General features: G+C 41.0%; 62 protein-coding genes (2 of these 62 only partly in view). 44 read left to right on the forward strand and 18 right to left on the reverse strand.

Annotated features, from left to right (window positions below; genetic code table 11):
* Positions 1-3: the 5' portion of an ATP-binding cassette domain-containing protein gene (locus tag EHQ64_RS06875; protein ID WP_135648739.1), read on the reverse strand. Its footprint begins 1,506 nt before the window's first position; the window shows 3 of its 1,509 coding nt (coding positions 1-3); its start codon is at positions 1-3; its stop codon lies off the left edge, out of view.
* A 631-nt stretch (positions 4-634) separates the two neighbouring features.
* Here EHQ64_RS06875 and EHQ64_RS06880 point away from each other — a divergent pair.
* From EHQ64_RS06880 to rplQ, 34 genes are all read left to right on the forward strand, one after another.
* Positions 635-1,282, forward strand: a complete 648-nt coding sequence (locus tag EHQ64_RS06880) for a TetR/AcrR family transcriptional regulator (RefSeq protein WP_135648740.1) — start codon at positions 635-637, stop codon at positions 1,280-1,282.
* 19 nt (positions 1,283-1,301) lie between these two features.
* Positions 1,302-2,597 carry a glycoside hydrolase family 1 protein gene (locus EHQ64_RS06885; protein WP_135648741.1) on the forward strand — a complete coding sequence of 432 codons (1,296 nt, stop codon included), beginning with the start codon at positions 1,302-1,304 and terminating at the stop codon, positions 2,595-2,597.
* 677 nt (positions 2,598-3,274) lie between these two features.
* The gene (locus EHQ64_RS06890; protein WP_135648742.1) at positions 3,275-5,152 is read left to right on the forward strand and encodes an elongation factor G-like protein; all 1,878 of its coding nucleotides are present in this window, start codon (positions 3,275-3,277) and stop codon (positions 5,150-5,152) included.
* 51 nt (positions 5,153-5,203) lie between these two features.
* Positions 5,204-6,409 (forward strand): elongation factor Tu, encoded by a 1,206-nt coding sequence (tuf, locus tag EHQ64_RS06895; RefSeq protein ID WP_135648743.1) that lies wholly within the window; start codon positions 5,204-5,206, stop codon positions 6,407-6,409.
* A gap of 10 nt (positions 6,410-6,419) precedes the next feature.
* The gene (rpsJ, locus tag EHQ64_RS06900) at positions 6,420-6,728 is read left to right on the forward strand and encodes a 30S ribosomal protein S10 (protein ID WP_008593919.1); all 309 of its coding nucleotides are present in this window, start codon (positions 6,420-6,422) and stop codon (positions 6,726-6,728) included.
* Positions 6,729-6,739: 11 nt separating this feature from the next.
* Positions 6,740-7,363: a 50S ribosomal protein L3 gene (gene rplC / locus EHQ64_RS06905; RefSeq protein ID WP_135648744.1), complete on the forward strand. Its 624-nt coding sequence runs from the start codon at positions 6,740-6,742 to the stop codon at positions 7,361-7,363.
* Between the two features lie 15 nt (positions 7,364-7,378).
* Positions 7,379-8,014 (forward strand): 50S ribosomal protein L4, encoded by a 636-nt coding sequence (rplD, locus tag EHQ64_RS06910; protein WP_135648745.1) that lies wholly within the window; start codon positions 7,379-7,381, stop codon positions 8,012-8,014.
* Positions 8,011-8,319: a 50S ribosomal protein L23 gene (locus tag EHQ64_RS06915; protein WP_086448201.1), complete on the forward strand. Its 309-nt coding sequence runs from the start codon at positions 8,011-8,013 to the stop codon at positions 8,317-8,319. The genes rplD and EHQ64_RS06915 overlap by 4 nt, the downstream gene beginning before the upstream one ends.
* Before the next feature lie 3 nt (positions 8,320-8,322).
* Positions 8,323-9,162, forward strand: coding sequence for a 50S ribosomal protein L2 (gene rplB / locus EHQ64_RS06920; RefSeq protein WP_135648746.1), 840 nt, complete (start codon positions 8,323-8,325; stop codon positions 9,160-9,162).
* A 2-nt stretch (positions 9,163-9,164) separates the two neighbouring features.
* Positions 9,165-9,446 (forward strand): 30S ribosomal protein S19, encoded by a 282-nt coding sequence (gene rpsS, locus EHQ64_RS06925; RefSeq protein ID WP_024863921.1) that lies wholly within the window; start codon positions 9,165-9,167, stop codon positions 9,444-9,446.
* Positions 9,446-9,778, forward strand: a complete 333-nt coding sequence (gene rplV, locus EHQ64_RS06930; protein WP_135648747.1) for a 50S ribosomal protein L22 — start codon at positions 9,446-9,448, stop codon at positions 9,776-9,778. The genes rpsS and rplV overlap by 1 nt, the downstream gene beginning before the upstream one ends.
* Positions 9,779-9,789: 11 nt before the next feature.
* The gene (gene rpsC / locus EHQ64_RS06935) at positions 9,790-10,467 is read left to right on the forward strand and encodes a 30S ribosomal protein S3 (protein WP_135648748.1); all 678 of its coding nucleotides are present in this window, start codon (positions 9,790-9,792) and stop codon (positions 10,465-10,467) included.
* Positions 10,468-10,497: 30 nt separating this feature from the next.
* A complete protein-coding gene (gene rplP, locus EHQ64_RS06940) occupies positions 10,498-10,911 on the forward strand; it encodes a 50S ribosomal protein L16 (protein ID WP_008593851.1) in 414 nt (137 codons plus the stop codon).
* Positions 10,908-11,210, forward strand: a complete 303-nt coding sequence (gene rpmC / locus EHQ64_RS06945) for a 50S ribosomal protein L29 (protein ID WP_135648749.1) — start codon at positions 10,908-10,910, stop codon at positions 11,208-11,210. Before rplP ends, rpmC begins: the two co-directional genes overlap by 4 nt.
* A gap of 2 nt (positions 11,211-11,212) precedes the next feature.
* Positions 11,213-11,485 carry a 30S ribosomal protein S17 gene (gene rpsQ / locus EHQ64_RS06950; RefSeq protein WP_135648750.1) on the forward strand — a complete coding sequence of 91 codons (273 nt, stop codon included), beginning with the start codon at positions 11,213-11,215 and terminating at the stop codon, positions 11,483-11,485.
* Position 11,486: 1 nt separating this feature from the next.
* Entirely contained in the window at positions 11,487-11,879 is a 393-nt protein-coding gene (rplN, locus tag EHQ64_RS06955; protein ID WP_008596038.1) for a 50S ribosomal protein L14, read from the forward strand.
* Entirely contained in the window at positions 11,879-12,232 is a 354-nt protein-coding gene (gene rplX / locus EHQ64_RS06960; protein ID WP_135648751.1) for a 50S ribosomal protein L24, read from the forward strand. Before rplN ends, rplX begins: the two co-directional genes overlap by 1 nt.
* Positions 12,233-12,235: 3 nt before the next feature.
* Complete coding sequence (gene rplE, locus EHQ64_RS06965; protein ID WP_008594895.1) at positions 12,236-12,787, forward strand: 50S ribosomal protein L5; 552 nt, start codon at positions 12,236-12,238, stop codon at positions 12,785-12,787.
* A 13-nt stretch (positions 12,788-12,800) separates the two neighbouring features.
* Positions 12,801-12,986, forward strand: coding sequence for a type Z 30S ribosomal protein S14 (locus EHQ64_RS06970; RefSeq protein WP_010513640.1), 186 nt, complete (start codon positions 12,801-12,803; stop codon positions 12,984-12,986).
* Between the two features lie 18 nt (positions 12,987-13,004).
* Entirely contained in the window at positions 13,005-13,403 is a 399-nt protein-coding gene (gene rpsH, locus EHQ64_RS06975; protein ID WP_135648752.1) for a 30S ribosomal protein S8, read from the forward strand.
* A 26-nt stretch (positions 13,404-13,429) separates the two neighbouring features.
* Positions 13,430-13,969: a 50S ribosomal protein L6 gene (gene rplF / locus EHQ64_RS06980; RefSeq protein ID WP_135648753.1), complete on the forward strand. Its 540-nt coding sequence runs from the start codon at positions 13,430-13,432 to the stop codon at positions 13,967-13,969.
* 4 nt (positions 13,970-13,973) lie between these two features.
* Positions 13,974-14,336 (forward strand): 50S ribosomal protein L18, encoded by a 363-nt coding sequence (gene rplR, locus EHQ64_RS06985; protein ID WP_135648754.1) that lies wholly within the window; start codon positions 13,974-13,976, stop codon positions 14,334-14,336.
* 2 nt (positions 14,337-14,338) lie between these two features.
* Entirely contained in the window at positions 14,339-14,854 is a 516-nt protein-coding gene (gene rpsE / locus EHQ64_RS06990) for a 30S ribosomal protein S5 (protein WP_020770439.1), read from the forward strand.
* 4 nt (positions 14,855-14,858) lie between these two features.
* Entirely contained in the window at positions 14,859-15,038 is a 180-nt protein-coding gene (gene rpmD, locus EHQ64_RS06995) for a 50S ribosomal protein L30 (RefSeq protein ID WP_135648755.1), read from the forward strand.
* A 13-nt stretch (positions 15,039-15,051) separates the two neighbouring features.
* Positions 15,052-15,576, forward strand: a complete 525-nt coding sequence (gene rplO / locus EHQ64_RS07000) for a 50S ribosomal protein L15 (protein ID WP_135648756.1) — start codon at positions 15,052-15,054, stop codon at positions 15,574-15,576.
* Between the two features lie 130 nt (positions 15,577-15,706).
* Positions 15,707-17,089, forward strand: coding sequence for a preprotein translocase subunit SecY (gene secY / locus EHQ64_RS07005; protein WP_135648757.1), 1,383 nt, complete (start codon positions 15,707-15,709; stop codon positions 17,087-17,089).
* 4 nt (positions 17,090-17,093) lie between these two features.
* The gene (locus EHQ64_RS07010; RefSeq protein WP_135648758.1) at positions 17,094-17,657 is read left to right on the forward strand and encodes an adenylate kinase; all 564 of its coding nucleotides are present in this window, start codon (positions 17,094-17,096) and stop codon (positions 17,655-17,657) included.
* A 1-nt stretch (position 17,658) separates the two neighbouring features.
* Positions 17,659-17,877 carry a translation initiation factor IF-1 gene (infA, locus tag EHQ64_RS07015; RefSeq protein ID WP_008595303.1) on the forward strand — a complete coding sequence of 73 codons (219 nt, stop codon included), beginning with the start codon at positions 17,659-17,661 and terminating at the stop codon, positions 17,875-17,877.
* Between the two features lie 9 nt (positions 17,878-17,886).
* Positions 17,887-18,000 (forward strand): 50S ribosomal protein L36, encoded by a 114-nt coding sequence (gene rpmJ, locus EHQ64_RS07020; protein WP_008594142.1) that lies wholly within the window; start codon positions 17,887-17,889, stop codon positions 17,998-18,000.
* 2 nt (positions 18,001-18,002) lie between these two features.
* Positions 18,003-18,380 carry a 30S ribosomal protein S13 gene (rpsM, locus tag EHQ64_RS07025; RefSeq protein ID WP_135648759.1) on the forward strand — a complete coding sequence of 126 codons (378 nt, stop codon included), beginning with the start codon at positions 18,003-18,005 and terminating at the stop codon, positions 18,378-18,380.
* Positions 18,381-18,382: 2 nt separating this feature from the next.
* Positions 18,383-18,790, forward strand: a complete 408-nt coding sequence (gene rpsK, locus EHQ64_RS07030) for a 30S ribosomal protein S11 (protein WP_016547062.1) — start codon at positions 18,383-18,385, stop codon at positions 18,788-18,790.
* Between the two features lie 12 nt (positions 18,791-18,802).
* Positions 18,803-19,426 (forward strand): 30S ribosomal protein S4, encoded by a 624-nt coding sequence (rpsD, locus tag EHQ64_RS07035; RefSeq protein ID WP_020770429.1) that lies wholly within the window; start codon positions 18,803-18,805, stop codon positions 19,424-19,426.
* A 22-nt stretch (positions 19,427-19,448) separates the two neighbouring features.
* Positions 19,449-20,426, forward strand: coding sequence for a DNA-directed RNA polymerase subunit alpha (locus tag EHQ64_RS07040; protein ID WP_135585953.1), 978 nt, complete (start codon positions 19,449-19,451; stop codon positions 20,424-20,426).
* A gap of 1 nt (position 20,427) precedes the next feature.
* On the forward strand, positions 20,428-21,018 hold the full coding sequence (gene rplQ / locus EHQ64_RS07045) for a 50S ribosomal protein L17 (protein ID WP_135648760.1): 591 nt from the start codon (positions 20,428-20,430) through the stop codon (positions 21,016-21,018).
* 121 nt (positions 21,019-21,139) lie between these two features.
* Here the strand turns inward: rplQ and EHQ64_RS07050 are convergent, their stop codons facing one another.
* Together EHQ64_RS07050 and EHQ64_RS07055 are read right to left on the reverse strand one after the other, a co-directional pair.
* Entirely contained in the window at positions 21,140-23,125 is a 1,986-nt protein-coding gene (locus EHQ64_RS07050; protein WP_135648761.1) for a PP2C family protein-serine/threonine phosphatase, read from the reverse strand.
* A gap of 200 nt (positions 23,126-23,325) precedes the next feature.
* Complete coding sequence (locus EHQ64_RS07055; protein WP_135648762.1) at positions 23,326-25,398, reverse strand: cellulase family glycosylhydrolase; 2,073 nt, start codon at positions 25,396-25,398, stop codon at positions 23,326-23,328.
* Between the two features lie 189 nt (positions 25,399-25,587).
* Here EHQ64_RS07055 and EHQ64_RS07060 point away from each other — a divergent pair, with 189 nt between their 5' ends.
* Complete coding sequence (locus EHQ64_RS07060; protein WP_135648763.1) at positions 25,588-26,088, forward strand: LIC10604 family protein; 501 nt, start codon at positions 25,588-25,590, stop codon at positions 26,086-26,088.
* 26 nt (positions 26,089-26,114) lie between these two features.
* Here the strand turns inward: EHQ64_RS07060 and EHQ64_RS07065 are convergent, their stop codons facing one another.
* The 3 genes from EHQ64_RS07065 to EHQ64_RS07075 are packed head-to-tail and all read right to left on the reverse strand — an operon-like array spanning position 26,115 to position 28,921.
* Entirely contained in the window at positions 26,115-26,771 is a 657-nt protein-coding gene (locus EHQ64_RS07065; RefSeq protein ID WP_135648764.1) for a class II aldolase/adducin family protein, read from the reverse strand.
* Positions 26,768-27,424, reverse strand: a complete 657-nt coding sequence (locus EHQ64_RS07070) for a class II aldolase/adducin family protein (protein ID WP_135648765.1) — start codon at positions 27,422-27,424, stop codon at positions 26,768-26,770. The genes EHQ64_RS07065 and EHQ64_RS07070 overlap by 4 nt, the downstream gene beginning before the upstream one ends.
* Positions 27,425-27,454: 30 nt before the next feature.
* A complete protein-coding gene (locus tag EHQ64_RS07075) occupies positions 27,455-28,921 on the reverse strand; it encodes an aspartate aminotransferase family protein (RefSeq protein ID WP_135648766.1) in 1,467 nt (488 codons plus the stop codon).
* Positions 28,922-29,071: 150 nt separating this feature from the next.
* Between EHQ64_RS07075 and EHQ64_RS07080 the strand changes: the two genes are divergently transcribed.
* Positions 29,072-29,734: a TetR/AcrR family transcriptional regulator gene (locus EHQ64_RS07080; protein ID WP_135648767.1), complete on the forward strand. Its 663-nt coding sequence runs from the start codon at positions 29,072-29,074 to the stop codon at positions 29,732-29,734.
* A 5-nt stretch (positions 29,735-29,739) separates the two neighbouring features.
* Here EHQ64_RS07080 and EHQ64_RS07085 read toward each other — a convergent pair whose 3' ends face one another.
* From EHQ64_RS07085 to EHQ64_RS07110, 6 genes are all read right to left on the reverse strand, one after another.
* Positions 29,740-31,188: an SH3 domain-containing protein gene (locus tag EHQ64_RS07085; RefSeq protein ID WP_135648768.1), complete on the reverse strand. Its 1,449-nt coding sequence runs from the start codon at positions 31,186-31,188 to the stop codon at positions 29,740-29,742.
* A 286-nt stretch (positions 31,189-31,474) separates the two neighbouring features.
* Entirely contained in the window at positions 31,475-32,806 is a 1,332-nt protein-coding gene (locus tag EHQ64_RS07090) for a hypothetical protein (RefSeq protein ID WP_135648769.1), read from the reverse strand.
* A gap of 91 nt (positions 32,807-32,897) precedes the next feature.
* Complete coding sequence (locus tag EHQ64_RS07095) at positions 32,898-34,169, reverse strand: LA_0442/LA_0875 N-terminal domain-containing protein (protein ID WP_135648770.1); 1,272 nt, start codon at positions 34,167-34,169, stop codon at positions 32,898-32,900.
* Positions 34,170-34,226: 57 nt separating this feature from the next.
* Complete coding sequence (locus EHQ64_RS07100) at positions 34,227-35,540, reverse strand: LA_0442/LA_0875 N-terminal domain-containing protein (RefSeq protein WP_246048618.1); 1,314 nt, start codon at positions 35,538-35,540, stop codon at positions 34,227-34,229.
* Between the two features lie 113 nt (positions 35,541-35,653).
* Positions 35,654-36,961: an LA_0442/LA_0875 N-terminal domain-containing protein gene (locus tag EHQ64_RS07105; protein ID WP_135648771.1), complete on the reverse strand. Its 1,308-nt coding sequence runs from the start codon at positions 36,959-36,961 to the stop codon at positions 35,654-35,656.
* 98 nt (positions 36,962-37,059) lie between these two features.
* Positions 37,060-38,358 carry an LA_0442/LA_0875 N-terminal domain-containing protein gene (locus EHQ64_RS07110; protein WP_246048620.1) on the reverse strand — a complete coding sequence of 433 codons (1,299 nt, stop codon included), beginning with the start codon at positions 38,356-38,358 and terminating at the stop codon, positions 37,060-37,062.
* Between the two features lie 567 nt (positions 38,359-38,925).
* Here EHQ64_RS07110 and EHQ64_RS20365 point away from each other — a divergent pair.
* Both EHQ64_RS20365 and dinB read left to right on the forward strand, forming a co-directional pair.
* Complete coding sequence (locus EHQ64_RS20365; protein WP_246048621.1) at positions 38,926-39,306, forward strand: ComF family protein; 381 nt, start codon at positions 38,926-38,928, stop codon at positions 39,304-39,306.
* Between the two features lie 42 nt (positions 39,307-39,348).
* Complete coding sequence (gene dinB, locus EHQ64_RS07120) at positions 39,349-40,452, forward strand: DNA polymerase IV (protein ID WP_135648773.1); 1,104 nt, start codon at positions 39,349-39,351, stop codon at positions 40,450-40,452.
* Positions 40,453-40,463: 11 nt separating this feature from the next.
* On the opposite strand, the gene EHQ64_RS07125 is transcribed toward dinB, so the two are convergent.
* The 4 genes from EHQ64_RS07125 to EHQ64_RS07140 form a co-directional block, all read right to left on the reverse strand.
* Positions 40,464-41,216 carry a hypothetical protein gene (locus EHQ64_RS07125; RefSeq protein ID WP_135648774.1) on the reverse strand — a complete coding sequence of 251 codons (753 nt, stop codon included), beginning with the start codon at positions 41,214-41,216 and terminating at the stop codon, positions 40,464-40,466.
* Between the two features lie 107 nt (positions 41,217-41,323).
* Positions 41,324-43,180: a RecQ family ATP-dependent DNA helicase gene (locus tag EHQ64_RS07130; protein ID WP_135648775.1), complete on the reverse strand. Its 1,857-nt coding sequence runs from the start codon at positions 43,178-43,180 to the stop codon at positions 41,324-41,326.
* 11 nt (positions 43,181-43,191) lie between these two features.
* Positions 43,192-45,132 carry an FAD-dependent 5-carboxymethylaminomethyl-2-thiouridine(34) oxidoreductase MnmC1 gene (gene mnmC1 / locus EHQ64_RS07135; RefSeq protein WP_135648776.1) on the reverse strand — a complete coding sequence of 647 codons (1,941 nt, stop codon included), beginning with the start codon at positions 45,130-45,132 and terminating at the stop codon, positions 43,192-43,194.
* The gene (locus tag EHQ64_RS07140; protein WP_246048623.1) at positions 45,129-46,037 is read right to left on the reverse strand and encodes an LIC10647 family lipoprotein; all 909 of its coding nucleotides are present in this window, start codon (positions 46,035-46,037) and stop codon (positions 45,129-45,131) included. Before EHQ64_RS07140 ends, mnmC1 begins: the two co-directional genes overlap by 4 nt.
* A gap of 196 nt (positions 46,038-46,233) precedes the next feature.
* On the opposite strand from EHQ64_RS07140, the gene dusA reads away from it, so the two are divergent.
* From dusA to EHQ64_RS07165, 4 genes are all read left to right on the forward strand, one after another.
* Positions 46,234-47,274, forward strand: a complete 1,041-nt coding sequence (gene dusA, locus EHQ64_RS07150) for a tRNA dihydrouridine(20/20a) synthase DusA (protein ID WP_135648778.1) — start codon at positions 46,234-46,236, stop codon at positions 47,272-47,274.
* A gap of 52 nt (positions 47,275-47,326) precedes the next feature.
* On the forward strand, positions 47,327-48,268 hold the full coding sequence (locus EHQ64_RS07155; protein WP_135648779.1) for an MBL fold metallo-hydrolase: 942 nt from the start codon (positions 47,327-47,329) through the stop codon (positions 48,266-48,268).
* Positions 48,269-48,533: 265 nt separating this feature from the next.
* Entirely contained in the window at positions 48,534-50,243 is a 1,710-nt protein-coding gene (locus EHQ64_RS07160; RefSeq protein ID WP_135648780.1) for a 7TM-DISM domain-containing protein, read from the forward strand.
* A 110-nt stretch (positions 50,244-50,353) separates the two neighbouring features.
* The gene (locus EHQ64_RS07165; RefSeq protein WP_135648781.1) at positions 50,354-51,340 is read left to right on the forward strand and encodes a cytochrome-c peroxidase; all 987 of its coding nucleotides are present in this window, start codon (positions 50,354-50,356) and stop codon (positions 51,338-51,340) included.
* A 161-nt stretch (positions 51,341-51,501) separates the two neighbouring features.
* On the opposite strand, the gene EHQ64_RS07170 is transcribed toward EHQ64_RS07165, so the two are convergent.
* Both EHQ64_RS07170 and EHQ64_RS07175 read right to left on the reverse strand, forming a co-directional pair.
* A complete protein-coding gene (locus tag EHQ64_RS07170; RefSeq protein ID WP_135648782.1) occupies positions 51,502-52,044 on the reverse strand; it encodes a YcxB family protein in 543 nt (180 codons plus the stop codon).
* Positions 52,045-52,713: 669 nt separating this feature from the next.
* Entirely contained in the window at positions 52,714-53,997 is a 1,284-nt protein-coding gene (locus EHQ64_RS07175; protein ID WP_135648783.1) for a citrate/2-methylcitrate synthase, read from the reverse strand.
* Between the two features lie 127 nt (positions 53,998-54,124).
* Here EHQ64_RS07175 and EHQ64_RS07180 point away from each other — a divergent pair, with 127 nt between their 5' ends.
* Both EHQ64_RS07180 and EHQ64_RS07185 read left to right on the forward strand, forming a co-directional pair.
* On the forward strand, positions 54,125-55,219 hold the full coding sequence (locus tag EHQ64_RS07180; RefSeq protein ID WP_135648784.1) for an AraC family transcriptional regulator: 1,095 nt from the start codon (positions 54,125-54,127) through the stop codon (positions 55,217-55,219).
* Positions 55,220-55,295: 76 nt separating this feature from the next.
* Positions 55,296-56,228, forward strand: partial view of a M24 family metallopeptidase gene (locus EHQ64_RS07185; RefSeq protein WP_135648785.1) — the 5' portion only. The gene runs 9 nt beyond the window's last position; only the first 933 of its 942 coding nucleotides appear in the window; the start codon lies at positions 55,296-55,298; its stop codon lies beyond the right edge, outside the window.

The raw sequence follows: 56,228 nt of genomic DNA on the forward strand, positions 1-56,228 counted from the left end.
CATATAGCTTCCTGTTTCGGATCTTTCTAAAGTATTAAGAAAGATGAATGTTTATGTACGTGTTATTCTTGAATTTGAAAATATGCGCCTTGAGGCTTAAACTTCTGAATTCTTGAATCTCACATTGGTAAGCTTTGAAATCGGCAAGAGGCCTTGCCCTGTTCTTCTCCTTTAGACTAAAAGAAATTAAGCGTTACGATTGTTCGCAAGCAATTTCTGAATAAAAATTCCGCCATAGATTCGAGTAAGGCTGTGTAGGGGGCTCTGATTCGAAATTTGGAACTTTGGCAAGGCAAAATTTTCCGTTAGAATTGTGTAGGAGCTCCTACACAATTTTCTTATAAATTTGTTTGAAATGAGATACGTTTTGTGATACGGAGCTCTGAGTACCACCACACCGGCGCCCCTTCGCAGCGACAATAGGAGCGAGAAGACGACCAGCATTGCTGAGTCGGTGGCTGAAAGCCAAAAAGAGTCGTAACAAGTACGATCACACCGGTTCCCATCCAAAGAGGGTGGTGGGGAATATCTTATACAGAGATTTCAAATCTATCGGTGCAATTTGCTTGACTCTTTCTGATTCGGACTTTAAATTTCAAAATGTCACATAGTGTGACATTTTGGGTTTGCGTAAATGGGAACAAAGGAACAGACGAGAGAGCTTCTTTTGGAAGCAGCAGAAAGCCTCTTTCTGGAAAGGGGAATTCTTGCAGTTTCTATGGAAGATATCGCAGTTCAAGCTTCTTGCACTCGCCGAAATCTATATCGTTACTTCGAAACGAAAGAGGGCTTGAGTATAGAAGTCCTTCGCAAACTTTTAGCACCCTGGAATCATTTTCAAACAGAGACATTTCGCAATTTAAGAGAAGCAAATTTGTCTGGTAGGCAGGAGTTCGAATCATTTTTGAAGGAGCTTGCTTCTTATCTTGAAATTCATAAATCACTACTTCGTTTTACTGCCGAATTCGATTTTATTTTCCGAGATCGTAATAGTTTTCGGCTACAGGATTCGGACGAACAAAAATTGTACGAAGAGTTTCGTGTCTCGGAACAGATCCTTGTTCGGATCTTAGAACGAGGCGAAGACGATGGTACTTTGAAAATTTCTTATCCTATGTCCGTTTTAGTTCCTACAATCACGACCGTTCTTTGGGGACTTGGACAAAGAGTTGCACTTCGGGAAACTTTAATCCCGATCGAATTTGGAGTACAGGCAATGGAACTCGTGCAAACACAAATCGATCTATTCATATCAGCACTTTCTAATAAAGAAAGAACATAAAAATAGTAAGGAGAATCAAATGTCTAAAAGTTTCGAACTTCCAAAGGAATTATTATTAGGGAGCGCTACCGCCGCCACTCAAATCGAAGGAGGCGATGTAAATAATAATTGGTATCATTGGTCCTTGGCCGGCAAAGTAGGGAACGGAGAATCGAGCATTACAGGAGCCGATCATTATAATAAGTATGTAGAAGACGTAGAGCTTCTTTCTGAACTTCATCATGAATGTTATAGAATGAGTATAGAGTGGAGTAGAATTGAACCTGAACAAGGTAAATGGTCTTCGGAGGGAGTGGAACATTATAGAGACGAGTTCCGTAGACTTATACAAAAAGGAATAAAACCTTTAGTAACTCTTCATCATTTTTCCTGTCCTCAATGGTATCAAGAGAAGGGCGGCTGGTTGAGTGAAAACGCTGTAGAAGATTTTATTCGATTCGTAAAATTTTCCGTAGAAACTTTCGGAGATCAAATTTCAGAATGGTGCACGATCAACGAGCCGAATGTTTTTGCAAACGATAGTTATATGGATGGCAAATATCCTCCAGGAGGACACGGGGATATCGCTGCGTACATGAAAGTTACGAAGAGGATGGTGATCGCTCACCTTAAATCATACAAACTGATCCATCAGATCCGTAAAGAGAAAGGTTTTGCTGGAGAGACAAAAGTAGGTTTTGCACATCATATTGCTATCTTCGAACCTTTGAATTCTCATCCTTTGGCAAAGCTTGGATGTTTTTTGAGCGATTATCTATTTCATGAGATCCATATGAAAGGCTTTGTCGAAGGAAAGTTGGTCTTCCCACTTGGCTCCGGCTATCCGGAAGGGAAGGGGATCTTCTGCGATTTCATGGGGATCAATTATTATTCCCGACATCTATTTAAAGCTTCTTATAATCCAGGAAACCTTTTCGCGACTCCTATGGTAGATCCTACAATTCCGGAATCTTCTAAAAACGATTTAGGATGGGAAATTTATCCGGAAGGGCTTTATAAAGTCTGCCAAAGGACTTGGAAACGTTATAAACTTCCGATCTATATCACCGAGAACGGGATCCCGGATGAGAAGGATGAGAAGAGAGAAAAATATATCATAGACCATCTCTACCAACTCAAACGCCTTCTGGACGACGGAATAAAAGTTGAACGTTACTATTATTGGTCCTTTTTGGATAACTTAGAATGGAACGACGGATATGGGCCTCGCTTTGGTCTCGTTGAAGTAGACTATTCTAACATGAAACGAAAGCCTCGACCAAGCGCACTGCGCTATGCCAAGATTTGTCGTACTAAGAAGATAGTGAGACCGTAAAAGTTTACGCAAGGAAGCTAAGGGCAATCAACTGAAGATTGGAATTTATGTAAAACTTGCCCCCACCCAAGTTCGGGTGGAGGAGGTGGGCTTGTGGGAGAAGCGAGTTCCCCTGTATCAGCAAAACGTTCCTTTTGCAATCGGAAAATTGTGATTACGTTTTTGTAGGAGCTCCTACAAAAACCATAGCGAATTTATTGTTGCAATAGAATGACTTTTGTGCTAAACGAAGGCTCCGTTTCGGCGAAGGCGGGTACCACCGCACCGGCCCCCACCTAATCGAACGACCCGTAGGGAGTGAGATTCCTGAAAGGTTGCCGACCGGAGGAAGGCAAAATTTTAAATGAACAAGCTGCACTTCAATGAATACGTTCAAGAGGGCGGGGAGAACATTCCCCTTCAAATCTACTGTAAAATCCCATTAAGAACGCGCGTTCCATTTTATGATTTCCGCCTGATCTTGAAATGCTTACTATGAAATTTCTGATTTAAGTTTATGAAAGATTTTCAAAAAAGAATCTTCGTCCTCTTAGCGACTCCGCGTCTTTGCGCCTCAGCGTGAAAATAACTTGGCGCCTCCGTGTCCTCTGTGAACTCCGTGCGAAACAATCTCCTCTTGGAATTGACTTACGCTTCTATCGGCGAGCGAATGGTTTTTCTGCCTGTGACCTTCTATCATGTCTCTTCCGTATTTAAATCCAGGGATCTTCGCACATATCGATGCGGGAAAAACCACACTTCTTGAAAGAATTCTTTTTGAGACTGGAAGGATCTCAGCACCCGGACGAATAGAAGAAGGAACTACAGAGTCAGATTATTTACCGGAAGAAATTGAAAGAGGGATTTCTATCCAGTCCACAGTCGCAAGGATCCCTTATCCGAATTCTGAAGAGCCCAGAGTTCTTCTACAATTCGTGGATAACCCGGGACATTTGGATTTTCAGTCCCAGGCAAACGCATCTCTACTTGTTTCCGATTTTGGCTTAGTCCTCATCGACTCATTCGAAGGACTAAAGTCCCAAACCTTCCAAAATGTGGAGGCTCTTCGTAAATCCGGAAAACCTATATTATTTTTTCTAAATAAACTGGATCGCCCCGGAGCGGACATTCTTTCTCCTCTAGTGGACCTGGAAGTTGCTCTCGGAAAAGAGCCAATACTTCTTTTTAGAGAAGACGGAACAGTTCCCGTTCTCGAAGAAAAAGGAGAAGAGTCGGAGTTCCTACCTCTAATTGAATGGGATCACGGGCTTTCGGAAGAATATCTCAAAGATCATTCACTTCTCCCTAAGCTTGCTCTTCAGGGTTTGGTCCAAGGTTTTTGGAAGGGAGAAATATTTCCGGTGCTTGGAGGCTCCGCTCTTCAAGGAAGGGGAATTGCAGAACTTCTTCGTTTATTGGAAGAGTTTGCAAAAGGAAAACCTGCGTTTGTTTCTCCTGAAAAAAACTCACAAGGAATTGCTTTCAAAAGGGAGATCCATCCGGAATTAGGAAAACTTCTTCATTTCCAAACATTGGCATCTATCAAAGTCGGGGACGTCTTCCTACATGATGGGACCAAACATAAGCTAGAGAACTTATACCAAATTTCCGCAAGAGAATACGAAGAAACTTCCGAAGCAAAACCTGGCGAACTTCTCGCTACGACTTCTCTTTTGGATTGGAAGCCTGGGGAACTTCTTTCGAGACATAATACGGAAAATCAAAGCTTATTGTCTCCTATCCGAAAACAATTCCAAATCCTTATTGAGCCAGAGAAGGGAGAAGATCGGCAAGAGCTTTGGGATCGCCTTCAAGATCTGGCTTGGTTGGATGAAGCAATCGGTGTAGATATTCTCTCCGAAACCGGGCAATTTCGCTTATCAGGCACTGGAGAGTTGCATTTAGAGATCTCTCTTTCTCGTTTGAAGGAGTCTTTTACTAAAAGCTTTCAAACAAGTGGAATCAAGGTTGCAAGATTTGCTCTATGGAAAAATTTGGTTCAAAAGGTCGCATTTCAGCATACCGCGTTCGATCAAAAGATCTCGAGCGGTCAGGTGCTCGCGTCCTTGGAAAGTTCTCACAACTTTTCCAAGGGAGTGCGGTTTAATGTTCAGCTACAGGATACTGTAAAAGAGGCGATTTCTTCCGCATTTGCAGAAGTCACCGCCAAGGGAAAAGACGGAGAAGAAGTTCTCGGTCTTGAGATGATTGTCGAAGGTTATGAACCTCCGAGCGAGACAAAGTCTCTCGATCTATCCGCCCTGATCAAAGTAGCTGTCATCAAAGGTTTAAAGGACATAATTCCGGATCATTCGGATTTCATTGGTCCCCGTTCCGAGCTGGAGATTCTTACACCGAATCAATATCTTGGAGATATATTAGCAAGTTTAGCTAAGAGGGACGCGAAGATTCGTAAGGTTACTGAGTTAACCGAAGGACGTCACTTGATCCAGGCAAGCGCTTCTACGCAAAACTTGCTTGGCTTTAGCGGTGTCCTTAGAAATATGGCACAGGGAAGGGGCGTCCTATCTTTGGACACCCTTTTTGACTTTGATAACCATTCTGTATTGTTTTAACAAACAAGTCTGAATTCAGATTTGTTAATAAAGTAAGGAGTTAAAAACGCTATGGCTAAGGAGAAATTCGACAGGTCCAAACCACACTTAAACGTTGGTACTATCGGACACGTTGACCATGGAAAAACCACGCTAACGGCAGCAATCACCACTACGCTTGCAAAAGTATTGGGTGGAAAAAACAAAGCCGTAGCTTACGACCAAATCGATAACGCACCTGAGGAAAAGGCTCGTGGAATCACCATCGCTACTTCTCACCAAGAGTACGAAACTGCGAACCGTCACTACGCTCACGTAGACTGCCCAGGCCACGCTGACTATGTTAAGAACATGATCACTGGTGCTGCTCAGATGGACGCTGCGATTTTAGTTGTATCCGCAACTGACGGACCAATGCCTCAAACGAAAGAGCATATCCTGCTCGCTCGTCAGGTAGGTGTTCCTTACATCATCGTATTCATCAACAAAGCTGACATGCTTGCTGCTGACGAGCGCGAGGAAATGATTCAAATGGTTGAGATGGACGTTCGCGACCTTCTTAACAAATACAATTTCCCTGGCGACGATACTCCTATCGTTTACGGATCAGCTCTGAAAGCTCTTGAAGGCGACGAGTCTGAGTTAGGAGCTCCTTCTGTAGTAAAACTAATGGAAGCTCTGGACACTTACGTTCCAAATCCTGAGCGTATTATTGACAAACCTTTCCTAATGCCAGTAGAGGACGTATTCTCTATCACTGGTCGTGGAACTGTTGCAACAGGAAGAGTAGAGCAAGGAACTTTGAAAATCAACGACGAAGTTGAAATCGTTGGTGTTCGTCCTACTACTAAGACTGTTGTTACCGGAATTGAAATGTTCCGTAAACTTTTAGATTCTGCACAAGCTGGAGACAATATCGGTGCTCTTCTTCGTGGAACTAAAAAAGAAGACATCGAGAGAGGACAGGTTCTTGCTAAGCCAGGATCTATCACTCCTCACAAAAAGTTCAACGCGGAAGTTTACGTTCTTACTAAGGACGAAGGTGGACGTCACACTCCATTCTTCAATAACTACCGTCCACAGTTCTATTTTAGAACTACCGACATCACTGGCGTCTGTAACCTACCTAACGGTATGGAAATGGTAATGCCTGGTGACAACGTTACTATGAGCATCGAGTTGATCCACCCGATCGCTATGGACAAAGGTCTTAAATTCGCGATTCGCGAAGGTGGAAAGACTATCGGTTCTGGCGTAGTGGCTGAGATTACCGAGTAAGAGAAAGGGAATGGCTGGCCAAAAGATCAGAGTAAAGCTTAAAGCTTTCGATCATAAGTTGATCGACCAATCAACTTACGAGATCGTTGCGACTGCCAAAAGGACCGGAGCTACTGTCTCCGGTCCGATTCCTCTTCCAACGAAGAAGGAAATATACACAGTCCTCCGTTCTCCACACGTAAATAAAAAATCAAGAGAGCAGTTTGAGATGAAAACTCACAAAAGGCTCATCGACATCCTGGACACTAACGAAGATACAGTTGAAGCTTTAATGAAGTTACAACTACCTGCGGGTGTTTCAGTGGATATTAAATCCTAAGGGAAGAAGAAATGGCAAAGGGATTAATCGGTAAAAAGATAGGGATGTCCCAAATCTTCGACGAACAAGGAAACATCATTCCTGTAACCGTCTTAGAAGTAGGTCCCTGCGCAGTTTCCCAAGTCAAGTCCGCAGCTACGGACGGTTACGACGCGATTCAATTAGCTTATCAGGATGATAAAGAAAAACACCTGACAAAAGGCCAAGTTGGCCATTTGACAAAAGCTGGAATCACTACTCCGAAAAGAGTGTTGAAGGAATTCCGAAATTTCGGTGAAGAACCTGCGGCGGGTGCTGAACTAAAAGCACAAGACGTGTTCGCAGTTTCTGATATTGTAAAAGTTACAGGAACCAGCAAAGGTAAAGGTTTCCAAGGTGTTATCAAAAGATACGGACACCATGGTGGACCAGGAGCTCACGGTTCTCGTTTTCATAGACATCCTGGATCCATGGGATCCAACACTACTCCAGGTAGAGTATTCAAAGGTCGTAAATTACCAGGCCGTATGGGATTCGATACGAAAACCGTACTAAACCTAAAAGTGGTTCGTATTCACGAAGCAGAAAATCTGGTTTTTGTAAGCGGATCCGTTCCGGGACCTGCAAATTCCATCATCACTATTGAGAAGATATAAAGATCCGGTAGAGTCATGAAAGCACAGAAGTACTCAAAAGAAGGAAAACTGCTCTCGGAAATCGAACTTCCTGCAGCGTTGTTCGAATCCAAATACAGCAGCGGCGCGATTTACGACGCCATCAAGGCGGAGAACGCGAACCTCCGTTCTGGGAATCATCATACGAAAACTCGTTCGGAAGTTTCCGGGGGCGGTAAAAAGCCTTGGTCCCAAAAAGGAACCGGTAGAGCTCGTCAGGGTTCCATTCGCGCTCCTCATTGGGTGGGCGGTGGTACCGTTCACGGACCTCGTAAGAGAGATTATTCTTATAACGTTTCTCCTAAAGTGAAACGCAGAGCGGTTCTTTCCGTTCTGAATAAGAAAGCTCAAGACTCGGTTATCAAAGTTATAGAAGATCTGGATCCGAAAGAATTCAGTACTAAAACTTTCGCAACCTTGTTCAATAATATCGGATTAAAGAATACCGGAGTGATCGGATTCTTAGTGGGTGGAGAGAGCGACGTCGTTAAGAAGTCCGTTCGTAATATCCCTACTGTGAAATACATCAACTCCAAGCGTATCGCGGTGAGAGACATTCTATATAATAGAAATCTTGTGATCACTGAAGCGGCTTTAGGAGAGATCCTGAAACATTACGGAGAAACAAAATGAATCTTAACGAAGTAATTTTATCTCCGATCATCACTGAGAAGTCCCAGGATCTGGAAACTATCGGTGAAAAAGCCGGCAAAAGAACCGTAAAATACACTGTGGAAATCCATCCTAGAGCGAACAAAACTCTAGTGAAGGAAGCTTTCCGCAAAATTTATAACGTAGTACCTTCTTCCGTAAACATTCAAGTGTATCGCGGAAAGATAAAAAGATTCCGTCATCTACCTGCTCCTAAAGCTCATTGGAAAAAAGCAATCGTGACTTTCCAAGACGGAGCAAGCATCGACTTCGGAAAGGAAGCATAAGAAATGGGAATTAAAAAGTTTAAACCCGTTACTTCCGCCAGCCGTTTCAAATCGGTATTAACTTTCGAGGAAATCACCGAGTCAGAACCGTATCGCCCTTTAACGATCAGCCTAAATTACAAAGCAGGTCGCGGAGAAGGTGGTAAAATTGCGGTTCGCAGAAAAGGCGGAAGAGTAAAACGCAAATATCGTATCATCGACTTCAAACGTCGCAAAGTAGGAATTACCGCTACAGTTAAAACTGTAGAGTACGATCCATATCGTTCGGCGTTCATTTCTCTCGTTAGTTACTCTGACGGAGAATATGCTTATATCCTAAATGCTGAAGGCATGAAAGTTGGAGACAAAGTTTCCAATGGAGAAGGAGCTGAAATCAAAGTTGGAAACGCACTTCCGCTTGGAAAAATTCCTCCAGGCACAAACGTTCATAACGTAGAGCTTAAAATCGGAAGAGGCGGCCAGATCGCAAGAACCGCAGGATCTTTCGCTACTATCGCAGGTAGAGACGGAGAATACGTTCTTCTGAAACTTCCAAGCTCCGAAGTTCGTAAAGTTCATCAAAACTGCTACGCAACTGTAGGAATTTGCAGCAATAGAGATCATAACCTTGTTTCTATCGGTAAAGCCGGAAGAAACAGATGGTTGGGAAAACGTCCTAAAGTCAGAGGGGTAGTAATGAACCCTGTTGATCACCCACATGGTGGTGGTGAAGGACGTACTTCCGGAGGACGTCACCCAGTGACTCCTTGGGGTATTCCTACCAAAGGATACAAAACTCGTCGTAGGGCAAAACCTTCTGACAAGTTTATCATCCAGAAGAGAAAGGGAAATAGGAGCAGGTAATCATCATGAGATCTTCTAAAAAAGGTCCGTTCATCGACAGTCACCTCATGAGCAAGGTGATTAAGCTGAACTCTGAAAATCAAAAGAAACCATTTAAGACCTGGTCTCGTAGAAGTACGATTTTCCCGGACATGATCGGTCACACAATCATGGTCCATAACGGAAACAAATTTATCCCTGTTTTCATCAATGACAACATGGTAGGACACAAGTTAGGAGAATTTGCTCCGACTCGTACTTATCGTGGTCACGGAAACACTGATAAGAAGGCGGCTAAGAAGTAATGGAAGCCGTAGCAATCGCAAGATTTGTAAGAATGTCTCCACGTAAACTTCGCCTTGTTGCCGACGAAATTCGCGGTTACGAAGTGGCTGAAGCTCTCGACATTCTGAAATATACGAACAAAAGAGCGATCGAGCCAATCTTCAAACTGATCAAGTCCGCTTCTGCAAATGCGGTCGTGAAAAGTGACAGTGCGGACCCGAACAAAATGTTCATCAAAAAAATCCTCGTGGACGAAGGCCCAATTCTTAAGCGCTTCCGCCCTCGTGCTCGCGGTAGAGCTGCAAGGATTCGTAAGAGAACCAGCCACGTAACCGTGGTAATCTCGGATTAATAGAGGAAATCATGGGACAGAAAGTTAACCCAATCGGACTTCGTATCGGAATTACCCGCGGATGGGATTCTATTTGGTTCTCTCAGGGAGATTACAAAAAGAATCTTCATGAAGATATCAGAATTCGTAGATTTATCCAAGGCCGTTTCAAAGAAGCAGGCGTTGTAAAAGTTGTAGTGGAGCGTTTCCCTGAGAAGATCAACGTAAACCTTCACACTGCTAAGCCTGGTGTGGTAATCGGTAAAAACGGATCGAATATCGAAGCCGTTAAAAAAGTCCTTAAGACTATGACTGAGAAACCGCTTAACCTCAACATTATCGAGGTTAAAAAACCTGAGACCATCGCTCAATGTATCGCTGAATCTATCGCGATTCAAATCCAAGAGCGTCAACCTTTCCGTCGTGTAATGAAGCAAGAGCTTCGTCGTGCGATGAGAGGTGGTGTAGAAGGAATTAAGATCCTTATCTCCGGACGTTTGAACGGAGCGGACATGGCTCGCCGTGAAGGTTACCGTGAAGGAAGAATTCCTCTTCATACCCTAAGAGCGAAAATCGATCTAGGATTCCGTGAAGCAGCTACCACTTTCGGACAAATCGGAGTGAAGGTTTGGACTTACACTGGAGACTTCATCAATAATAAAGAAGAGTCCGAAGAAGATAAATACGCCGTTAAGAGAAGGACCAACTGATCGTCCTTGATGATCCAAAGGTAAAAAACGATGTTATCACCTAAAAGAGTTAAGTTCAGAAAAAGACAAAGGGGCCGCTTAAAAGGAAACGATGAGCGCGGTTCCAAAGTGTCCTTTGGTGAGTTCGGTTTAAAAGCCGTAACTTCCGGACGTTTGACTGCAAGACAGATCGAGGCAGCAAGGATCACCATCAACCGCCAAGTAAAAAGAGGCGGGAAATTATGGATTAGGATCTTCCCTCATCTACCTATTACCAAAAAACCTGCGGAAACTCGTATGGGTAAAGGTAAAGGTAACCCTGAGTTCTGGATCGCAGAGATCAGACCTGGTCGCGTTTTATTCGAAATGAGCGGTATCGATGAAGCAACCGCTAAAAAGGCATTGGACTTGGCAGCTTATAAACTTCCTGTTCAAACCGAATTTGTGAAGAGGTCTACACTGTGAAAAAGATCAAACTCGCAGAATTGAAAGACGCTGAAATTTTAGCGCAACTTGAAGACGCACGTAAGGTAATCCGTACGGCACGTTTTCAATACGGAGTGGCTCGTTCTTTAGAGAACCCGAAGGTGATCACTAACGCGAAGAAAAAAATCGCACGCCTTCTCACTATCCAAAAGAACAGAGAGCTAGCTGCGAAGCCTGGTTCCACAAAGACCAAACGTTATACTAGAGCGACTCGTAAGAAACAAGCTTTAGCAAAATCGAATGCTTCCGCGAAAAAAGCAGCTAAGGGAACGAACTGATTATGGAAACTACTGCAAAGAAGCATATAAAGAAATCACTTCTAAGCGAAGGTAAGGTTGTAAGCACCGCTATGGATAAAACCTTAGTGATGCTCGTGGAAGCACGTAAGACTCACCCTAAGTTCAAGAAGATCGTTCGTAGAACCGTTAAAATGAAGGTTCATGACGAAAAGAATGAATGCCAAGTAGGAGATAGAATTCTAGCGATTGAAACTCGCCCTCTATCCCGTGAAAAGCGTCACCGTCTATTTAAGATCGTAGAAAAGGCAAAGTAAGATGATCCAACAGGAAACCATCCTCCAAGTCGCCGATAACTCCGGAATAAAAAGAGTTATGTGTATCAAAGTCTTAGGAGGCTCTAAAAAACGTTATGCCTCTGTAGGAGACGAGATCATCGTCGCCGTTAAAGACGCACAACCTGCATACGGGTTGAAGGATTCCACGGGGAAGAAGGTCCATAACAAGGCCGTTCAACGCGCAGTTGTTGTTAGAACTAAAAAAGAAATCCGTCGTCCGGACGGTTCTTATATCCGTTTCGACGATAACGCTGTCGCAATTATCGACGATAAAGGGAACCCAAAAGGAACTCGTATCTTTGGGCCAGTCGCTCGCGAACTTCGCGATAAAAAATACGCTAAAATTATCTCCCTAGCGCCGGAGGTTCTATAATGTCCAAACTGACGTATCGGGGATCCGAATATACTAAGTTCAAATCCGTTCGCCTGCACAAAGATGACGAAGTAGTCGTGATCGCAGGAAAAGAGAAGGGAAAAAGAGGAAAGATCCTAGTTATCGATAAGAAACGGGATCGTGTAGTAGTCGAGGGCTTAAACAAACGTAAACGTTTCTTAAGACCTACCCAAGAGAACCCTCAAGGTGGAGTCGTGGAAGTAGAAGCACCAATGCATCTTTCCAACGTAATGTTTTACGATTCCAAAAAGAAGAAGGGAGTTCGTCTGGGCTACCAAGAGAATAAAGGTAAAAAAGTCCGTGTTTCTAAGCCGGACGGGAAAGAGATCTAAGTCATGGCAGCAGCTAGATTGAGAGATAAATACGGGAAAGAAATCGTTCCCGCTCTTCAGAAACAATATAACTTCAAGTCCATCATGCAAGTTCCTCGTTTAGAAAAAATCGTTCTGAACGTGGGAATGGGGGAAGCTCATACCAACCCTAAAGCATTGGAAGCAGCCGTGGAAGAACTCGCATTAATCACCGGTCAACGTCCGGTTAAGACCAAGGCAAAAAAATCCATCGCGGGATTTAAACTTCGCGAGGGTATGAGCCTTGGAACCACAGTTACCTTACGTGGAAACTATATGTATGAGTTTCTAGATCGTTTGGTGAACGTGGCTCTACCAAGGGTGCGTGACTTTAAAGGAGTTTCCGAGAAAGGTTTCGACGGACGCGGAAACTATAACTTCAGCATCAAAGAACAAATCATTTTCCCAGAGATCAAAGTGGATAAGATCAACACTCTCTACGGGATGAACTTGACCTTCGTAACGAACACCAAAGTGGACGCAGAAGCTTATAGCCTTCTTGCTGCTTTCGGTATGCCGTTCCGGAACCTGAGATAAGGAGCCCGTAATCATGGCTAAGACCTCTTTAATCGAAAGACATAAGAAAAAGAAAAAATTCAAAGTACGGGTTCACAACCGTTGCCCTCTCTGCGGACGCCCTCGCGGTTACCTAAGAAGATTTGACATGTGCAGAATTTGCTTCCGGAAGCTTGCTAGCCAAGCACAGATCCCGGGAGTAGTTAAGGCATCTTGGTAAGGGAGGAGGATATATAATATGAGTTTATCTGATCCAATTGGTGATATGCTGACCCGCATTCGTAACGCTGGTCGTGCGAAACATGAAAGTTGTGTAATTCCAGGAAGCAAGATCAAACGTTCTATCTTGGAATTATTGAAAGAAGAAGGATTTATCAACGGCTATGAGCCGGTGACCAACGGAAGTTTCGAAGATTTCAAAGTTGCTTTGAAATACGATGTAACCAAAAGACCTGTGATCCGCGAGTTAGTTCGTGTATCTAAACCTGGTCGTAGGGTTTACATGAAAAGCGAAGAGATCCGCCCATACAAAAACAATATGGGAACAATGATCCTTTCCACTTCCAAAGGAATTATGACCGGCAAAAAAGCTCGGAAATTACGCGTAGGAGGAGAGGTTATCTGTAAACTCTCTTAAGAGTGAAAGAGAACTGGTAAAGACCTATGTCCAGGATTGGAAAAGCAGAAATCAAACTTCCGGAGAAAGTGGAAGTAAAACAGGACAGCACTGTAATTAAAGTGAAAGGTCCTCTAGGTGAGTTACAAACTCCTATTTTTGCGGGAATCTCTCTGAAATCAGAGGGCGGGATCGTGAAATTAGAAAGATCCAGCGAAGAGCAGAACGTAGTAGCTCTTCACGGATTGACTCGCGCTCTTCTAATGAACAGCGTGAAAGGTGTAACCGCAGGTTGGGAAAAAAACCTGGAGATCACAGGGGTTGGTTATCGTGCTGCTAAGCGCGGTGAAGATCTAGTGATGAACCTTGGATATTCCCACGAGGTTGTTTATAAGGCTCCGAAAGGAATTAAGATCGAAGTTATCGAACAAGTGAAGATCAAAATTTCCGGGATCGACAAACAATTAGTCGGACAAGTTGCGGCGGATATCCGTTCTAAGAGACCTCCTGAGCCTTATAAAGGTAAAGGGATCAAGTACAACGACGAATTTATCAAGAGAAAGGCCGGAAAAACCGGTAAGAAGTAAGGCCATGATTAACAAACTGAAAAAAATCGCAGCCAAACGCAGAAGAGCAGAGCGTTCCAGATTCAAACTGAGACAATCAAGCTCTCGCCCAAGATTGGTATTTAATAAATCCAATCGTTATCTTTCCTGCCAGATCGTAGACGATGCTCAGGGAACTACTTTAGTGGCCGCTTCTACTCTAGAAGCTACTTTTGCAGGCAAAAGCCGCAAAGATGTAGAGGCTGCTAAGGCTTTGGGAAAAGCGATCGGAGAGAAAGCCGCTTCTAAAGGTGTGAAGGTAGTGATGCTGGATCGTTCCGGTATGATCTACCATGGAAGAATCGCGGCTTTCGCGGATGCAGCTAGAGCTGCAGGATTGGAGTTCTAATAATGGCGTACGAACAAGATCAAGAACAGAAAGAATTTAACGAGAAGGTCGTAAAGATCGATCGCGTTGCTAAGGTTGTGAAAGGTGGACGTCGCTTCTCCTTCAACGCTCTAACAGTAGTTGGAGATGCAAAAGGTAAAGTAGGGATCGGATTCGGTAAAGCGAACGAGGTTCCAGACGCGATCCGTAAATCAATCGAGTCTGCTAAGAAGAACTTGGTGAAAATCCAATTCAGAGGACATACGATCCCTCATGAAGTGATCGGAAAATTCAAGTCAGCAAGAGTGATCCTAAAACCGTCTACTGCGGGAACTGGGATCATCGCTGGAGGATCCGTTCGTTCCGTAGTGGAAAAAGTAGGGATCCAAGACATTCTTAGCAAGTCCTGGGGATCTTCGAATCCTGTAAACATCGTAAAGGCGACTTTGGATGCTCTTCAACAATTAGAGACTCCAGTGCTAGCGGCTCGTAAAAGAGGAATCACTCTAGCTCGTCTTTTCGGAAACGACGTAGGATAAAAACATGGAAACCGTAATCGTTACTCAAATCAAAAGTAGTATCGGAATTAAAAAAGGCCAGAAGCTAACTCTGGCTGCTTTGGGTCTGAGAAGAACCGGACAACAAAGAAAACATACTCTAACTCCGCAGGTGAAAGGAATGATCTATGACGTTCAACACCTGGTCCGAGTCGAAAAGGCGTAATTAGGTAAGGGAAATGAGTAAAGAAAGGATCAAGACTGCTCTCGCATTCGGAAAAGAACGCGAAGAAAAGGCAAACAAGCCGGCAGGGAATATTATCCCTGTTCCAGCAGGTTCTACTAAGAACAAAAAACGTTTAGGTCGTGGTATCGGTTCCAAAACCGGTAAAACGGGAGGACGTGGTTCTAAAGGACAGTATGCTCGTAATACTGTTCGTAGAGGTTTCGAGGGTGGACAGATGCCCATCCATAGAAGGCTTCCAAAACGCGGGTTTACTTCCATATTTCATAAGGATTTCTACGCAATCAACCTGAGAGACATAGAGAAAAGCGGGTTGACCGGCAACATAGATGCCAAAAATATGGTTGAATCGAAGATTCTTGATAAAGAGACCACTCTTTTCAAGATTTTGGGAACCGGTGAGATCACAAAAGCGGTTCATATCGTAGCGGATGGTTTTTCCGCTTCTGCCAAAGCAAAGATAGAGAAAGCAGGCGGTTCCGTAAAACTTCGTTCTGAATTAGCTTCTAAAGAAGCTTAATTTCGACGTCTTAGACGGTTCGACTGAAAACGAATCTATTATGTTTAGAAAAGGGACTTGGGGAAACCTGAAGTCCCTTTTGCCCGAATAGGGCAATGACCAGGAAATAAGGAAAAGAGAACAAAGCAATATGCTGACTTCGATCGCAAACATCTTCAAAATTCCAGAGTTAAGAAATAAGGTATTTTTTACCCTTGGAATGCTGTTACTCTTCCGTCTTGGGACTCATGTTACCATTCCTGGGATCGATCCTAAAGTAGTTTCTGCGATCGCTTTGGATGCAAACGCTTCCGAAGGTCTTGTAGGAATGTTCGATATGTTTGCTGGTGGAGCTCTTCTGAACTTCTCCATCTTTGCATTAGGGATCATGCCTTATATTTCTTCTTCCATCATCATGCAGCTCGTCATGGTTCTTGTCCCTGCATTACAAAAATTGCAAAAAGAGGGAGAAGAAGGTCGTAAGAAGATCAGCCAATACACTAAATACGGAACCATCCTTCTTTGTGGAGTTCAGTCTTTAGCAGTAATTCGTCTGGCTCAACGTTGGTCTTACGGAGCGGATAATTCTCCTGCTCTTCACCCAGGACTTATCCACTCTTCTGTAGAGTCTTGGTTCTTCTTTATCGCGCTATTATCTATTACTACCGGAACTGTTCTTTTGATCTGGTTAGGTGAACAGATCACTGAAAGAGGGATCGGAAACGGAATCTCTCTTTTGATCTTTGCAGGTATCGTTGGACGTCTTCCTGCATCTGTTGCTCAATTATTCCGCGAAAACTTCGTGGATGGTTTGAACATCATCATTCTTCTTTTATTATTCATTCTTTTGATCGCTTTAACTGTTCTTCTTACTCAAGGAGTCCGTAAGGTTCCTTTACAGTATGGAAAACAGATGGTTGGAAGAAAAATGGTCCAAGCTAAATCTCAAAGCATTCCTTTCAAAGTGAATGGTGCGAGCGTAATGCCGATCATTTTCGCTTCTTCTCTGTTATTGTTCCCACAAACGATCATTCAACAGATCTCCGAGTTGCCGAACTGGGCGGGTTGGGTCCTTCTATTAGATTATTTGAATCCTTTCTCTCAGACTTGGTATCACGCTGCATTCTACTTCTTCGTATATATCGCGCTGATCGTATTCTTTGCATACTTCTACACTGCGATCCAATTCAATCCTGGAGAACTTGCGGAGAATCTTCGTAAGTATAACGGATTCATTCCAGGGATCCGTCCAGGTTCTCATACTAAGGAATACATTGAGAAGGTCCTAAACAGGATCACTCTTCCTGGTGCGGTATTCCTTGCAGGTCTTGCACTTGCTCCTTATATCATTATTCGTTTCTTGAACTTAGGAACTAACTCCGGTGGTGGATCTTTGGTCTATACTTTCGGAGGAACTTCTCTACTTATCATGGTAGGGGTTGCATTAGAGACTTTGAAACAATTAGAGTCTCAATTGCTGATGAGAAACTATGATGGTTTCTTGAAAAAAACCAAGATCAAGGGCAGGTCCTAAGAGAATGAATTCAATCATTTTCATGGGCCCACCGGGTGCAGGTAAAGGCACTCAGGCAAAAATTCTTTGCGACAATTTGGGAATTCCTCAGATCTCCACTGGAGATATCCTGAGAGCCGCCGTGAAAAACGGAACTCAAATGGGATTGGAAGCAAAGAAGTATATGGATGCCGGAGATTTAGTTCCGGACTCCGTAGTAATCGGCATTATCAAAGATCGTTTAGTAGAACCTGATTGTAAGAACGGATTCCTTTTGGATGGATTTCCAAGAACCGTAGAACAAGCGGATGCATTGGATAAGATCCTAAACACCGAAGGTTTGAAGATCAAAAGAGCGATCAATTTGGAAGTTCCTGATGAGGAACTCCTACAACGTTTATTGAAACGTGCGGAAATCGAAGGTCGTTCCGACGACAACGAGACAACTATCAAGAGTCGGTTGGATACTTACAACAAGAAGACTCTTCCGTTACTGGACTACTACGCTGCTAAAGGTAATCTTTCCCGTGTAAACGGTGTTGGGAACCTGGATGTAGTTACAAAGCTCATCGAGAAGGAGTTAGCTTAACTTGGCAAAAGAAGATGCAATCACCGTGGACGGTACCGTTTTGGAACCTCTCCCAAACGCAATGTTCCGCGTTGAGCTGGAAAACGGGCATAAGGTTTTAGCCCATATTTCCGGTAAAATGAGAATGCATTATATCAGAATCCTCCCTGGCGACAAAGTCACCGTGGAACTTTCTCCTTACGATTTGACCAAGGGTAGAATTACCTACCGCAAAAAATAGGAACACGTTATGAAAGTAAGAACTTCCGTAAAAAAAATCTGCACTAGCTGCAAAGTTATCAGAAGAAAAGGTGTGATCCGTGTGATCTGCACCAACCCTAAACACAAGCAAAGGCAAGCATAATCATGGCTCGTATCGCAGGTATCGATCTTCCAAGGGAAAAAAGAATCGTTGTTGGTCTAACGTATATTTACGGAATCGGCCGATCCACTTCTCGCAAACTTCTCGCAAAAGCGGGAGTTGAAGAAGCAGTCAGAGTGAAAGATCTAACCGACACTCAAGAAGCTGCTCTCAGAAAAGCGATTGAAGAAAGTATCAAGGTAGAAGGAGATCTTCGCTCCGAAAACCAACTCAATATCAAACGATTAATGGATATCGGATGTTATAGAGGCCTGCGTCATAGAAGAGGTCTTCCTGTTCGTGGACAAAGAACCAGGACTAACGCTCGTACTCGTAAGGGTGTGAAGAAGACCGTTGCCAATAAGAAGAAGGTGACTAAGTAATCATGGCTGAAGATAAAAAAGGCAAAAAAGAGAAAAAGGTTAAGAAGAAGGAAAAAAAGGTCGTACCTCGCGGTAAGGTCTATATCACTGCTTCTTTTAACAATACCATCATCACTATCACTGACCTAGCTGGTAACACTCTGGCTTGGTCTACTGCAGGTGCGATGGGTTTCCGCGGTTCTAAAAAATCTACTCCGTATGCGGCTCAGATCGCTGCGGGAAATGCGGCTGAAAAGGCGATTGATTCCACTGGTTTAGCAGAAGTTGATGTTCTGGTTTCCGGCCCAGGGATCGGACGTGAGTCCGCTATCCGTTCTTTAGTTGCTAGAGGACTTTCCATTAAAATGATCAAGGACGTAACTCCTTTACCACATAACGGCTGTCGTCCCCGTAAGAGAAGAAGGGTTTAAGGTAGGAATAATATGGCAAGATATAGAGGACCTGTCGTTAAACTAATGAGGAGAGAGGGAGTTAACCTCTACCTCAAATCCAGTTTTACTTTCAATAGAGATAAGTTCCATAAAAAGGGACCTCCTGGTATGCAACCAAAAAGGAAGCCGAAAGTTTCCGAGTATGGTTCTCAGCTTCGTGAAAAGCAGAAGTTGAAAAGGGCATACGGGCTGTTAGAGAAACAATTCCGTAGCTTATACGAAGAAGCTTCTCATGCACACGGTGTAACCGGTGAGATCCTTCTCCAACTTCTTGAAAGAAGATTGGATAATGTTGTATATCGTTTAGGATTCGCAGTAACCAGACGCCAAGCAAGAAACTTCATCGCTCATAACCATATCCTGGTGAATGGCGAGAAAGTGGATATTCCTTCTTTCCGTTTGAAAGTAGGCGATAAGATCGAGATTAAACCTAAATTCAGAACTTCCGGTTTTATTACCCAGAATATTCAATTGGCTCAATCTCTAAATAATATTCCTTCTTGGGTGTCTTCCGATTTCATCCAGTTCTCGGGAGAAATTCTGTCTTTGCCAGAGCGTCATCATGTCGACATTCCGGTAAAAGAGCAGGTGATCGTGGAGTTGTACTCCAAGTAATTTTATTGGGAAGGGTTTCCAAGTGTCTCTAAAAAGTTTACTCAAAGGATTTAAACGTCCCAAAAAGATCGAATTTACTACGGAAGCGAACACTCCGAACTACGGAAAATTCGTAGCGGAACCTTTCGAGCGCGGTTTTGCGACCACGATCGGAAACTCTCTTCGTAGAACTCTCATGTCTTCCATCGAAGGAGCGGCTATTTCCGCTATTCGTATCGAAGGAGTGAATCATGAGTTCTCCTATATCGAAGGAGTCGCAGAAGACGTTACTCGTATCATTCTAAACCTCAAACAAGTTCGTATTAAATACGAGCCTGAGGACAAAGATCAAAGTAAAGTGATCCACTTAGAATTGAAAGGCGCTGGATATTTCAGAGCAGGTGATCTCGCTGTAGATTCTTCTATCGAGATCATGAATCCTGATCTTCATATCGCGACTTTGAACGAAGATGCTAACCTTGTATTGGATCTTGAGATCCAAAGAGGAAGAGGATACGTTCCTGCAGAAGATAAGAAAAAGGATATCGAAGTTCTTGGAACTATCCCGATAGACTCTATCTTCTCTCCGGTTCAAAAAGTGATCTTCGAGATTTCCGAGACCCGTGTGGCTCAGAGATCCGATTACGAAAAACTTACTTTGGAAGTTTGGACCGACGGATCCATTTCTCCGGAAGATGCGGTTGCACAAGCTGCAAAAATCCTGAAAGAGCACCTCACTGTATTCATCAACTTCGAAGAAGAATTAGAGGAAGAAGAAGACGAACTAGACGAAGCAGACGAAAAGTTAAAAGCTTCTCTTTCCAAACATGTGGAAGAGTTGGAACTTTCTGTTCGCTCTTTGAACGTTCTTCGTAGTTTGGAAATCGACTTCGTAGGAGATCTAGTAAAAAGATCCGAAGAAGAGATGTCCAAATCTAAACATTATAGCGAGCAAGGTCTCGCAGAACTGAAGTCTAAACTTGCTGGTTTGGGACTTTCGTTCGGAATGAGAGATTTCTAATATGAACAAAAGAAATAAAGTAAAACATCTCAACCGCGAAAAAGGTCATAGAGATGCTCTGATCAATAACATGATCACAAGTCTTTTCAAATACGAAAGGATCGAGTCTACTCAAGCGAAGCTGAAAGTGGTTCGTTCTCACGCAGAAAAGATCATCACTAGAGCAAAAAGAAATCTTGCGACCGATATCGCTCCTGCTGTTGCTCTTCATAATAAACGCGAAGTATTAAAAAGAGTAAAAGATCGTAACATCGTTACGAAACTTTTTGAAGATATCGCAGTTCGTTATGCAAGCACCAATGGTGGATACACTAGAATTCTTAAAAAGATCAACCGTGCTTCTGATAATTCCGAAGTAGGTATCTTAGAATTAACTGCTAGAAAAGATCGTCCTACTCTTATTAAAGAGATCAAAGATAAGAGAGAAGCGGTTTCCGACTCTAAAAAAGAAAAAGCGGCGGCTCCTGCTCCGGAGAAAAAAGAAAAAGCTCCTAAGAAGGAAGCGGCTCCAAAAGCAGTGAAGAAAAAACCAGCTAAGACTGCGGCTCCTAAAAAGACCGTTAAGAAAGCTGCTCCAAAGAAGAAAAAATAATATAATTTCCCCTAAGAGATGGGAGATAGTGGACCCCGGTGTTGGAAACAGCATCGGGGTTTTTTATTTTGTAGGAGTTGGAAAATTTCTATTTTATACAGGTTAGAAATTAAGGCCTTTTTTAAAACCCTCTAGATCTCAAGAACTCGTCCAATCTTTCCACAAGAGCACTTTCTCCATCCAACTCTTTTGCTTTTTCCAAAACGGAGCGAGCGTCTTTGAATTGATTTAGAAGTCTATAATTATCGGAAAGATTGATTAGATTTGCTAAGCGATGAGGTTGAGTATTACGGACCTTCTCCGCTGCATCCGCTGCACGTTTGAAATCCTTCATATGTTTATAACATAAGGAAAGTAAAAACCAAATATTATGGGATTCCGGATCCAGGTTCAGATAACGCTCCAACCATTTGGATGCTTTTGAGAATTCTTTTTTATCGTAATAAATTTGTCCTAGGAGTCTAGCTGATTCCTTAAAGTTTGGAGCTAAGTTCCAGGAAAATTCTAGAAGTTCTACTGCGATTGGGATTTCCTTTTTCGATATATGCTGTTTCGCTTGGTTGTACTTTGCTACTGCGTCGTTATACTTCGGATGTTCCGGATCGATAAGCTCTTTATAACCGATCCTGATCAAGGAAAGATCATCTGCGATTGCTCCTACCCCATGTAGTTTTCCAGCAATTAGATCCAGATCTCCTTTAGCCTCTTCTACGATACGAACGAATTGTGTTTCGTCCTCGTTCATCTTCCAATTGATCCCGTCGGAACTTATATTGATATCGTCTCTACCGTCCGAACCCACAAATAGAACATCTCCAGGTTGAAGATAAGATTCATGAATTTTAATATTCGCACCGAAAGGGGATCCTAATTTCCAAGCGGAAAGTTCAGGAGCAAGGAAAGAAGATCTGTCGTCCCTGAATAATACAGGCCAAGGGTGTTCCGCATTTAGGATAAATAATTTTCCCGTCTTATCATGGATCAGTCCGAAGATGGCGGATGCCATCATTGTCCCGTCAAAGGTTTTAAAAATTTCGTCCAGCTCTCTATGTGTTTGGAGCAGCCAGGCTTCGGGAGTGATATCTATCGTTCTTCCATGACTCGCCGATCTGGACATGATATTATTCACTGCGGTCCCGAGTACGATTGCTCCTCCTGCTCCCTGTAGGGATTTTCCCATTGCGTCGCCGTTTAAGAAGAAACTCCATTTTTCTCTTTCGGGGCCGAAAAGAAGATTTCCACTAATACAAATATCTCCTCCTAATTCGGATTCCCTATTTTTAAATGTGAACTTCTTCTTTTGTTCTATATAGAAAATCGTGCTAACGTCTTGGGAAGTATTCCAATTCGTCATTAGAGGTTTACTTAAAAGAGAAGTGAGATAATAATCCCCGTCCTGTTGCACTTTGAGTGCCTGGATCTCTTCCATTCTTTTGGTGACTTCGGTAGTTCGCTCGTCTACTTTTTGCTCTAAAGTGCTTGCGTATTCTTCCTCCACTGCACCGATCCTGCGGAAGATCAATATCACGCTTCGAGTGATATAAGAAACAACGGCTAAGAATACTAATTTTAAAGCTTGTTCGGAGATAGAGGCGTATCCAGGAGAGATCACTTTTAGTTCGTCCTCTGTGAATTCCACTCCTCTGAATATAGTGTTGATGATTACGAGCCCTTGTCCTACGACACTTACGATTCCCGAAAGTTTGGCTACTGTAGGAGAAAGTAGGAGCACTGAATATACGATAAAGATCATATTGATCGCATACAAAACCATCTGGCGGATGACTCCGGACGCCATATTTCGATCCGTCCAGGATGCTACGAACATGACCACACATATGATCGTGATATCTGCGATCACCGAAACCTTTCCAACCATGGAAGGAATCATTCCGAATTTCTTATTACAGTAATAATTATAGAATGCGTAGCCCAGCATAGAGCTCGTTCCTATGAGATACGCTGCATTTTGTACTGCAGAACTTTGAGTCCAAGATGCAGCGAGAGAGGCTAAGAAAAGTCCAGCCAATCCAAAACGAATCCGATTGATCGTAAGTGGACCGGAGGCTATAATCCTCTCAGTTATGAGTTCTTTTTTTTCTTCCATCCCGGAATAGGCCTCTTATGGAAATCGCCTTAATGTATTTGGATTAGTGAATATATTTTCAGACGTATCATCCACAAATTTTTTACAAATTGTTTGATACTTGTAAAAATAGTACTCCGTCTCCAAATACTTAAGACGAAAAAAATAAGAGAAATGTAAGTGGCTCCTTTGAAAACAATCTCGCAATTTAAAACTTTCTTTTATTGTTCGGCCGGATAACCTCCGTAAGTCATTTTCCCAGTAAGATAGATTGGACTTTTCTTTTCGGTAATGACTCGATTGTTTAATCCGGATTGGATCGTCTGCAATGTTTGGATATCAAACGTTGTTCCTTGACCGTCTACAATAAGTGCATAATGAATAGAAGCATCCGGATCTTCTTCCGGATCTGGATCATCCCATACTAATGCCAAAGTACCGGACCCATTCTCTCTGTTTCTGTCATCCGTTAGGATGACCTCGTTTGATTCTTGCAGAAGAATTCCAGGAGTTTGTTTATTATAAATCCGTTTTTCTGTAATTAATACGATATCATTCTTATTAAAATGAGGAGGAAGGTAAATCTCGGTAGGCGCGGCAGAATTTCTCCCTTTCCAAACAACTAAGATAAATCTTTTATCTCCTAGATACTTAGGTCCTGTTGCAGTTGTGCGGATCGCTGCCCACGCAAATACATTATTCCAAGTATCGTATCCTATTGCATTATAATGTGAACTAATCGCTCTTCCTTGGATCCTTCTTGCATAGGCCCGTTGGATCACATGATAATCCATATTAAAGCTGGTTCCGTAATTTCCAATAACGGAGAAGTCTTCGTTATTCCATGCGTCTTTTGTTGTAATCAACTTGGAACTGTTTCCATTCATGTATTCCGAATGTTTGTCGTAATAATAATCCCAATGCCATTGTGTTCCGGAAACGATCGGATTATAGAAGTCCGCAAATCTGGTCTTGGTCGTTTGAGCCTTATCTGAAATCTCCATTGCTTGGTAGACTGCATTGATCATTCTAGGAGTGTCCTTTGCTCCTACACCTTTTAGCCACATACCGAATTCACTTAAGAAAGACGGAATATTTAAGAAACGTGCTTCTTGGCGGATTTGATCCAGATATTTAAAATAAGTAGCGTTATCAATGCCTGTGAGATCGGTTCCCATTCTTGCCGCGTCATAAAAATGAGAATTGAATGCGAAACCTTCTCCCGGTGGAGTGCTTAGATATCCACCCCCGGTTGCAGGAGCGAGAACCCCAATATTCGTATTCCAGAATACCAACGGTTCTGCAAATACGAGTTTGTTTTCCCATCCGTTTTGGGTTAGGGTTTCTCTTACTTTTCTATAAAAGGGCCATAGTTTCTGGTTATCCCATTGAGCTGGGCTAAGTCCTTCCATTCCTCCATCTACAGGCTCATTAAAAGGATCCAAACCCACGATATAATCGAAATCTTCTGAACTTAATCTTTCCTTAATATAAGCAGCGGCCTTGCCGATCTGCCAGAGATACTCTGTCTGAACGTATCTTGTTCCGGACGAAGTTGATATAGATGCATTATTCCAGAAATTCCTAAAACCTTTACGCACCGCTTCGTTTGTAAGATTGTTCTGGCTCCAAGTTGCACATATAATTCCACAATATTCGGAAGGGTAAGAACTTCCGGAAATGATCCAAGAAGGGGCTCCATTCCCGGTATGCCAAGAGTTCTTGTTGAATAGATGTCTGGAGAATAGATCCTGATGATAATCCACTAAAACATACATTTTTTTGGCAGTGGCCTTGCGGATCTGAGAGATAACTGCGTCCAAATAAGAATAATTGATGGTATTCACGGAAGGGTGTACTCCTTCCCAAGCAATTGTATATCTGATCAGATTGGAACCTGTGGTTTTTCCCAATCGGGTGAACGCAGTCTCGGCATCGGAATCGTTTGCAAATGCTTTGAAACCATGTTGCGCGAGTTTTACATTCCCGGAGATATTAAAGCCTCTAAAGGAAACCTCTCTACCAAGTCCGTCTAAGAAAATTTTGTCCGTAACTCCATTATAGGTTTTAGATCCAACGAAAATTTTTCTTTCTAAGTCGGAGTTTGCATAATCAAGACCATGCGGAGTATTATCCTCTTCGAGGTCCGCTGTCCAATATTCCGAGGAGACCGAGGACGCGCTCTTGTCGTTGTTTAAGAGGACTATCAACTCATGGGAGTTATTTTTTTCGGAAGAACAGGCGAGAAGGCAGATAGCACTTAGGTTGATTATATATTTTTGTATTCTCTTCATGGGCGAAGAAAGTATTTTTTCTCGAAATGTAGGCCAAGTTATATTTGTAAAAATAGAAAATTAATCTTCTTTATAAATTTTAGCAGTACGAAATAAATTTCCATTAATTAAGGTTTTTGAAATTGTTTTATAATTGAAAACATTTTTGAAAACTTATATCTCACTTAATCGAACTAAAAGGAGAATCTGATGAAATTGGTCGGGGTTATTTTACTTAGTGTAGCCATTGTAATAATATTGATCGTACTTTCAGGATATTTACTTCCTAAGGATCATATGGCAAGTGTAGAAAAGGATTTTTCCTCTTCTCAAGAAAGTATCTATAGGATCATTCGTAATATTCGAGAATATAAAACTTGGAGAAGTGGATTAACTTCTGTGGAAGTTGAATCTGACACCCTTTGGACTGAATCGGATCCTCATGGAAATGAAATTCGTTTTGGGATCATTGAGGAAAAGTCACCGCAATATTTAAGGACAAAAATCCTGAGTGAGGATCTTCCTTTTGGGGGAGGTTGGGAATTCGAACTGACTTCAAATGGGCAATCTACCAAATTGAAGATCACCGAAAAAGGTTTTGTGACGAACCCTTTGTTCAGACTTCTTTCCAAATTTGTTTTTGGTCACGACGCAACCATGAAAACATATTTGGAGGATCTTTCTAAAAAGTTGGGATCTTCAGTTAATTGATTAAGAGAAGATTCAGAAGAACAGATTTAGCCTCTGTTCTTCTCCGCTTGCTTGGAATATTTTCTTTGATAGACAAAACGAATCGCTTCCGCTTCTAACCAAGGCACAGGTTTGCCCCCGCCTAAAATTTTAGATTCAACGAATGCTTTACTCGCTTTTTCTAAAACCATACATACAGCGTGGACATCATCTAAACTTTTATGAGCACATAAGGCTCCTGCGTCTTGAAGATACACTGCATTCCTTCTGCTAATGGCAGAAACGATCTTCTTTAATCCCTTTTCATCTTTTTGATTCGGAACTACTTTTGCATTTGGTCCTACGATCTGAGCCATATCATCCAAGAAAGGACGGACAGTTGTTCCTGCCATAGAGCAGGTTGTCACATTCTCTTGGGTCGAATGAATAATAACGCTGAATTCAGGTCTTGCTAAGTAAAGGGAGAGATGTTGTATCGCTTCTTCCGGAACATCCTTTGGAAAAACTTGATTTGCTTCTAGAGGAATTTCTAAAAGAGCATTCTTATTCTTTTTTCCTATTAAAGCAAGATCGGATTTTTTAGGAGTGATCCAAATACTTTTGCCGATCTTAACGCTTGCACATCCGTTTTTCGCAAGGATACCTTCTTTCACCAATTGAGGGAGGAACTTCTGAAGATCGATTGGGCTATCTGGTGCTTTCATGCGGATTTTACCAACCCAAAGTTTTTCAGATACCAAGAGCGAATAGAATCTCTATCTCCTTTTTTGTATCCGGAAACTTTCAAAAATTCTTTTTCTATAAATAACTGACAGACCCTCTCTAATTCCAGAGCGACTTGGAAGGCGTCTTCCATATCTCTTCCTACGCAAAGAGTTCCATGATTTGCTAATAGTACTGCTTTACTTCCGGATTTATTCAGTGCCTCGATCGCCATTTTGATCAGCTTTTTAGTTCCTGGAAGGGAGTAGTCAGTGCAAAGAACAGGACCTCCGATGATCTTTTTCATCTGAGGATTTAATACAGGCACATCCTTTCTTGCAGCAGCAACAACAGCAGCTTGAAGTTGGTGAGTATGAATGACAGCACCGATATCTGGACGAAGTTTGTAAGCTGCAGAATGAAGTCCTTTCTCATAAGAAGGTTTGATCTTACCGATATGAGTAAGATCGTGAAGATTCACCTGTACAATTTCTTCCGGAGTTAAGTCTTCGTAAGTTCTTCCTGTTGGAGTGATCGCAAAATAGTCCGCGTCTATTCTTTGGCTGATATTTCCCCAAGTTCTTGCAATGAGTCCGGACTTCAAAAGTCTGATCCCGGTATCTCGGACGATCTTTTTTGCCTTACTAATTTCCATGTTCTCTTCTCCTATTCGGCGAACGAAGGGTTATACACCTTCGACTTTCTGAAACACCCTTTCGAATCTTTTTAAAGCATCATCAATTACTGCATCCGTATCTGCAGCGCTTGTATACAAACGACTTCCCGCCAAGGTAACGATACCTTCTGCCATATATGCCGCTCCCATTTCTTCCATTGCCTTTTTACGCAAATGGGCCTCTTTGATCGTGGACTTGATCTTCCAGAATTTTTTGATATCGATCTCTAAAAGCATTGTTCCTACAGTTTCTAAGTGGCAGATCGAACCTTGGTTGAAGGCTACGAAAGGAAGATTATACTTCTTAATTAGTTTTTGTAAACCAGCAGTAATTCTATCTCCAGCTCTTCCTGCCTTTTCGCAGGCCTTTTGTTTTTCGATTTCCAGAAGAGTATAATATCCAGCAGCGGAACTCAATGGATTTGCAGCCATGGTTCCACCGATTAGCGCCTTCTTCACCCCTGTTTGAAGACCTGCAGAAAGATACTTCATATATTCTTTCTTACCGCCTAAACCGCCGGCAGAAGGATATCCTCCAGCAACTACCTTACCGAATACTGTAAGATCGGGAGTGACTCCATAATAACCTTGAGCTCCGCTTAGTCCGACACGGAATGCAGTTACAACCTCATCAAAGATCAATAATGCTCCGTATTTATCACAAAGTTCTCTAACACCTTGGTTGAAATTCATATCGATCGGACGAGTTCCACTTTCAGGACCGATTGGTTCTAGGATTACTGCAGCAGTGCCCCCTCTCCAACGATTTCTTTTTAAGGTTCTTTCTAATGCATTTAGATCATTTGGATAGAACTCTTGGGTATATTTGAAAACATGTTTTGGGATCCCATGAGATTCGAAATGTCTGGTTCCAGGAAGCCTAAGACCGTAAGCGAGCTGGTCACTCCAGCCATGATACGCTCCACCCATCTTAACTATATTTTTCTTTTTGGTAGCAAGTCTTGCTACACGAATAGAAGCCATACATGCTTCTGTTCCGGAGCCTAACATACGGAACATTTGGACGGAAGGCATATGTTCTACGATCTTCTCCGCCAATTTTAATTCGTATTCATGGAATAATCCGGTAACAGGACCGGTCGTCTCTAATAGATGAACTACTTTTTTGCGAACGCTACTTGGATTACTTCCTAAAACTGTAGGACCTCCTGCTTGGAGGAAGTCTATGTATTTATTCCCATCGAGGTCGAATAGATGCGCTCCGGAAGCTTTTGTGAAAACAAGAGGAAACGGATAATTGAAAGCTAAATTGTGCTGCACTCCGCCAGGAATATATTCTGAAGCCTCTGCAATCATTGTTTTGGACTTCTTACATTTCTTCTCGTAATACTCTTGAAGGTATTTTTCCATTTCGTCCTTCCGAATGGAGCGAATTGGCTGGCTAATGAGTTCTTTTAGCTGCTTATAAGTCTCTTTTACATCTGGGTATTTGCTGATTGCGAAGCCGGTAGACATATCTTTTTCCTTTTTTTACGGAATATAGGTTGACAGTGAGTGAATGCTCACTCACTGTCAACTAGAAAATATAGAAAAGATCCTTTCGGGAAAATTTTCCGTATTCCTAAGGGATGGGATCGTTCAGGTAGTAATACGTAGGGAAGGACTGTGGCCGAATTTACCTCTTCAAAATACAATCGAGAGACCTTCGATAAGATTCCGGAAGAAAAAAGGACCAGAATACTTTCGGTCGCGATCGCTGAATTCGCAAACCGCGGCTTCAATAATGCGAACACAAATATTATCGCTAAAAAAGCAGGGATCAGCGTCGGTTCCTTATATAAATATTTCGATACCAAGGAAGACTTTTTCTTAACCGCAGTTGGGTATGGGATCCATCAGTTGGAAAAAACTTTGGAAGAAGTTTTGGGTGAAGATAGCGATCTTTTCGGTAAAATAGAAAGGATCTTGCGCATCATTCAAAAACATTCCAGGGAAAATCGCGATATCATTCGTTTATATAACGAAATTACTGCAGAAGGAAACTCTGAACTTGTCAGGGGACTTTCCTCAGGTATGGAAAGTGTTTCTGCTAAGGTCTATACTTCTTTACTTTCGGACGCTAAGAAGTCCGGGATTGTAGGGAAGGATGTGGACGAGAAAATTTTCGCATTCTGCATAGATAATCTTTTTATGATCCTTCAGTTTTCTTATGCTACCGAATATTATCGGGAAAGAATGAAGGTTTATCTTGGAAAAGATTTCGATAATGACGAGAAGGTTGTAAAGGGGATCATGTCCTTTATTCGTAAGGCATTAGAGAAGAAGTAAAATCCTTAAAATTCAAATCGTCTCATTAATCCAACTTCTACCGATTGAGATCTGGTAATTGGGTTACCCGACTTTGCAACTAGATTCAAAAATGCTTGTCTATTGAGCTCTTCTGATGTTATAAGTTGCCAACTTGTAGAGATATTCGATAAGGTTTCTACACTATATCTCCATTCAAAAGAACTGACTCCGAGCCAGACAGAAATTCCGTTATTGTAATGGTAGAAAACCTGAAAGCCCAAATAGTTCCCCTTTGATTTCCATTTTACTCTTTCTGAAATGATTGAGAGAAAGAAAGTTGATTCTCCGGGAGTAACAAGATCCGGCTGGAGTGCAGCAATTGGATTGAATGCATCATAGTTACGATTTCCACGTAAAGAGATAAAATAAGACTCTAATCTAAGTTCCCAATTGTTACTAAGTGGAAAGGATAATTTTAAACCGGAAATCCATCCTTTCATATGTTCCGAAATTTGTCTATGCTGGATCCCGCTAAACGGTAGGCTTGAAGTCCCGATATTTAACATTGTGTATAGTGAATTTTGATCGTTCAAACTTCCTTCGGATTGTAACATGCCGGCGAATGGTCGAACTTGTATAAAAGAATTTGAATATACTAGTAATGCCAAATCTCCTTTTGTAATATTTTGCGATTCCGGAAAGCTACCTTTTGAACTGAAAGGATTTGTGAATCCGGTGAGGCCAGCCGCGCGAAATCCCGAATTTTCATGAACGGTTTCAGATCTAAATTGATTATATTCGAGGGAAGCGGATAAAATTTTCCAGTAATAATTTAATTCAAAGCTATTTGATAATCTTTCACGACTACCAGTATGCAGAGGCCAACTTATGAATTGCGCACGTGTGTTTAGTTCTATATCTTGATAACGATCTGTAAATTTTTCGCCAGGAGATTGGTATCGGCCTAACCCCATTCCAACCAGAATTTCTAATTTATGGTTTTTAGGAGTTTTTTTCTCCTCTGTGGGTTTTGGATTCGATACTTCTTGGAACTCCTTTATAGGTTCGGCTTCAACCGTTTCGATCACTTTAGGAAGTTCATTCTTAATCTTAGGAGCTTCTTTCGGAAAATCAGCTAATGGAGGTAATTCTTCTGGCACAGGTTTAGAACTAGATCCCTCATTTTTGATTTGATTTTCGATACTTGATTCAGGAAGAGCAAATTCTTTCTCAGCATCTTCCAGAACGGAATAAGCGGACGTCTTTTCTCTTTGAATATTCTGAATAAAACGTTTTTCTAATTTTCCTTCGACACCACCTTCCGTTTTTATTTTGATATAAGAATTTGTTTCTTCCAAGATCGTTCCGCTAACTTTGGCCCCGGTTGTGAGTTCAACTGTAACAGTATCCGGAAGGATCATATACAACGGAATTACGGATAGACTTAGGATAAATAGAAGGCTTGTTATATTCTGAAAGCGAGACCTAAACAACTGTTGAATGCCTTTCCGATCGAGTTCGATCTAAATCTTACAAAAAAATAAATGAGGGAATAATTCCAATCAAAAAGGATGATCTAAATCCAAGCGAAATACGTTAGGATAACCGACACTCTTGTTACTTGATCTATGTTATTATATATGGATTGATGGGTGATTCGGACCTTTTACTAAATATTTCTTATTAATGTAAATATCCCAAATTTGGTAATATAAAATAGAAGTTATCAAGGCTTGGAATAATTGTAGGTAGTATCGAAGCGGTTAGATTCGCTCTATATTAAAAATCAGACGCTTTCATAATTCCGAGTTCTATGGATTCCGATCTAGAGGTTCCTAAATATGGGGAGGCGAATGTTTTTAGGAACAATTGTGTCACTGCAACGTCGGTGATGCTCACCGGCTCGCTAGCATATTTACCGAAGTTGACAGCCTCTAAATTATATTTCCAGAATAAGGATTGTACTCCAACCCAAATGGAAAAATTAGAAGTATGAAATATGAATTTGTAAGATAAATATCTTGCGGTTGCATTCCAGATCAAATTTTCAGAAAATGAAGTAAATTTTGCCGGTTCGAAAATTGAAGAACTGCTAAATTCCTGATAGATAAGGCTCGCATTATGATCTCTTTGTCCGGAGAGAAAAGCAGAATATAACTCGAAACGATTCTCTATTTGTGGATTTAAACGTACTGAAAGTTTTAATCCGATCAATGGGCCTCGCATCGACTCTTTCATACTATTTTGCTGCATTCCGTTCACATAAAAGGTACTAGAGTAGATCGGATTCATGAGAGAAGAGTGTGCGTCTGTCTTTGCAGATGTTTCTAAGATCCCGACCTGTGGGCGTAATTGGATGCCCGCGTCAGAATAAGCTAAGTAATTTATATCCGACTTAATAAAAAATTGTGTATTTGTATGAGGTTCCTTTGCTTTTACATTTATATTTAGATTATTGTTCAATATATATTGGCTGAAGTCATTGGATTCTCCCGTAAAATAGGAGCCCGAGAGAGAATACGCAAATTTCTCTTTATAATAATTTACCTCAAGAGATCCTACAGGCCCAGGTTGATTTTCCTTATAACCTCCCAGATAAATATTACTTTCTTCTCCATTTAACCCGACTTGGCCCATATCTTTCAATTTGAAAGCGGCTAAATCGGGGGTATTGCGGAACAAGCCGTATCCGATACCATAGGAAAGTTCGAATCTTCGGTTTTTTTCACTTAAGTCGTTAAGACCGCTTTCTGTTTTATCAGATGATTCCACCGAATTCGATTTTGTTTCGGTTTGGATTGTGTTATTGTCTGGGATGGCGGTTTCTTGCGTAGGGTTTTGGATATTCGGGCTCTCCGAAACCTCCGGCTCGGGTGGGTTGATGTTAGAAGGCTCCTGCGTAGGAGTTCCTACTTTCTCTATGAACTTTTTTTCTAGCTTCCCGATTAATCCGTTAGCTGTTTTGATCTTTATATATTCGTCTGTCTCTTCTAAAATTTCGCCTTTTACTACTGCGCCACCTCTTAAATAAACCGATTTCTCCTCACTATACGTTAGGGATAGAGGGATTAGGATGAAAATCGTTAAGAGCGCTCTGCTATAGGCAGACATACGGAGAACTTGGTTTTGCGGACCTCTAAGACAACAATTATTTTTACCGAGTCCGGAAGAAAGAATGAAGTTTCTCCACTGAAAGTTGATCTTAACGGAACTCTAGTCGTTTCATGATCCCGAATTCTATAATGGAGGATTTACTATTAGATGTACTACTTTTCGCAATCGCTTCCAAAAGTTTCTCTTGTTGAAATGCGTATGTGGGATCTATACCTAGGAACCCGTCTTTGCTGGAATAGTTGATCAAGTTGAAATTATCCAAATTGTATTTCCATTCGTAGTATTGGAATCCTCCATAAATAGAGAGTGTCGGGGTGATCCGATATACTAACCTATATAAAAAATGGAAACCGTCCGCTCTCCATCCTGCTGTCTCGGAAAGTTTGATGATCGCAAATTGTGATAAATTCACAGGTACTAAAGTAGATACCGTGCTTCCGTTTTGATTTCCGGATAATGTTAAATTATGATATTCTAAACGATTTTCCCATCTATCTCCCATACGGATCGTAGCCTTGAGGCCTATTGTATATCCTTTTAGGGTCTCTTGAAATTCAACTGCAGAATTCGCATATAGATAAAGGCCGGTTGCTATAAAATAATTCGTAGAACCGTTTGGATCTTGGGTCCGTCCCCAAAAATATTGATAACCTAGGCTCGGTCTTAGATCGAATCGATCATTCGTGAAAGCTAAAAAGGAAAAATCGCCTTTTAAGCTACTTTGTTTCTCCGGAAAACTTCCTTCTGTTGTGCTCATACCTGTTTCACTATAAGTGGCCGCATGATATGTACTTCTATTCTGAAAATAAGATCCGTGTATCCCGCCTGACCATCTTTTCCAAGTATATATTCCACCGAAAGTTTCGGAAACGGAAGGTTTATGGGTAGGTTTGTCTATTTGTGTAGGGGGAATGCTCGATAGAAGTCCGAATTTATTTTGAACCCTTGCAAGGAACTCTTGGGTGTCCGGAGTGTATTTACCAGCACCTATTCCGAGATATAATTCTAGATCTTTCCGATTCAATTGGTCTATGCGAAAATTCAGAACAGGTTTTTCCGAGACAATCGCTGGGCTAGGAATTTCTACGGAGTTTGTTTCCTTTTTATTAGGTTCGACTTCCGCTTTTTTTTCTTTTGTTGCATCACCGAAACTGACCATATTGATCTCAGTCTTATTGAGTTGAATTGTCTCTCCAGAATCGATTTTGACTGTCAGACTTGTCGCGTTTTGTTGTAATACTTCCCCCCTTAAAATTTTTCCATTTTTTAGATAGATCGTTTTCTTTTCTGCAAAAGTTGGAGTTGTATAAAAAAATGCAAAGATGGAAATGAAAATTAAACTTATACGAAACGATTTCATCTTGGCATATAATGAAGATTGAAATGAAATAGACAATAATTTTATAATAAGAAATTTTTAGTTTTGATTTGCAAGGTCGAATCTAAATATGAAACCGAATAGGATTGCCTCCGATTTGCTTACGGATGCAGCCCCCTTTACGATTTGCTCTTGCAATAGGTCTTCCAATAAAGCGGCATTCGGAATAGAAGCCGGAGCTTCGAATGCATATTTTTGTTCGAGCGAATAATGATGTACGGAATATTGCCAATTGTATATGGAGGCTCCTAACCAAACCGAAAATATTGGAGTTAGTTTATAAACGAATTTATAATCAAAGTAAACTCCGTATGCTTTCCATCCGATGGCTTGGGAAAACTCCCCATATATAGGAGATGCGGAATCGGAAAAAATTTTAGCATGAGTCGTCAGATCTTGAGTCCCTTTCAGTTCTAAAGAATGGATTTCGATCCGATTTTCTATTCTTTCTCCGAGCCTGATAGTTGCTTTTATACCTGCAGAAGGTCCTCTTAATCGTTCGCTAATAGTAAAAGAATATTGTCCATACAGTGACAATCCGGAAGAAGAGAAAGCTTTGACGCTAGTGGATTTATCGTCAGTGCTCCCCCAAAACTCAGAATAACCTAATGTAGCTTTTAGATCGAATCGATCATTACTAAAAGCTAAATAAGAAACATCTGCTCGGAGAGAGGATTGTTTTTCCGGATAGGTTCCTCCAATTGTACTAAATTCGGTACCTGAATTAAGACCAAGATAACTAGTGGTTGTCGTTCCACGAAAATTATTCCCGCTTAAACTCCCAGAAAATCTCTTAAAAGTATAATTGATCCCAAGTTGATCAGAGAGGTCTGTATGATAACTCGGCTTCTTTGATATGCTTGGGTTTGTGCCGAAAAGTATACTTAATCTATTTTGTGCTTCTATTAGAAAGTTCTCAGAATTCGGTTTATAAAATCCATATCCTATCCCGGCAAAAAATTCTATGTCATGCCTTTTAGTATGGCTAAAGCTGGGATCAGATTTTTTAGGGGGGTCGGGCTTTTTCTCCGGAATGATTTCTGCAGGTTTTTCCGGGACGGTTTTTGTAGGATTATCATTCTGAGCCTGCTGCTTGAGTCTTTCTTCAGATTCTTTTAGTTCTTTAGCGCTCGGTTCTTTATAAGTTACTCTCTGGATCTCGGCTTTATTCAGTTGTCTAACTTTTCCATCTGTAGTTTTTATTTGCATGGAAGTGCCGGTTTGTTTGATTACTTCTCCTCTTAAAATTTGACCATTCATTAGATAGATCGTTTGTTCTTCTCCGAAAATATCTGTTAAAGGAAATATTATAATGAATGTTATAAAAAATCGATTAATAAAAAGATAATTCATGCCAAGTGTGTATACGTTTTGTTTAATTTTGGCAATAAATTATTATTTTATTTATTTGTAAAAGACCTCTATTTAAAGTTATTTCGATTAGAAAAGAGACAGTAATTATTCTATTACTTCGTATCGGAAGAAATGTTTGATCGGCCAAGATCAAGTCTATACATAACCCCGAATTGGATTGCATTTGATTTGCTTGTGGATGTAGCTCCCTTTACAATCTGCTCCTGGACTAAACCTTGAAATATGGCAAAATCCGTCGAGGAAGCCGGAGCTTCGAAGGCGTATCTTTGTTCGAGTGAATAACGATCTAAACTATATTTCCAATCATAGGAAGCTATACCCGCCCAGATCGAGAATACCGGAGTTAATTTGTATACAAACTTGTAATCGAAATAAACACCTTTCGCTTTCCAAGAGATGGATTGAGCAAATTCTCCATAGATTGGAGAACCCGAATCCGGAAAAACGGTAGCGTGGATTGTGAGGTCTTGAGTCCCATTTAATTGTAAGGAATGAAGTTCGATCCGGTTTTCTATTCTTTCTCCGATTCGGATCGTCGCTTTTAGTCCAGCAGACGGTCCCTTTAACTGTTCGTTAATATCAAAGAAATATTGCCCATACAAATACAATCCTGACGAAGAGAATGCTTTAATGCTTGTGGACTTATCGTCCGTATTTCCCCAGAACTGAGAATATCCTAAGGTGGGTCTTAGATCGAATCGATTATTACTAAAAGCTAAATAAGAGATATCTGTTCTTAGAGAAGATTGTTTTTCAGGATAGGTTCCTCCGATCGTATTGAACTCACTGCCCGAGTTAAGGCTTAGAAAATTGGTGGTGGTAGTTCCACGAAAATGGCTTCCACTTAAACTTCCTGAAAATTTTTTGAAAGTATAATTAAGTCCAAATTGATCGGAGAGCCCTGCCTTATAACTCGGTTTCTCTGTAATACTTGGCCTTGAGCCGAAAGCTATATTCAATCTATTCTGAGCATCTATTAGAAAATTTTCAGAATTCGGTTTATAATATCCATATCCTAATCCTGCAAAAAATTCTATATCATGCCTTTTGGTAGGATCTAAACTGAAGTCCGCCTTTTTAGGAGCTTCTGTCTTTTGTTCCGGAATTATTTCTATAGGTTTTTCGTTTTGGGCCTGTTGTTTTAGTTTTTCTTCAGCCTCTTTTAGCTCTTTCGCACTTGGTTCTTTATAAGTGACTTTTTGGATCTCAGTTTTATTCAATTGTCGGGTTTTTCCGTCTGCTGTCCTGATTTGCATGGACATAGCAGTTTGTTGGATCACTTCTCCCCTTAGGATCTGGCCATTCCTTAAGTAGATAGTTTGTTCTTCTCCAAAAATTGCGATTGATGGAAATACTATAATGAATGCTATAAGAATTCGTTTAATAAATAGGGAATTCATAGAACGTATTTGTATGTTTTGTTTTGCATTGGCAATAAATTATTTCAATATTTTTGAGGAAAATGACCCCTCGGAATTTTTGTTAGAAAATTTATAAGTCAATTATTCAATTCGAATCGTTTCATTACTCCGAATTCCAGAGAAGATGATTTACTCGTTGCAGGTTCCGATTTAGCAAATGAACTCAAAAGAATATTTATAAGAGCCATTTGTTCCGGAGGTGATGGGCTTTGAATGGATCCTAAACTATCGAAACTTTGTCCGTATGAACTAATTGTATATTTCCATTCAAAATTTTGGATTCCGGCCCAGATTGATAAAGTTGGTGTGAGTCGATAAAATAATTTATAAGAAAAATTGAATCCAGTAGCTCTCCAAGTTGTTTCTTGCCCTGTCAGAATAAAATCTGTGGAGGAATTAGCAGTGGATAAAAGACCAGTTCCGGATGAATGTTGCTCTCCCGTTAAAGTTAAATAATGAAGTTCTAATCTATGTTCCCATTTTTCTTTCATTCGGATAGTAGCTTTTAATCCGATAGAAGGACCTCGTAAATTTTCCAAAAATCTATACGTATATTTAAAAACGGAATTTATAGAATTCGCTTCGTAACCTACGGAAGTAGTCGATTTATCGTCAGTATTTCCCCAAACTTGAGAATAGCCTATACTAGGTCGCAAATCGAAACGTTCATTCGTAAAAGCTAAATAAGAAATGTCTCCTTTAAGAATACTTTGGCTTTCCGGATAGGTTCCGTAGAATTCCTGAAAGCTAGTGGCAGAATTATAAGATTTTATTCTGGTGGAAGTTTCTCCGTTAAAAACATTATTACTGAGTCCGAATGAGAATTTTTTAAAATAATATGTAGCTCCGAAACTATGTGCCTTTCCTCGCTTGTATTCAGGCTCATTCGCATCAATTGCACTTCCAGAAATGTTACCGAATTTTGCAGCCAAATGGTTTGCAAAAGTTTCAGAAGCTGGTTGATAAGTTCCATAGCCGATCCCAAAATACGCTTCTATATCCTTACGCTTTGTCTGATCGATATCGTAAGGACCAGATAATTTCTTTTCTTCCTGGATAATAGGAGTAGGGGGAACAATTTCAACAATTGGAGGAAGTTCGACGACTGGAGCTTGTTTGAGTTTTTCTTCCGATTCTTTTTTTTCCTGTTCTGTCGGAGCCTTATAGCTGACTCTTTGAATTTCCTTTTTATTCAATTGTCTGATCTTACCATCTTCCATTCTAATCTGCATGGTAGTCGCAGTCTGTTGGATCACTTCTCCTCTTAGGATCTGGCCATTTCTCATATAGATGGTTTGTAGTTCCGCAAAAAGCGCAGAACCGGGCAAAGAAAAAAGAAATAAGGCCAAGCAGAACTTCAGGAAACGACTACGCATAACGGTCGTTACTAGAGCAGAGGTTAGGCGCTAAATCAATAAATTATTATAAAGATCTTAATGAAATATGTTCTAATCCTACTATAGCTTACCTCTTTCGATCCAAAATTCGAACCTCTCTTTATGATCATTTCATAGGATATCTTCATCTTAAGAAAAAAGACTGTGGCGATTTTTTTTAAGAAAAACGCGCGCAAAAGTTTCGGATGAATACCCGGAATCTATATGAATTTAGGTATTTCTATCTTAAACTTCTTCTTCCCGATCCATTGCGGCATTTGTGGGAGGGAAGATATCTTTTCCTTACGCACCGGACTTTGCGGAAGTTGTTATCGGGCATCAAAAAATCCGAAGCGTCCATTCAGATGTAGTGTTTGCGATTCACCTCTATTGGATCAGAGCTCTATTTGCGAATTCTGTGATTCTAGAAATGTATTTTTTACAAAGGTTTGGAGCCTCAGAGATAGAAATGATCTTTTGGGGAATGCCTTAAATAAACTAAAATCCGGGAACGAATATACTCTTTCTATTTTTCTATCGTTGGGAGCGAGGAGAGTATTACAAAAAATGAAAGTTTTAGATTTAGATGCTTGTATTTTACTTCCGAGTTACTCTGGATCTATGATATTTACTTCGGGATCTAGACCATTTTCTCCAAGTGAAAGATTAGAAAAAGAAGCGAGAAGAATATTGAAAACCCCTTTTATACAACCCTTAAGGAAGATTAGCCCAGAAAGGCAGGCTGGTAAAAGTTTCTCCGAACGATTCTTTCACGCTCACCATTCCTGGGAGATCCAACCTGAGTGGAAGGGGCTTTGCCCGGCAAAAATATTATTATTGGATGATGTGTTTACCACTGGCGCAAGCGTGAACGAAGCGAGTCGAATTTTGAAAAATAACGGAGCGAAGTCTGTCTATATATTAACATATCTCAGGACCGCAGATTAAGATTGACGGATCTATATGTATGTTTAGTATAGATGTAGGAAGATGACCCGTAAAATTCTACATGTAGATATGGACGCGTTTTACGCTTCCGTCGAGCAGAGAGATAATCCGGATTACAAAGGGAGGCCTGTTATTGTAGGAGGTCCTCCGGATTCTAGAGGTGTCGTATGTGCCGCAAGTTATGAGGCTCGAAAATTCGGAGTTCGTTCTGCAATGCCTTGCTCTCAAGCTGCTAGACTTTGCCCTTCAGGAATTTTTGTAACCCCTCGTTTCGAGGCCTATCGTAAAGTATCTTCTCGTATCAGAGAGATCTTTTTAGAATACACTGATCTAGTAGAGATGCTTTCTTTGGATGAGGCTTTTTTAGATGTTACGGAGAACAAAAAAAATATTCCGTATGCAAGCCAGGTTGCCAAAGAAATAAGAGAAAAAATTTTCGAAGAGACTCGGCTGACCGCTTCTGCAGGAGTTTCCATCAATAAATTTTTAGCAAAGGTTGCCACCGATCAGAATAAACCGGATGGAATGACAATTGTTCGCCCTGACCAGGTGGAAAAATTCATAGAGTCATTGGATGTCGGAGTGTTTCCCGGGATCGGAAAAGTAACATTAAAAAAAATGCATGCACTTGGTATACGTAACGGAAAAGATCTGAAAGATAAAAGTCTGGAGATGTTGGATCAAAGTTTCGGAAAATCCGGGCGTTGGTTCTACGCGGTTTGTAGAGGATTAGATGATCGCCCAGTGGAGCCCTATCGCGAAAGAAAATCCTTAGGAGCTGAATCCACTTTTCCTAAAGATCTGGAAAATTCGGAAGAGATACTACGCGAGCTGGCTGATATTGCGGAAGAATTGGAAAGAAGACTTCTTAAAAAGCCTTTTCCCGGAAAAACGATCACTCTAAAAGTGAAATTTTCTGACTTCACTCAAAAGACTAGGAGTTTAACGGAAGATTATACTTATATAGATAAGAATGAATTGTACCGGATTGGCTCGAAACTTTTGGGGGAATTTTTGTTAGGATCAGGCAAATCCGTTTTTCCGATCCGGTTATTAGGTTTAAGCCTTTCGCATCCGGAATCTTCTTCAAAAATTACAACTGTAAATACAGAAGAGGAAGATGATCTCTTTCCTTCATTGTTTTAAGAATAGAAAATTTATTTAGAATTATCACCGGTGTCGATACCCGACGGGACCAAATTTGCGATCCCTTGTCTTAAATTGGCCCATTCTTGCCTACATTCCTTATCCGCTTCTTGGTTCTTATTATAATGAAGCATGGATCTTCCTGAAGCAAGTCCTGCTAATTTAGAATTATCGAATATCTTCCATGCAATACTTAGAATAAACAGTCCTACAAATGGCAATGCGATCTTCAGTATTCCGTGATGTTTAGAATCCATGATGGATCCTAAAAAGGTGCATATCGATCCGATGCTAAAAAGATACCAGCCTATATAGAAATAATCCTCCGCGATCTCGGAAGCATTATTGATCATATATCTACAGAAGGATCCGTCCATTTCCACCAATTCCTTCTTTCCGGAAGGAAGAACATTTTCCACAAAAGGTTTTTCTAATCTGGATTTACCTAGATATGGCTGGATCTCTAAAAATAAATTAATCCCTAAATACAACATTCCTAAAACGAAAACTATGAAGAATGGTCTATACTGAAGTTTTGTTCTTTCGGTGGACCTATAAAGATCCAATTCGGATTCTGGTACTCCCATTTTTTTGGAGATCCTATCCTTGTATTGCTGGAATGCCAAGGAATCCATATAAGGAAGAAAATCGGTTATAGGAGGAGAATCTTTTGTTTCCTTACTTTGCAACCAAGCGTTGACTTCGCTTAAGGCTCTGGATTTGGAGATCTTAAAGTAAGGGAAGAAGAATCGCAAAAGAAACATACTGTTTTCCTAATCAATAAAATTCGGATATAATAGCCGACTTAGGCTGGTCAGAATAGGAAATCACTTAGGGATCTGCAAGACGATTTTTGAGAAAAAAGAGGAGGTCAAAACTTTTCTAAAATTTCTAAGATCTCCTTTCCGTATTGTCTAACTTTAGCCTCTCCCATTCCTTTTATCGCGATCAGGTCTTCTAAACTTTCCGGCTTTTGAGAAGCGATCCTAACTAATACAGGATTTTGCAAAACCATGAACTTCTTCCATTTATTACGTCTAGCAATCCTATCTCTGAAGTTCTTTAATTCTTTTAGAATAAGCTTATCTCCGGTTAACGGGATCTTTTTGCGAACTTGATCTGAATTCTCCGAGGATACTTTAGGCTTTCCGAATGCGGTTAAATATATTTTTGGATATTTATCTCCTTTGACGGAAAGTTTTTTGGTCTTTAGCCAATCTTCTAAAATTTTGAGAATAGATTCTTCCGGAACATGTGAAAGGGATGAATAATATTTAGATCTATCCAATCTTCTGCGCAAAACATCTTTAGATTTGGATCCTCTTAATGCACCAGCGATGATCTTTTTGCCGAATTTAGCCGGATATTCGGAGAGCAGTCCTTCTATAAATTTGATCTCGTCCGGATCGAAGGAATGAGATTCTTTTTCCTGCTTTTTTTCCGCTTTGATCCTTTCTCTTTCCGTATATGCTAGTCTTGCAATACTTGTGGTTTTAGAATCGGCACAAGTATCACAGGAACCACAATCCGAAATATTCTCTCCGAAATAATTGCATAAGATCCTTTGTCTACAGTCGGAAGATCCCACATATGATTTCACATGGGAAAGAAGAGTTTCTCCTCCCTTATAATTGGCTTCTTTGGAAAGCAAAAAACTTTGGACGCTCAGATCACCTGGAAGAAAGAATAAAACGCAGTCGGATGATTTTCCGTCCCTTCCCGCTCTTCCTGCTTCTTGATAATAACTTTCTAGAGAAGATGGAACTTGATAATGAAGCACGAGTCTAACGTTCGGGCTATCCAAGCCCATTCCGAACGCGTTTGTGGCCACAAGTATATTCGTTTTTCCTGCAGAATATCCTTCTTGGGCTTTCTCTCTGCTTGAGTCTGTTCTTCCCGCGTGGTATTTCCCGACTTTGTATCCTGATTTTCTGAGAAGGTCATAGATTTCGTCCACCTTGGCCCTAGTGGAACAATATATGATCGCTTTTCCGGAAACAGTTTTTTGAAAATTACCTTTTTCTAATATTTCTAATAGAACGGATTCCTTTTCCCTTTCGGATCCAGGATATAGAACGGAGAATTTTAGGTTCTCCCTGGCGTACGTTCCTTGTACATGTAAAGGGGATCTTAGGCCCAAACTATCCGAGATATCTTTTTTTACTCGATCGGTAGCAGTCGCAGTCAATGCGGCCCAAGGAGTTCCTTCTTTTAAATAAGAACGTAATGTATGGAGTTTTCGATATTCAGGACGGAAATCATGTCCCCATTGAGAAACACAATGCGCCTCGTCTACCGCCATTAGATTGACCGGAAGTTTAGGAAGAATATTTAAGAAAGAGCGAGAAACTGCTCTTTCAGGAGAAATATATAATATTCTAATTTTGCCTGTTGCTGCTGAGGACAATACTCTGACTTGTTCTAGATCATCTTGCGTAGAATTACAATAAGCAGCTTGGATCCCTCTTGCCTTCAATCCGTCCACTTGGTCTTTCATGAGTGCTATCAATGGAGAGATCACGATGGTTAATGCATTTTGATCGGAAAAAGAAGGAAGCTGATAGATTAATGATTTTCCCCCGCCCGTCGGAAGGATCGCGAGAACGTCTTTTTTTTCCAGAATGGCACGGATAGATTCCCATTGGCCTTGTCTGAATTGGGAAAAGCCGAAATGTTTATGGAGAAGGTTTTGCCAATCTTGGATGGAAGGGAGAGTTTCGGTGGCCAAGCTAAATTTCCTTAATCCTGATTTCGGATCTTTCTGTACAGAAATCTAGAAGGATGGAGGGAAGAGTACAAGCTATTTTCGATAGATAATGGTTCTCCCAAAAGGATCTGAGCCAAAATTTCCCCCCCAAGCAGGGAAGTTAAAACTCCCCTGGAACCTAAACCGCCGAACACAAACAGGTTTTTTTCCGGTTCTAAAAAAGGGAATTCTTTCTTTTGATTTTTTGGCAGATCTATACCGGAGTATGTTTTTTGGAAGGGGATTGGATTGTGGATAGGACCTAAAATGGGAAGTCTGTCTTTTGTTTGAGATCTGATCCCAACGAATTCGGAGGCCACACGGATCGAATTCCAATCTGTATTTAAAAAAGTAGTACGAGCATATTCCAGGATCTCTTCCTGGTCTTTTTTTCGAGGATTTGGATCTAGATCAAATTCATCGAAGGTGGAACCTAAAACTCTCCGGTCGTTAATACTTGGGGTCAGATATTTTTCTCCGACTTGGACAGGTTGATCTTTGGATTGTATATTCGAATCTTCTAATATTTCTAACTGTCCTCGAACTGAGCGGATCTCGAAAGGACTTTCTTTCCATAAGTTTCTTAGTAAATTCTCTATCCCGAAAGAATTTGCTAAAATTAAAACTTCACCTGAACCAATACGTTCTTTATTTTTAGAAAATAAGACCCATTCTCCGTTTTCATAAAAAATAGAATCGATCTTTCCAGTTTGGACTTTGATATTCGAATACTTTAAAAGTGTTTCAGTTAAGATTGGGGTGTCTGTCCAGAATCCGAACGGGAAAAAAACTCCTTGGGAATTTTCCGGATAATTCGTATCCAAAGAATTTTTCAATTCTGCTATTTCTTCCGTTAAAAAGTGAGATTCAACACCTCCAGAGATTCTTTCCCAAGGAAGATCTTGTCCTGCGATCTGCAAGGTCCCACTAAAATTATAAGAATCTTTTGGCAAAAGATCCGGATAACGTCTAAAAGAATTTCCGGAACAACGTAATGTCCAAAGACTCATAGGGGTAGGGAATTTAGTGATTTGCGGATGTGAAACTGCCATCGGAACGGAAGAAGCGCGTACCGTTTCTTTTTCATCCCAAACTTCTGTAGGAATTCCTCTCCAAGAAAGAGATCTTGCGATTGAAGCCCCTGCAAGTCCTCCACCTAAGATCAGAACTTTTTTGGGGATCTGCTTTGGGTATTGCCTCGTAAGAAAAGGATAGTTAACTTTTTTTTCCACTTGGTCTGACTCATAAGTTCCTATGAGCATTTCTCTTTTTCTTCCATAGCCTGGAACTTTATTTAAAGAGAAGCCGACATTCGCAAGACTATCTTTCACTAGTCGTGCTACTGTGAATGTTGAGAGAGTTGCGTTTTTATGAGAAAGGCGTTTTAGTTCAAAGGAGATTGTTTCTCCCCAAAGTTCCGGATTTTTGGAAGGAGCGAATCCATCCAGAAAGAATGCATCGAATTTTCCCGAGGTTTCTCCTAAAAGTTTGGATGCATCTCCGATCCATAGATCCAAGATCAGATTTTCGCATTCGAATAGGAAAGTATTACATCCCGGGATCAATAGTTTATATTTTTCTAAGAATACTTCTAAAAATCCGGAAAGTTCCGGAAAAACTGAGATCGCTTTTTGTATTTCATGTATTTCTAATGGATATAATTCATAAGAAACAAATCTTAAGATGGAAGTGCCGACAGTTGATTTGGAATTTTTCCAGAGTTGCCAGGCCGCAAAAAAATTTAAACCTGTTCCGAACCCTAATTCCAAGATCGAAAAGTAAGTCCGATCGTTTGGGAGAGAATTCCATCTTTCTTCTAATCGATTTCCTTTTAGGAAAACATGTCTTGTTTCTTCTAGTCCGTTTTCAGGGGAAAAGTAAATATCGTCGAATTGTTTCGAAACGGGAGTGCCGTTCTCTTTCCAGTCGATCATCCGGGAGATCCGCTCTCCGGTGTTTCCGGGCTTTGGGGAGTTTCTTCTTTTTGGGGAAGACCCGCGGAAGGAAGATTTTGTAGAGGAGGGTAGGCAGGGCCTTCTTCCTTTTTATGAGGTTCTTTAGAAAGTTGTAATTCTTTTCTGACTCCCATCCTATAAGTAGTCATGTTCATATAAAGGGATGGCGCGGGGAGTCCGTTCGCGGTTGTTACTTGATTTTTAATATTCATACCTTTCCCGTCCAAGTCTCCCAAACTTGTGATCTCTAAAAAAAGGTATGCATTATATAAGATTGTGTCCGGAAAATACTGCCCGATATTGTATTCTAATAGAAGCCTTACTCCTTTCAATTCTTGGAGTTGGTTTTTGACACTGGAAATTCTATATTCTTTTTCTATAATATCCATTCTGTAAACTGCGAGCCCGTAGATGGGGCCTACTCCGAAGTTTACATTCTTTCCCTCATAATACCCTAGATATAAGGTGAAATACATCTGATAGTCTTCGTAGGTGTATTCCATATTCCTTCCCACTTGAGGCGGCAGAGGAAAAAGTTGATTTCCAACATAATCTTCTAAACCTAGATACCGTCTTCCGTCATCCGGATAATTGATTAGATTTCCTCTATAAGTCCTTGGAGAAGTTAAATTGAAAGACCAGGCAAGTCCGCTTAAGAAGGAAAAAAATCCTTTGATATCTCTTGTGCCTGGAATTCTGCTCGGGACAGAACCGATGGAATAGAACGCTCTGGTAGTTGTAGAGTCTCTGCTCACGATACTCGTATCCGTATCCGAACCTGGCGCAGAAAATTTGCTGACAGGGAGCCCTTGTACTGTCGCAGGATGGGTGAAAAAATCTAAAGCAGTGTATTCCGCACCAGCATTGATGATGATTGAGTCCAAGATCCCAGACATACTTTTGCAGGAATAAGCGAATAAGAAAAGGCAGAATACGCCTATTCTTAAGAGGAAATCTGGATTTAGTCTCTTATGACCCATTGCTCTGAACCAAATTGAAATGGCACGAAATCAAACCAAGTCGATTTCATGGGGCTTGACTGCTCCAGCCGAGAACCGAGGATCGTATTAATTCGAGTATATGTCTTCCGAAAAAAAACAACCGATCGTGTATCCGGTATCCGTAGCCCCGATGATGGACTGGACGGACAGGCATTTTCGTTATTTTCTCAGACTCATCACAAAATACTCACTCTTCTACACTGAGATGGTGACTACAGGAGCTATCCTTAGAGGAGATAGAGACCGGTTCTTAAGTTTTTCTCCGGAAGAAGCTCCTTTATCATTACAACTTGGCGGAGATAATCCGGCTCATTTGGCGGAATGTTCAAAGATAGGAGAAGATTACGGATACTCCGAGATCAATCTGAATGTCGGATGTCCTAGCGATAAGGTCCAAGAAGGAAATTTCGGGGCTTGCTTGATGAAGGATCCGGAAAAAGTCGCAGATTGTATTTCTCTAATGGATTCAAAAACTTCCATCCCTGTTACAGTGAAATGTAGGATCGGAGTTCGAGGAAAGGATAAGCTCGAAGATCTGATCCGATTCGTGGAATTAGTTAGTGCTGCGGGTGCAAAAAGGATCACAGTACATGCAAGGATTGCAATATTAGAAGGCCTAAGTCCTGCCCAGAACAGAACAGTTCCTCCATTACGTTACGAAGATGTATATGAGGTGAAAAAAACTTTTCCGAATTTAGTATTGGAACTGAACGGAGGAGTGAGATCTTTATCCGAAATTTCTTCTCACCTAACAAAAGTAGACGGTGTGATGATAGGTCGTGCTGCTTATGAAAATCCTTTCTTATTTGCCGATGTGGATACCTTATTTTTTGGAGCGAAACATAGAGAGATCACTCGAAGAGAGATTTTCGATTCGATGCAGGAATATATAATTTCTAAAACTTCTTCCGGAGAAAAACCGAGTAGGATCTTAAGACATTTACTCGGTGCATTTCACGAGATACGAGGAGCTAGATCTTATCGCAGAATCTTGACCGAAAAAATGCATTCAAATCCGGGACCTAAATTACTCTTAGAAGCACTTGGATCCATCTCTTCTGAGTATCTGGATGGAAAATTGGAAAATCCAAAATTAGAAGTTCTGGATCCGGTGGTTTAGAGATCTATTGTTCGTCTAAGATCTGCAGTAAATCATCCTCTCGGAGAAATTTTTGGATAAGATTCGGACCATAGACTGTGGGTATGTAGAAGAAGAACTTGCTTGCGCCTATCTGATCATAGACGGAGACAGGGCAACCTTCGTGGAGAATAACACGAATTATGCGGTTCCTCTACTTTTAGATGCGTTAAAGGAAGAAGGACTCGGTCCTGAGTCTGTAGATTATCTCATCATTACCCACGTTCATTTGGATCATGCAGGTGGAACAGGTAAACTTATCTCTGAATGTCCGAATGCAACAGTACTCGCTCATCCAAAAGCAGCACCTCATATCATAGATCCAAGTCGTTTGATCAAAAGTTCCATCCAAGTATACGGAGAAGAAAATTATTACAAATTATATGGAGATATACTTCCCGTTCCGAGCGAAAGAGTGAAAACGATGTCCGACGGAGAGGAATTGTCCTGGGGAAAAAGAACATTCAAATTTTTGCATACTCGCGGGCATGCGAATCATCATTTTTGTATTTATGATACGTTTAGCAACGGTATTTTTACAGGGGATACATTCGGAATAGGATATCGTTTATTTAGAGACGAAGATAAATCCCTTTTATTTCCATCTACAACACCAACGGATTTTGACCCGGAAGAAGCTTTATTATCCGTGGATAAAATTTTAGGAACGGGTGCCAACAAAGCATATCTGACACATTTCGGAGTTTGGGAAAATGTCCCTTTGGGCGCATCTCAAATGAAAGAAGGGCTGGCTGTAATGAAAAATATTCTAGTCTCGGCGGAGAAGACAGGACTAGAGGGAGAAACTCTAGTTTCTTTCTGTGAGAATAGAGTTCGTTCTTATTTAGAAGAGCAGATCCGAGTTCGTAAACTACCATATGGAGAGAAGGAAGAAAGATTTATCGGTTTTGATGCAAAGATCAATGCGCAAGGGATTGCCTTTAAGATTGAAAGATCCAGACGTTCGAAAAAATAAACTTTCATCCCTTAAGTATCTAGTTCGATTTGGACGACATTTCGATCCCAACAACTCATATTGAGAATATAGTCTAGTGATTCTTAGGCGAAGTTTTTCATTTGCCTTCCTTATTCTTAATTTTTTGACTATACATGTGAAAGTATCCTTGGAGCGATTTTCAAAGAAGAAGATTGTATTCCTTTTCTGCGTCCTGTCATTCGACTTATCCTGTTCTCCCGAAAATAAAGAAAAAGTTCCGGTGATCTATAAAGGAAGCGTGGACATGAGTACTGTAGCTCCTTGGGGGGAAACTTACCCATTAAACGGGGATTGGGAGTTTAGTTGGGGAAAGTTATATTCGCCTAATCAGAGTTATCCGGCGACTGGAGAATATTTTCCTGTCCCGGGCATTTGGAGAGAATACTCTCCTCAGTTTACTTTGCAAGGGCACGGAACTTATAGATTAAAGATCCATAAAACTCCTGCAGAAGATAATCTCGCAATTTATGTGCCCCGTATTCCGGGAGTATATTCAGTATATCTGAATAAAAAAATGATCTTTGCGAACGGGATCAACGGTATAGATCGAACAAACACTGAATTTTTGGCTCATCCTAGTTCCTTGGTATACGAATTGGATTCCTTGGATACGGAACTGATCGTAAATGTTTCGAATTATCGGGGGAATTTTCTCAAGGGAGGGATCCGAAATCCTTTTCTGATCGGGGATTTGGATCTTCTGAAAGCGAAGGTAATAGAGGAATCTATTTGGGAAACCGTTTTAGTTGCCATAATTTTTTCCATAGGTCTCTATCATTTGATCTTTTTCGCCTCTTACCGAAAAGATCTTGCTCCTTTATTCTTCTCTTTTTTCTGCTTTTTGGTCGCATTCTATTCATTCGTTACTTCCGGTTTACAGTATTTGATCACACCTGAGTTGACATTGGATCTTCGGATCCGAATGGAATATTTCTGCGAAGCATGTTTACTTCCCTCAGTTTATATGATACTAAGGACAATGTATCCTAAACAGTTCGGACAAAAATGGTTGAGCATCCTTATGGGAACCATGCTCGTTTTTATATTGTCGGTATTCGTTTTGGGGGAAGAAGAGCTCATCTACCTATACTCCTTCTTCATGCATGTTCCTCCGTTCTATACTGTGGTACTCTTAGCAGTTTTAGGTTTTACATGGTGGCAGAATGAGCCAAGAGCAAGAACTGTCTTTCTTTCCGGGCTTATACTTGCAGTTTCCATGATCAATGATGTGCTTTGGGGACTATACGAATTTTATTTTCTAATCCCATATAGTTTTCCCGCCGCATTGGTTGGATTTATTTCATTTAATTCTTATATTATATCTTTGCGATTTACGAAAGATTTGGAGAAGGCGGAAACTTTTGCGGAACTACAATCCAAATACAATGAACAGCTAAGGGTAAACGCAGAAGAAAAGGCAAAATTCGCTACCTTAGTAGATCAATCGGTAGACAAAGGGTTACATTCTATCATAGATCAATTGGAATCTAAGGAGAGTTCGGACAAATCTTTAGTAAAACTGAAAAACGAACTTAATCAAACTCTTTCCGGGGTTCGGGATATTTTGGACCTAATGCATCATCAAGGTGGAAAAGAAGAGTTGGTGGAAGAAGAAATGAGAAAATTCGTCCAAAAGACGCCTAACTTCTCTCATTCTGAGATCCAAACCGTTTCTCAATTTTTGAGGATAGATGAATGTCTCCAGGTCCAGAGAATATTCTCTGATGTCGTAAAAATTGGGGCGCGCAGATTAGGAGAATCCAAAATTTTTTGGGGAAGAGAAGGGGACTCTATATTGCTTAGAATACAGATGATCGGAAATTCGGAGAATAGAGAAGAATTTCCCGCACATTTGGAAGCTGACTTGAAAGCTCGGGCAGAAAAATTAGGAGCCAGATTCTTTTTGTTGAGCGAAGTCGGAAAATTCGAATTCGAACTCAGGATCCATAGCTGATCTAAATTTTTGAAAGAAGATTCCGTTTCTTTCAGAAAAAGACTTGCTTCTACTTCTAAAACCGAAATCCTACACCCGATTAGAACGATTCTAATCTGTGGTGATGAAAAATGAAACAAAAACATATTCTGTCTTTGGGACTAGTATTACTAGCCCTGGTCTCGGCATGTGGTCCATCCGAGAAAACAAAACAGCTCATACAAGATGCGAAGATCTCTTTCGGCATTCTCCCGGAAAAAATGCCCGGTTCCGAAAAGGATACTCCGGCAAAAATCGCATTAGGTGAAAAACTCTATTTCGAAAAGCGTCTTTCTATCAACGATTCCCAATCCTGTAGTTCTTGCCATGGAACCTTAGGAAAAACTGCGGGAGTCGATAATCTTCCCACATCTCCAGGCGCATTGGGTAAGAATGGAGATCGGAATTCTCCTACTTCCTTAAACGCAGGCTTTCATTTCGTTCAGTTTTGGGACGGAAGAGCTGCTGACCTAAAGGCTCAAGCAAAAGGTCCGATCTTAAATCCAGTGGAAATGGCGATGCCATCTGAAGCTGCGGTAGAGAAAAAGCTTTCTGAAATCCCTGAATACGTGGATCTTTTTGCAAAAGCATTCCCGGACCAGGACAAAAAGATTACTTATGACAATTTGGCAGAAGCTATAGCAGCATTCGAAAGAACCTTGATTACCAGGGACCGTTTTGACGAGTTTCAGGCAGGAAACCATAGAGCACTTACTTCTGACGAGCAAAAGGGCTTAGAAACCTTTATTAGCGTAGGATGCATCCAATGCCATAATGGGCCACTTTTAGGAGCGAATAGTTTCCGTAAGCTTGGACAAGTGAATCCATATGAAAATACTACGGATGTAGGAAGATCCGCCGTTTCTAAAAATGAGGCTGAGAAGTATTTCTTCAAAGTTCCGTCTCTTAGAAATATAGCTCTCACCGGCCCATATTTTCACGACGGTAAGGTTGCAACCCTTCCGGAAGCTGTGAAAAAAATGGCGTATTTACAGCTTGGAAAAGAGCTTTCCTCGGAAGAGGTGGATTCGATAGTATCTTTCTTGAAGGCATTATCAGATAAAAATCGGTCTAATTAATATTAGATCTTAGATCACGAACTTACAGAATTGAAACCTATTCAGACCGGCTCCGAAAGGAGACGGTTTTTTTTTGCCTTTTGGGGAAGGGAATGAATTTTTGATCCTTCTATTAATCAAACTTTTTAAATACAAAATTTGAATTTCTCTACGACTAACCCTTATACGATTCTTAAACTTTTATTTTCCAAAAGAGTATCAAACTCCTTTTTACTTTCAGAATCGAATCCCGCTTTGGCCTTTGGAATAACTATGGCATTTACTGAAGAAGTATATAGAAAATAGTAATTTTCTCTTTCCACAAATTTCTGAATTCCACTCCATTGGATCGTCGATTGGGAGTCTCGTTTTGTAGCGGAAATTCCTTCATCTGAGAATTCTAATATAGTTTTTGAAAGTAAACTAGAATTGTCTCCTTCTTCATACATACGCCTCGTTCTTCTGAGAGTGCGGAATGCGATATATTTCGGGATTAAATATGCACCGAGTACGGATATTATCCCGTAAGCGATCACAGAGTATGGATCAAAAATTCCTTCTTTAAAATACCTATTTAGGACAGATACAAGTCCTATAATCGGAGCCAGAAGTGAAATATAAATTCTTAATCGTTTAAAATCCTTTGAATGTTTTATATACTCTTCGTGAAAGGCTAAGGCATCTTGCAAGTCTTGGTCGAACTCTATTCGTATTTTGTTTCTCATAATGATTATATCTGAAATTTATAACGAACAGTCTGCGGATATGGAAAAAATTTTCACTAATCCCATTGCTGAATTTGGATTCCACGTTCCAGAGTGAAATTTGCAAAAGCTCTCCCCTCCCCTTCGCAGCGATCCGTAGAGAGCGAGAAGACAACCGCTTGCGAGTTGGTGATCGCAAAGATCAACCGAGTATGGCCAAAACTATCAACACATAATACTGAATCGAAGACTATTTTGTAAAAGCTCTCCCCACCCTATTTAGGGTGGGGGCTGGAGCGAAGCGGTGGAATTCACTTAGGTTGCTTTTAATTAATCTTAGAATGAAGTAAATGTGTGAGCCGACTCTCCTATGGAGGTCGGTTCCTCGCTCTCTATGGATCGCTGTGGAAGGGGGCCGGTGCGGTGGAAGAAATTTGCTTACTCTGAAAATTTCCTTATCACAAATCAGATTTATGGTCAACTAGTTTTAAGAAGAGCAAACCTTGTAGGAGCTCCTACAAGGTTTGTTCGAGAATTGGATCTTTGACCTATTCATTCTGAAAAGAAACAGTTGGTCTGGCTAACTGAAGTTTTTCACACAAAGCCGCTAAGAAAAAAATTCTAAAGATATAGATTAGAATCTTTTCTTCCTTGGCGCCTTGGCGCGGTTACATCGCATGATGAAAGAACTTATCTCTCCAGGATCTGCTTGTACTTTCTTGGAGCCTCTCCAGTAAAGATCTGGCGAGGGCGAACCTTATGAGAAGCATCTCCTGCTAATCTTTGTTCTCTCCAGTGGGCGAGCCAGCCTGGAAGTTTACCGATCGCTTGCATCGCAGTAAATAGTTCTTTAGGAATTCCTAAACTATGAAATAGGATCGCACTATAGAACTCCAGGTTAGGATACAGATTTTTCTCCAGATAGAAAGCATCCTTACTCATGTAGTCGTCGACTTGGAGAGCGATTTCTGCGATCGGATCCAATTTTTTCTGCTTATAGAAATCCTGGAAAAGTTTTTGAGCGATTGTAGAACGTTTACTCTTCGCCTTGTATGCGTCGTGACCGAAACATGTGGAATGGAGTTGAAATTCTCCTTTCTTTAATCTTTCGAAAAACTCGGGGACGGAAAGTTTGGATTTGATGATATCTTCTATCAATTCAACTGCAGCCACTTGTCTTCCACCTTCTCTTGATCCCCAAAGGGCGTTGATCGCGGAGGAGACCGAGGCGAAGATATTTGCCTGAGTGGAACCGATTAACTGAACGGTAGTATTGGATACGTTCTGCTCATGATCCGCATAAAGGATCCAAAGTTGGTTTAGGATCCTATCATGTTCTTCGGAAGGTTGGTATTTAACCGAAGGAATGGAGAATAGCATGTATAAGAAATTCGTACAGTATGGATGTCTATCCACAGGATAAACGAAAGGTTGTCCGATCATCTTTTTGTAGGAGAATGCGGAGATTGTCCGGATCTTCGCTAATAACCTTGCAGCTTGATCGATCCCTCTGTCCAGATACTCTTCGTATTCGTCTTGATAGTAACTGGAAAGTGAAGAAACCATAACGGAAAGAATTGCGAGAGGGTGAGCTCTTCCTGGGAATCCGTCGAACAAGTTGATCATGTCTTCATGGATTAAACTATGTTTGGAAAGTTTCATCGAGAATTCTTTTAGTTGTTTCTCGTTCGGAAGATCTCCATAGATCAAAAGATAACTGGTCTCTACAAACGTAGAATAATGCACCAATTCGGCCACATCATATCCTCTGTATTGAAGATCTCCAGTCAGAGGATCTCTTTTGGATATTTTACTCTGTGCGTATGCCGTATTAAAAAAACCGGGATCATAAGAAATCAGTCCCGTCTTATTATGCAAATCTCTAATATCGATTCCTTTTTTGCCATCGGTTCCGGTGACTAAAGGAAGACGGTGGACCTGGTCCCCGAATTTCAACTCTACGAAATCGCTCATACCGATAGAAAACAGGGGCAGGGCGGAAGAGTCAACCTTCCTTCGGAGCGGTTCGCAAATTTCCCTTTAAGCTGGACAAAACATCTCCCTGAGATTTACTCTCCCGAAGTCTCGAAGGAATTTTGTTTTGGAGATTCTTCCCCGTTTTTTTCTTCATTTTTGGATCCAATTTGGAACCGCACTTTGCCTACTTCTTGCTGCGATGGAACTCGCGAAGAAGAGAGAGAAGGTGATGCCCGGCGGTATTTTCTTCTTAGCCATTATTCTAGCACTTGTAGAAAGTAGATTGGGCCTTGGTTTGGAACCTTGGGCCGCGGAACATATCTGGTTCTGGCCTGCCTTTTTCCCTGCGGTCTGGGCAGTGGGCCCGACCCTACTTATAGTCTCTAAAAATATGGTCCAATTCGCTCTGGACAGAGAAATAGAGATCCGACTGCATTTCATTCCGGCTGCTCTACTAATGCTCGGGGAACTAGTGGCTTATATCATTCTTCCGGAAGAAGAGATCAGAGAGTATATTCGAAATGCAATGTTCGGTTCCAAGGTGGATATACTTACTGGGGTCACGATTTTTGGATCGATACACCAGACAGTGTATTCCATTTTTCTTTGGGTACTTTTTAGGAAGGCTTCCAAAGAGACGGATATCCCTCTCTCTTCTCTAGTCTATACGATCTTGATCGTAGTATTTACTACGATACAACTCTGTTGGTTCGGTTATTTTCTAAAGAATCAATTTTTACTAGCGGCGGGTTCTTCTTTTCAAACTCTGGGGATCGTTCTGATCTTTTTATTCTCCTCTAGATATCCGAATTTTTTCATCTCTCTTAAGTCGGAGATCCAACAGAAAAGATATGAGAGAACCCAATTAAACGGATTGGATCTAGAACAGTTGCATTCTAGGATCAAAGAATTGATCGACGTAGATAAGATCTATACGGAAGAAAATCTGAAAATCCAAGATTTCGCCTCTAAACTTTTGGTATCTCCTCACCAACTTTCTCGTATTTTGAACGAAACATACGGAAAGAACTTCAACGAATTCCTGAACTCTTTTAGGGTAGAGGAAGCAAAAACACTTTTGTTGGAAGATTTGGAGAGAACAGTTCTCTCGATCGCTTACGATGTAGGTTTCAATACTAAGTCTACCTTTAACGCCCAATTTCTCAAAATCACCGGAATGACTCCTTTGGAATGGAGAAAAAAAGGTAGCAAACTATAAGTTCGGACGATTCGTTTTCACATATCGGTTAGGATAAAACCGAACCCGTCAAACAGCGGGTTCGGAGAAGAGACCGATGTCCCAAGAGCACTACCCTAAAGAAGAATTAGATTCCTATCGTAAGGTCCAGTCATTGGCTTATGAAGCAGTGGAAGCGGTCAGAAAAGAATTATATCCCGGAATCACCGAAAAAGAAGCAGCTCGTAAAATAGATGATTATATTCGCAAACAGGGCGGAAGTTCTTTTTTTCATTTCGGTTTTGCATGGTTCGGAGATAGGACAGCATTCAGAGGATTCAAACGCCCACTTTCCCTAAATTATTTAACGAAAGGAGAAGGGCTCTTACCTCATTTCGGCGGAAAGTTCCAACCATCCAATCGGAAGTTGGAAGAAGGAATGGCAGTCATCCTAGATGTAGCTCCTACATTTGCAGGAAGAGCTGCAGACGTAGGATACGCATTCTCTTATGGAGAAAATCCAGAACACGACAAAGCATTACTTCATCTAGAAGAATACAGAGATTTGATCCTAAGAAGAGTTTTAGAGGAAAGGACTCTTTCTGAAATTTATCTAGAAGTGGATGCTCGGATTAGAGCGGCAGGTTACGTTAACTGTCATTCTATCTATCCTCAAGGAGTATTGGGGCATAAGGTGGGAAGACTTCCCGCATATAATTTCCCAGGCGGAAGAGTGAATGGATTCCCTTTCCAAACATTCGCGTATTTATTCCCACAAATGTTAAAGGATCTAATCCCAGGAGTTTCGGGGCATTCTCCTTTATGGGGAGCAAACTCGGATTTCAGAGCAGAGCCTGGACTCTGGGCGGTAGAACCTCATATCGGAAAAATGTATGAAGGTTCGCTTGGACCAAAATCTTTCGGAGCGAAATGGGAAGAAATTTTGGTAGTAACTGATTCTACCGCTTACTGGTTGGATGATGATCTTCCACATGTACGTCTTTGGAAGGAAAAGAAAAAATCCAAGTCCTCTCTCAAAAAAGAAAAAGTT

It is taken from the genome of Leptospira sarikeiensis (genome assembly GCF_004769615.1).
Classification (GTDB): Bacteria; Spirochaetota; Leptospiria; order Leptospirales; family Leptospiraceae; genus Leptospira_B; species Leptospira_B sarikeiensis.

Excerpts from the sequence above, each read along its gene's own strand:
- rplQ (WP_135648760.1), top strand. The coding sequence starts at position 20,428 with ATGAACAAAAGAAATAAAGTAAAACATCTCAACCGCGAAAAAGGTCAT.
- rpsM (WP_135648759.1), top strand. The coding sequence starts at position 18,003 with ATGGCTCGTATCGCAGGTATCGATCTTCCAAGGGAAAAAAGAATCGTT.
- EHQ64_RS20365 (WP_246048621.1), top strand. The coding sequence starts at position 38,926 with ATGAAAGTTTTAGATTTAGATGCTTGTATTTTACTTCCGAGTTACTCT.
- dinB (WP_135648773.1), top strand. The coding sequence starts at position 39,349 with ATGACCCGTAAAATTCTACATGTAGATATGGACGCGTTTTACGCTTCC.
- tuf (WP_135648743.1), top strand. The coding sequence starts at position 5,204 with ATGGCTAAGGAGAAATTCGACAGGTCCAAACCACACTTAAACGTTGGT.
- EHQ64_RS07055 (WP_135648762.1), bottom strand. The coding sequence starts at position 25,398 with ATGAAGAGAATACAAAAATATATAATCAACCTAAGTGCTATCTGCCTT.
- rpmJ (WP_008594142.1), top strand. The coding sequence starts at position 17,887 with ATGAAAGTAAGAACTTCCGTAAAAAAAATCTGCACTAGCTGCAAAGTT.
- rplC (WP_135648744.1), top strand. The coding sequence starts at position 6,740 with ATGGCAAAGGGATTAATCGGTAAAAAGATAGGGATGTCCCAAATCTTC.
- EHQ64_RS06970 (WP_010513640.1), top strand. The coding sequence starts at position 12,801 with ATGGCTAAGACCTCTTTAATCGAAAGACATAAGAAAAAGAAAAAATTC.
- rplV (WP_135648747.1), top strand. The coding sequence starts at position 9,446 with ATGGAAGCCGTAGCAATCGCAAGATTTGTAAGAATGTCTCCACGTAAA.
- EHQ64_RS07070 (WP_135648765.1), bottom strand. The coding sequence starts at position 27,424 with ATGGAAATTAGTAAGGCAAAAAAGATCGTCCGAGATACCGGGATCAGA.
- rpsC (WP_135648748.1), top strand. The coding sequence starts at position 9,790 with ATGGGACAGAAAGTTAACCCAATCGGACTTCGTATCGGAATTACCCGC.
- EHQ64_RS06885 (WP_135648741.1), top strand. The coding sequence starts at position 1,302 with ATGTCTAAAAGTTTCGAACTTCCAAAGGAATTATTATTAGGGAGCGCT.
- rplB (WP_135648746.1), top strand. The coding sequence starts at position 8,323 with ATGGGAATTAAAAAGTTTAAACCCGTTACTTCCGCCAGCCGTTTCAAA.
- EHQ64_RS07100 (WP_246048618.1), bottom strand. The coding sequence starts at position 35,540 with ATGAATTATCTTTTTATTAATCGATTTTTTATAACATTCATTATAATA.
- EHQ64_RS06915 (WP_086448201.1), top strand. The coding sequence starts at position 8,011 with ATGAATCTTAACGAAGTAATTTTATCTCCGATCATCACTGAGAAGTCC.
- EHQ64_RS07090 (WP_135648769.1), bottom strand. The coding sequence starts at position 32,806 with ATGTCTGCCTATAGCAGAGCGCTCTTAACGATTTTCATCCTAATCCCT.
- rpsQ (WP_135648750.1), top strand. The coding sequence starts at position 11,213 with ATGGAAACTACTGCAAAGAAGCATATAAAGAAATCACTTCTAAGCGAA.
- rpsJ (WP_008593919.1), top strand. The coding sequence starts at position 6,420 with ATGGCTGGCCAAAAGATCAGAGTAAAGCTTAAAGCTTTCGATCATAAG.
- rpmD (WP_135648755.1), top strand. The coding sequence starts at position 14,859 with ATGGAAACCGTAATCGTTACTCAAATCAAAAGTAGTATCGGAATTAAA.
- EHQ64_RS07110 (WP_246048620.1), bottom strand. The coding sequence starts at position 38,358 with ATGCGTAGTCGTTTCCTGAAGTTCTGCTTGGCCTTATTTCTTTTTTCT.
- rplE (WP_008594895.1), top strand. The coding sequence starts at position 12,236 with ATGGCAGCAGCTAGATTGAGAGATAAATACGGGAAAGAAATCGTTCCC.
- EHQ64_RS07095 (WP_135648770.1), bottom strand. The coding sequence starts at position 34,169 with ATGAAATCGTTTCGTATAAGTTTAATTTTCATTTCCATCTTTGCATTT.
- rpsE (WP_020770439.1), top strand. The coding sequence starts at position 14,339 with ATGGCGTACGAACAAGATCAAGAACAGAAAGAATTTAACGAGAAGGTC.
- EHQ64_RS07050 (WP_135648761.1), bottom strand. The coding sequence starts at position 23,125 with ATGGAAGAAAAAAAAGAACTCATAACTGAGAGGATTATAGCCTCCGGT.
- dusA (WP_135648778.1), top strand. The coding sequence starts at position 46,234 with ATGTCTTCCGAAAAAAAACAACCGATCGTGTATCCGGTATCCGTAGCC.
- EHQ64_RS06890 (WP_135648742.1), top strand. The coding sequence starts at position 3,275 with ATGTCTCTTCCGTATTTAAATCCAGGGATCTTCGCACATATCGATGCG.
- mnmC1 (WP_135648776.1), bottom strand. The coding sequence starts at position 45,132 with ATGATCGACTGGAAAGAGAACGGCACTCCCGTTTCGAAACAATTCGAC.
- secY (WP_135648757.1), top strand. The coding sequence starts at position 15,707 with ATGCTGACTTCGATCGCAAACATCTTCAAAATTCCAGAGTTAAGAAAT.
- rplO (WP_135648756.1), top strand. The coding sequence starts at position 15,052 with ATGAGTAAAGAAAGGATCAAGACTGCTCTCGCATTCGGAAAAGAACGC.
- rplF (WP_135648753.1), top strand. The coding sequence starts at position 13,430 with ATGTCCAGGATTGGAAAAGCAGAAATCAAACTTCCGGAGAAAGTGGAA.
- EHQ64_RS07105 (WP_135648771.1), bottom strand. The coding sequence starts at position 36,961 with ATGAATTCCCTATTTATTAAACGAATTCTTATAGCATTCATTATAGTA.
- EHQ64_RS06880 (WP_135648740.1), top strand. The coding sequence starts at position 635 with ATGGGAACAAAGGAACAGACGAGAGAGCTTCTTTTGGAAGCAGCAGAA.
- EHQ64_RS07125 (WP_135648774.1), bottom strand. The coding sequence starts at position 41,216 with ATGTTTCTTTTGCGATTCTTCTTCCCTTACTTTAAGATCTCCAAATCC.
- rpsH (WP_135648752.1), top strand. The coding sequence starts at position 13,005 with ATGAGTTTATCTGATCCAATTGGTGATATGCTGACCCGCATTCGTAAC.
- EHQ64_RS07170 (WP_135648782.1), bottom strand. The coding sequence starts at position 52,044 with ATGAGAAACAAAATACGAATAGAGTTCGACCAAGACTTGCAAGATGCC.
- EHQ64_RS07010 (WP_135648758.1), top strand. The coding sequence starts at position 17,094 with ATGAATTCAATCATTTTCATGGGCCCACCGGGTGCAGGTAAAGGCACT.
- EHQ64_RS07160 (WP_135648780.1), top strand. The coding sequence starts at position 48,534 with ATGAGTACTGTAGCTCCTTGGGGGGAAACTTACCCATTAAACGGGGAT.
- rplD (WP_135648745.1), top strand. The coding sequence starts at position 7,379 with ATGAAAGCACAGAAGTACTCAAAAGAAGGAAAACTGCTCTCGGAAATC.
- rplP (WP_008593851.1), top strand. The coding sequence starts at position 10,498 with ATGTTATCACCTAAAAGAGTTAAGTTCAGAAAAAGACAAAGGGGCCGC.
- EHQ64_RS07075 (WP_135648766.1), bottom strand. The coding sequence starts at position 28,921 with ATGTCTACCGGCTTCGCAATCAGCAAATACCCAGATGTAAAAGAGACT.
- EHQ64_RS07060 (WP_135648763.1), top strand. The coding sequence starts at position 25,588 with ATGAAATTGGTCGGGGTTATTTTACTTAGTGTAGCCATTGTAATAATA.
- EHQ64_RS07175 (WP_135648783.1), bottom strand. The coding sequence starts at position 53,997 with ATGAGCGATTTCGTAGAGTTGAAATTCGGGGACCAGGTCCACCGTCTT.
- rplX (WP_135648751.1), top strand. The coding sequence starts at position 11,879 with ATGTCCAAACTGACGTATCGGGGATCCGAATATACTAAGTTCAAATCC.
- EHQ64_RS07065 (WP_135648764.1), bottom strand. The coding sequence starts at position 26,771 with ATGAAAGCACCAGATAGCCCAATCGATCTTCAGAAGTTCCTCCCTCAA.
- rplN (WP_008596038.1), top strand. The coding sequence starts at position 11,487 with ATGATCCAACAGGAAACCATCCTCCAAGTCGCCGATAACTCCGGAATA.
- rpsK (WP_016547062.1), top strand. The coding sequence starts at position 18,383 with ATGGCTGAAGATAAAAAAGGCAAAAAAGAGAAAAAGGTTAAGAAGAAG.
- EHQ64_RS07165 (WP_135648781.1), top strand. The coding sequence starts at position 50,354 with ATGAAACAAAAACATATTCTGTCTTTGGGACTAGTATTACTAGCCCTG.
- rplR (WP_135648754.1), top strand. The coding sequence starts at position 13,974 with ATGATTAACAAACTGAAAAAAATCGCAGCCAAACGCAGAAGAGCAGAG.
- rpsD (WP_020770429.1), top strand. The coding sequence starts at position 18,803 with ATGGCAAGATATAGAGGACCTGTCGTTAAACTAATGAGGAGAGAGGGA.